Here is a 56,408-nt window from a genome sequence, read left to right as displayed (position 1 = left end):
GCGCAAACAGCGGGCTGTAGATCGGCTGAATGTTTCTCACCTCCGGCACGCTGCCTTCACGCTCGGCGCGACGAACGAAGATTTGATTGAGCAGATCCTGCACCTGCGCGGTGGTCAGTACCGTTTGCGGCGTGGCCTGCCAGTTTTGCTGGGCGTAATCCCGAATCACGTCGAGCTCATGCGGCTCAAGCGGCTGCTTCAGTGCCGCCTGGATGGTATGCAGGGTAGGGGCATTCTGGCTGCTAAGCGTCTGGCGCGCCTGGAGCCAGGTCACCAGATGAGTAAACTGTTTGGCCGGGATCAGCTCACCCGCCTTCACGCCGGACAGCTCCAGCATGGATTGCCAGATAAGCTTCGTCGGTTCGCCGGTAGCCGCAGCCAGCTTTGTCACCATCTGCTTGAGCGTGTTGTGCTCGGCGGGCAGCAGCGAACGCTCGGTCGCCGGACGCACCTGAGGCTGCGGAATCGACAGCTCGTTGTTCTGCAGCAGGGTCAGCACGGTTTTGAGCTGGTCGGGCGTCAGCTGCCCCAGCGCGGTCTGACCATACTGCTGGCGAATAAAATCACTCACCGCCTGGCGGTTGTTGCCCTGGCCCAGCAGCTCCGTCAGCTGAGCAACAATCTGGCGCGTGGTATGGTTCTGCTGCGCGTTATTGATACGCTGGTTCAGGTTTTGCTCGGCAGCAGGGAAATGACGCGACTGCAGCGGTGCGTCGTTCCTCACGCCTAGATCATGCTTAACCCCGGCCCAGACTTCCGCGTTTTGCTGTGAAGTCAGCGCAATCAGGCGCGTGATCAGTCGCTCCAGCACGGTGCGCTGTTGCGTGGATAGCGGTTGTTCACCGGCAACGTTTGGCGTGACGGGGCCTTCACCCGGAGGGCGTGGCGGCGTACCTGAAATGGGCTGCATCGTCAAAAATCCTTAAAGTCAAAACTCAGCGTAAACCAGGTATACGTATATGCCTGGCGGCCAGATTATGGCACACTTGACAGGTTTTCTTCCTCTCAAACAGGTACTCAGACGTGAAAATCCTCGTTGATGAAAATATGCCTTATGCCCGTGAGCTGTTTAGCCGCCTGGGTAACGTTAAGGCTGTCCCTGGTCGCCCGATCCCGGTCAACGAACTGGATGACGCAGACGCGCTGATGGTGCGCTCGGTGACCAAGGTAAATGAGGCGTTGCTTGCCGGTAAAGCGATTAAGTTTGTCGGAACCGCAACGGCAGGGACCGATCATGTGGATGATAAGTGGCTGAAGCAGGCTGGAATCGGTTTTTCCGCCGCGCCGGGCTGCAACGCCATTGCCGTTGTGGAATACGTTTTCTCCTCGCTGCTGATGCTGGCCGAGCGCGACGGGTTTGCGCTGAAAGACCGCACCGTGGGGATTGTCGGCGTGGGTAACGTCGGCGGACGCCTGCAAAAGCGCTTTGAAGCGTTAGGGATCCGCACGCTGCTGTGCGATCCGCCGCGCAAAGACAACGGCGATGAGGGCGATTTCCGCTCGCTGGACGAGCTGGTCGAACAGTGTGACGTGCTGACGTTCCACACCCCGCTGTTTAAAGAGGGGCCGTATAAGTCGCTGCATCTTGCAGACGAGGCGCTGATCCGTCGTCTGAAGGCTGGCACTATTCTGATAAATGCCTGCCGGGGTCCGGTCGTAGATAACGCCGCGCTGCTGAGATGTCTGAATGAAGGACAAGACCTCAGCGTGGTGCTGGACGTCTGGGAGCCGGAGCCGGATCTCAACGTTGAGTTGCTTAACAAGGTGGACGTGGGCACGGCACATATCGCTGGTTATACCCTAGAGGGGAAAGCGCGCGGTACGACGCAGGTCTTCGAGGCCTACAGCGCTTTTATCGGCCATCCGCAGCAGGTAGCGCTGGATACCTTACTCCCCGCGCCTGAATTTGGCCGCATTACCCTGCACGGTCCGCTCGATCAGGCAACGCTGAAAAGGCTGGTGCATTTGGTGTATGATGTGCGCCGCGATGATGCGCTGCTGCGTAAAGTGGCGGGGATCCCGGGTGAGTTTGATAAGCTGCGCAAGAACTACGTTGAGCGCCGCGAGTGGTCTTCCCTGTATGTAATGTGCGACGACGCGTCGGCGGCGACGCTGCTGCATAAGCTGGGATTTAACGCCGTTCATCACCCGGCACGTTAATGTCTTCTTAATGCTCCCTGTCGGATACTCCGGCAGGGACGCTTTTTTATTTCTGGAGTAAACCACCATGTCTGAAGGCTGGAACATTGCCATTTTAGGTGCCACGGGTGCCGTGGGCGAAGCCCTGCTCGAAACCCTTGCTGAGCGTCAGTTCCCGGTGGGCGATATCTATGCGCTGGCCCGTACCGACAGCGCAGGTGAGCATCTGCGTTTTAACGGTAAATCCGTCATGGTCCAGGATGCGGCCGCGTTCGACTGGACGCAGGCGCAGCTGGCGTTTTTCGCCGCGGGCGCTGAAGCGACTGCTGCGTACGTTGAAGAGGCAACTAACGCAGGCTGCCTGGTGATCGACCTGAGCGGTCTGTTCTCAATGGAGCCGGATGTGCCGCTGGTGGTGCCGGACGTGAACCCGTTTGTGCTGGCTGACTACCGCAACCGTAACGTCATTGCGGTTCCGAACAGCCTGACCAGCCAGCTGCTGACCGCCCTGAAGCCGCTGATCGACGACGGCGGCCTGTCGCGCATTACCGTCACCAGCCTGCTCTCCGCATCCGCGAACGGTAAAAAGGCCGTTGACGCGCTGGCCGGGCAGAGCGCGAAGCTCCTGAACGGTATCCCGATTGATGAAGATGATTTCTTTGGCCGCCAGCTGGCGTTCAATATGCTGCCACTGCTGCCGGACCGCGAGGGCTCCGTGCGCGAAGAGCGCCGCATCGTCGATGAAGTGCGTAAAATTCTGCAGGATGATGGCCTGATGATCTCCGCGAACGTCGTGCAGTCCCCGGTCTTCTACGGCCACGCGCAGATGGTTGGCTTTGAAGCCCTGCGTCCGCTGGCGGCAGAAGAGGCGCGCGACGCGTTTGGCCGTGGTGAAGACATCGTGCTCTCTGAAGAGAGCGAGTTCCCGACCCAGGTTGGCGATGCCACCGGCAGCGCGCATCTTTCCGTTGGCTGCGTGCGTAACGATTACGGCATGCCGGAACAGGTTCAGTTCTGGTCCGTTGCCGACAACGTCCGCTTCGGCGGCGCGCTGATGGCGGTCAAGATCGCTGAAAAACTGGTGCAGGAGTACCTGTACTGATGTCAGACGTGGAACAAAAGCCGGTCCATAGAATTGCCCTCGGAATTGAGTACGATGGCAGTAAATATTATGGCTGGCAGCGTCAGAACGAGGTGCGCAGCGTCCAGGAAAAGCTGGAAAAAGCGCTCTCTCAGGTAGCAAACGAGCCGATTAACGTCCTGTGCGCAGGACGTACGGACGCGGGTGTTCACGGTACGGGGCAGGTGGTTCACTTTGAAACCACTGCCGTGCGTAAGGATGCTGCCTGGACCCTGGGTGTAAATGCGAATTTGCCTGGTGACATTGCGGTGCGTTGGGTAAAAGCTGTGCCGGATGATTTTCACGCGCGCTTCAGCGCCACGGCGCGTCGCTACCGGTATGTCATCTACAACCAGCGCCTGCGCCCGGCGGTGTTAAGCCAGGGCGTGACGCATTTTTATGAACCGCTTGATGCGGAGCGTATGCATCGCGCGGCGCAGTGTCTGATTGGTGAAAATGACTTTACGTCGTTTCGTGCGGTGCAGTGTCAGTCCCGCACGCCGTGGCGCAACGTCATGCACATAAACGTCAGCCGTTTTGGCGCGTATGTGGTGGTGGATATCAAAGCCAATGCCTTTGTACATCATATGGTTCGGAATATTGTGGGCAGCCTGATGGAAGTGGGTGCCGGACACCAGCCGGAGAGCTGGATTGCAGACCTGCTGGCAGCGAAGGACAGAACGCTTGCGGCAGCCACGGCGAAAGCGGAAGGATTGTATCTGGTCTCAGTAGACTATCCGGATCGATTTGACCTGCCGAAACCGCCAATGGGCCCGCTGTTTTTAGCGGACTAAACAAAGGTGCAATTAGGGCTTAGACAATATGGACGTAATTCGTTTTTTGATTGATTTCATTCTGCACATTGATGTTCACCTGGCGGAGCTGGTCGCGCAGTATGGCGTCTGGGTTTACGCCATTCTGTTCCTCATTCTGTTTTGTGAAACCGGTCTGGTCGTTACCCCATTCCTGCCGGGGGATTCACTGCTGTTCGTTGCCGGGGCGCTATCGGCGTTACCCACTAACGATCTGAACGTGCATCTTATGGTTGTGCTGATGGTGATTGCCGCTATTGCCGGTGATGCGGTCAACTATACGATTGGACGGGTATTCGGTGAGCGGCTTTTCAGCAATCCTGATTCGAAAATTTTCCGTCGCAGCTATTTAGACAAAACCCATGCGTTCTATGAACGCCATGGCGGAAAAACCATTATCCTTGCGCGTTTTGTGCCTATTGTGCGCACATTTGCACCGTTTGTGGCGGGAATGGGGCATATGTCCTATCGTCATTTTGCGGCATACAACGTGATTGGCGCGCTGCTGTGGGTCCTGCTGTTTACCTATGCAGGCTACCTGTTTGGCGATCTTCCGATCGTTCAGGAAAACCTTAAGTTGCTGATTGTAGCGATTATTGTGCTTTCCGTACTGCCGGGCGTTATCGAAATCATTCGTCACAAACGTGCGGCGGCAAAACAAGCGAAGTAAATGCACGCTGGCGGTTCGACCACTTTTTTATCCAAAGTTTCGGGCTGTTATGTTTTAATGTGCAACATTCATGGTCTGTTGGAGGCAAAAATGGCATTATTCGCCTCTTATAGCAAAACTGGCATACGACCAGGTTCAGGCAGAAAGGTTATCAATGAGCTGGATTGAACGAATTAAAAGCAACATTACCCCAACGCGCAAAGCGAGCATTCCTGAAGGGGTATGGACGAAGTGTGATAGCTGCGGTCAGGTTCTGTATCGCGCAGAGCTGGAGCGCAACCTTGAGGTGTGTCCGAAGTGTGACCACCATATGCGTATGTCGGCGCGCAACCGCCTGCATAGCCTGCTGGACGAAGGCTCTCTGGTAGAGCTGGGTAGCGAACTCGAGCCAAAAGACGTGCTGAAGTTCCGCGATTCCAAAAAATACAAAGATCGTCTGGCCTCTGCTCAGAAAGAGACCGGCGAGAAAGACGCGCTGATCGTCATGAAAGGCACCCTGCACGAGATGCCGGTTGTTGCCGCTGCGTTTGAGTTCGCCTTTATGGGCGGCTCTATGGGCTCCGTGGTTGGTGCGCGCTTCGTGCGTGCCGTTGAGCAGGCGCTGGAAGATAACTGTCCGCTGATCTGCTTCTCTGCCTCCGGCGGCGCGCGTATGCAGGAAGCGCTGATGTCGCTGATGCAGATGGCGAAAACCTCTGCTGCGCTGGCGAAAATGCAGGAGCGCGGTCTTCCGTACATCTCCGTGCTGACCGACCCAACCATGGGCGGCGTCTCCGCGAGCTTCGCGATGCTGGGCGATCTGAACATCGCTGAGCCAAAAGCGCTGATCGGCTTTGCGGGGCCTCGCGTTATCGAGCAGACCGTTCGTGAAAAGCTGCCGCCGGGCTTCCAGCGCAGTGAGTTCCTCATTGAGAAAGGCGCTATCGATATGATCGTCCGCCGTCCGGAAATGCGCCTGAAGCTGGCGAGCATCCTGGCGAAGCTGATGAATCTGCCAGCGCCAAACCCGGATGAGCCGCGCGAAGGCGTGGTGGTACCGGATCAGGAACCCGAGGCCTGATAACTGAAAAGGGCAGGGCCGGTTGGCGCTGCCCTTTTGCTTTCTAATCTGTTAATGACAACCGGGCATTATGGAAAATAAAAGCATTCCCCAAGCCACGTCGCCCCTGGCCGCGTGGCTTTCTTATCTGGAAAACCTGCACAGTAAAACCATCGATATGGGGCTTGAGCGCGTAAGCCAGGTCGCCGCGCGTCTTGATGTGCTCAAACCGGCACCTTTCGTGTTCACCGTCGCGGGCACCAACGGTAAAGGCACTACCTGCCGCACGCTGGAATCTGTCCTGATGGCCGCGGGTTACAAAGTTGGCGTGTACAGCTCTCCACACCTGGTCCGCTATACCGAGCGCGTTCGCGTGCAGAACAGCGAGCTGCCAGAATCGGCGCATACGGCGTCGTTCGCGGAAATTGAAGCCGCGCGCGGCGAAATCTCATTAACCTATTTTGAATACGGCACCCTGTCGGCGCTGTGGCTGTTCAAACAGGCGCAGCTGGATGTGGTGATCCTGGAAGTAGGGTTGGGCGGACGTCTTGATGCGACCAATATGGTGGATGCGGACGTGGCGGTAGTCACCAGTATCGCGCTGGACCATATCGACTGGCTGGGCCCGGATCGTGAAAGCATTGGCCGCGAGAAGGCCGGTATTTTTCGCGCAAATAAGCCCGCCGTGGTCGGCGAGCCGGATATGCCGTACACCATTGCTGACGTGGCAAACGAGAAGGGCGCGCGTCTGCTGCGCCGCGGCGTTGACTGGCTGTATGAGGTTCAGGAAAACGTCTGGCGCTTTAGCGATGCGCAGGGCGCGCTGGACAACCTGCCGCTGCCGCAGGTGCCGCAGCCGAACGCGGCAACCGCGCTGGCGGCACTGCGCGCCAGCGGCCTCGCGGTCGGCGAGCAGGAGATCCGCGACGGCATTCAGAACGCAATTCTGCCCGGGCGTTTCCAGATTGTCAGCGAGTCACCGCGCCTGATTCTGGACGTGGCGCATAACCCGCATGCGGCGGCGTATCTCGCGGGACGTCTCAAATCGTTACCAAAAACCGGGCGCGTGCTGGCGGTTATCGGTATGCTTCATGATAAAGATATCGGCGGGACGCTGGCCTGCATGGAGAGTGTGGTCGATAGCTGGTATTGTGCTCCTCTGGAGGGGCCGCGCGGCGCGACGGCTGAGCAGCTGATGGAACATCTCGGCAAAGGCGCAATCTACAGTAGCGTGGCTCAGGCCTGGCATGCCGCGATGACGGATGCTAAACCAGAAGATACCGTGCTGGTGTGTGGGTCATTCCACACGGTGGCACATGTCATGGAAGTGATGGACGCGGGGAGAACCGGTGGCGAGTAAGTTTCAGAACCGTTTAACAGGAACCATTGTGCTGGTCGCGCTCGGGGTGATTATTCTCCCGGGTCTGCTCGACGGGCAGAAAAAGCATTATCAGGACGAGTTTGCCGCTATTCCGCTGGTGCCGAAACCGGGTGACCGCGATGAGCCGGATATGCTGCCAGCGGCGACGCAGGCGCTGCCTGCTCAGCCTCCGGAAGGGGCGGCGGAAGAGGTGCGTGCAGGCGATGCCGCCGCACCGTCGCTCGATCCGTCACGCCTGGCGGCAGCCAGCAACAGCGATATCGATCCGGTGCCGGTAGAGCAGCCTAAACCTGTTGAAAAACCGAAGCCGGTTGAGAAGCCGCAGCCGAAACCGCAGCGGGATAAAGCCGCAGAGCAGCTGGCTGCCGCGTCAGAAACCCCACCGCCGGCAAAACAAGACGCGGCGCCGACCGGAAAAGCGTACGTTGTTCAGCTCGGCGCACTGAAAAACGCCGATAAGGTCAACGAGGTCGTGAGCAAACTGCGCAGTGCGGGATATCGTGTTTACACTTCACCTTCCACGCCGGTGCAGGGTAAAATTACCCGTATCCTCGTGGGGCCAGAAGCGTCCAAAGACAAGCTTAAAGGTTCGCTCGGTGAGCTGAAGCAGATCTCCGGCCTGAGCGGTGTGGTGATGGGCTACAGCGCGAACTGATAAGATCTACCCCTCACCCTAACCCTCTCCCCAGAGGGGCGAGGGGATGGTTTGCTCCCTCTCCCTTGATGGAGAGGGCTGGGGGGAGGGGGAATGGCAGACGTCCAAAGAGACGTAATGAGCCAACGGCGTTGAACATTTTTTCAGCGCCTTTTTTATTTACGCGCGGGAAGGAAATCCCTACGCAAACGTTTTCTTTTTCTGTTAGAATTCGCCCCGAACTGGATGACAGGGCGTTAAATCGTGGGACATATATGGTCTGGATTGATTACGCCATCATTGCGGTGATTGGTTTTTCCTGTCTGGTTAGCCTGATCCGTGGCTTTGTTCGTGAAGCGTTATCGCTGGTGACCTGGGGTTGTGCTTTCTTTGTCGCCAGTCATTACTACACTTACCTGTCTGTCTGGTTCACGGGCTTTGAAGATGAACTGGTCCGAAATGGAATCGCTATCGCGGTGCTGTTTATCGCAACGCTGATTGTCGGCGCTATCGTGAATTACGTGATAGGTCAGCTGGTCGAGAAAACCGGTCTGTCAGGAACGGACAGGGTGCTCGGGATCTGTTTCGGGGCGTTACGAGGCGTGCTGATTGTGGCCGCGATCCTGTTCTTCCTGGATACCTTCACCGGGTTCTCCAAAAGCGAAGACTGGCAGAAATCGCAGCTCATTCCAGAGTTCAGCTTCATCATCAGATGGTTCTTTGACTATCTGCAAAGCTCGTCGAGTTTTTTGCCCAGGGCATAAACCCTGAGATGTGGCTTAACGAGGAAAAGACGAATGTGCGGTATTGTCGGTATCGCCGGTTTCATGCCGGTAAACCAGTCGATTTATGACGCGTTAACGGTGCTTCAGCACCGTGGGCAGGATGCTGCGGGTATCATCACCATTGATGCAAACAACTGCTTCCGTTTACGCAAGGCGAATGGCCTGGTAAACGATGTGTTTGAAGCCCGCCATATGCAGCGTCTGCAAGGTAATATGGGGATCGGTCACGTTCGTTATCCTACTGCTGGCAGTTCCAGCGCCTCTGAGGCACAGCCTTTCTACGTCAACTCACCGTATGGCATCACCCTTGCTCATAACGGCAACCTGACCAACGCGCATGAGCTGCGTAAAAAGCTGTTCGAAGAGAAACGTCGCCACATTAACACCACCTCTGATTCTGAAATCCTGCTCAATGTGTTCGCCAGCGAGCTGGATAACTTCCGTCACTACCCGCTGGAAGCAGACAACATCTTTGCTGCGATTGCCGCGACAAACCGCCAGATCCGCGGCGCGTACGCCTGCGTAGCGATGATCATCGGTCACGGCATGGTCGCCTTCCGCGATCCAAACGGCATTCGTCCTCTGGTGCTCGGCAAACGTGACCTCGGCGATGGCCGTACCGAATATATGGTTGCCTCTGAAAGCGTGGCGCTGGATACCCTGGGCTTCGAGTTCCTGCGTGACGTTGCGCCTGGCGAAGCGGTCTATATTACCGAGAAGGGCCAGCTGTTTACCCGCCAGTGTGCCGATAACCCGGTCAGCAACCCGTGCCTGTTTGAATACGTTTACTTTGCCCGCCCGGATTCCTTCATCGACAAGATTTCCGTCTACAGCGCGCGCGTCAACATGGGCACGAAGCTGGGCGAGAAGATTGCCCGCGAGTGGGACGATCTCGACATCGACGTGGTTATTCCTATCCCGGAAACCTCCTGCGATATCGCGCTGGAGATCGCCCGTATTCTGGACAAGCCATACCGTCAGGGCTTCGTGAAGAACCGCTACGTTGGCCGCACCTTTATCATGCCGGGCCAGCATCTGCGCCGTAAGTCCGTGCGCCGCAAGCTGAACGCCAACCGCGCGGAATTCCGCGACAAGAACGTTCTGCTGGTGGATGACTCCATCGTTCGCGGCACCACCTCTGAGCAGATTATCGAGATGGCGCGCGAAGCGGGTGCGAAGAAAGTCTACCTGGCCTCTGCTGCGCCGGAGATTCGCTTCCCGAACGTGTACGGCATCGATATGCCAACCGCCAACGAGCTGATCGCTCACGGGCGTGAAGTGGATGAAATTCGGCAGATCATTGGTGCCGACGGCCTGATTTTCCAGGATCTGAACGATCTCATCGATGCGGTGCGTGCCGAGAACCCGGAAATTCAGCAGTTTGAATGCTCCGTGTTCAACGGTATTTACGTGACCAAAGACGTTGACCAGCAGTACCTCGACTATCTTGATTCTCTGCGCAACGACGATGCGAAAGCCGTTCAGATGCAGAACGATCTTGAAAGTTTAGAGATGCACAACGAAGGTTGATGCTCCGGCAGGTGAGGGCGAAGGCCCTCACTTGCAACTCCCCGCAAAATCCTGCACAGTCTGCCCTGAAATCAGTAAGGGCGAAAATCATGAAACGACTCATTGTTGGGCTTAGCGGCGCCAGCGGCGCGATTTACGGCGTACGTCTGTTACAGGTTCTGCGTAACGTGGCGGAAGTTGAGACCCATCTGGTGATGAGCCAGGCGGCGCGGCAGACCCTCTCTCTGGAAACCGATCTCTCCCTGCGCGATGTTCAGGCACTGGCGGACGTGGTTCACGATGCCCGTGATATCGCCGCCAGCATCTCCTCAGGCTCGTTTAAAACGGCCGGCATGGTTATCCTGCCCTGTTCCATTAAAACGCTCTCCGGCATTGTGAACAGCTATACCGATACCCTGGTAACGCGCGCGGCGGATGTAGTGCTGAAGGAGCGTCGTCCCCTGGTGCTCTGCGTGCGGGAAACGCCGCTGCACCTCGGCCACCTGCGTTTGATGACCCAGGCCGCTGAGCTTGGCGCCGTCATCATGCCGCCGGTACCGGCGTTTTATCATCGCCCAACCTCGCTGGATGACGTGATTAATCAGACCGTTAACCGCGTGCTGGATCAGTTTGACATCGACCTGCCTGAAGATCTCTTCACCCGCTGGCAAGGGGCCTGATTCTGTGCACAAACAGAGTGCATGAAAAGAGACGTTGCCCTGTTTCAGGGCAATTATGCAACGGCGATCATATCCTCGACATTTAATTCGTTTTTTCCCTTTTTCTCTTTCCGGTTCGTTCGGCAGACCTGCTATCTTTCACCATTAAGGCAATATCGCAACGTTTTATTAACATATTTAACGTCGAAGTTTTGACCAGACGGCAATGTGGCATAAGACCTGCAAGATGAAGCCTGCAACACAACACACAACACAATACATAATAAAATCACGGTACTTGAGGGTAAATGTATGAAGAAGACGGTTCTGGCTCTGTCTTTGCTCGTGGGGTTAAGTGCGGCAGCAGGTAGCTACGCAGCGCTTCCACAGACGGTTCGTATCGGTACAGACGCAACCTACGCGCCATTCTCTTCCAAGGATGCGAAAGGCGATTTTGTGGGGTTTGATATCGATCTGGGAAATGAAATGTGCAAACGCATTGCGGTGAAATGCACATGGGTGGGCAGCGACTTTGACGCGTTAATCCCGTCGCTGAAAGCCAAGAAAATCGACGCCATTATCTCTTCTCTCTCCATCACCGAAAAACGTCAGCAGGAGATTGCCTTCTCTGACAAGCTCTACGCCGCGGATTCTCGCCTGATTGCGCCGAAAGGTTCCCCGATTAAGCCAACCATCGACTCGCTGAAAGGCAAGCATGTTGGCGTGCTTCAGGGATCGACTCAGGAAGGTTATGCCAATGCCACCTGGCGTGAAAAGGGTGTAGACGTGGTGGCTTACCAGAACCAGGATCTGATTTACTCTGACCTGGCCGCCGGCCGTCTGGATGCCGCATTCCAGGATGAAGTCGCCGCGAGCGAAGGCTTCCTGAAACAGCCTGCGGGTAAAGACTATGCGTTTGCGGGCCCGTCGGTAAAAGACAAAAAGTACTTTGGTGACGGCACCGGTATTGGCCTGCGTAAGGATGATACCGAGCTGAAAGCCGCCTTCGACAAAGCCTTTGCAGAGCTGCGTAAAGACGGTACTTACGACAAACTGGCGAAGAAATACTTCGACTTCAACGTATACGGTGAATAATAGCTGGCGCTAACGCACCGCAAAGGTGCGTTACGGGAGCGGTTGACCCAATGCGGTGCATTTGTTGCACCGTATTGGATCGCTTTGTGCATACTTACGCATTTATAATGCAAAAATTCCCGCCTGAAGGGCATTAGTCTTTGCCTGACAGAGGGGATTGATGGCACATTAGCACCACCCCGTCGTCGTAAAAAATCCCGTATGAAGACAGTTTGTTGAGGACAAATATGAAAAAACTCGTGTTGTCACTATCTCTGGTGCTGGCCTTTTCCAGCGCCACCGCGGCATTCGCAGCCATTCCGCAGAAAATTCGGATTGGTACCGATCCAACCTATGCGCCGTTCGAATCGAAGAATTCAAAGGGTGAACTGGTCGGTTTTGACATCGATCTGGCTAACGAGCTGTGCAAACGCATCAAAGCACAGTGTACCTACGTTGAGAACCCGCTGGATGCGCTGATCCCGTCCCTGAAAGCGAAAAAAATCGACGTGATTATGTCCTCGCTCTCCATCACCGAAAAACGCCAGCAGGAGATTGCCTTCACCGACAAACTCTACGCGGCCGATTCTCGTCTGGTGGTGGCTAAATCTTCTGACGTTCAGCCAACGCTGGAGTCCCTGAAAGGCAAACGCGTCGGCGTGCTGCAGGGCACCACGCAGGAAACCTACGGCAACGAACACTGGGCGCCGAAGGGGATTGAAATCGTCTCGTACCAGGGCCAGGAAAATATCTACGCTGACCTGACGGCAGGCCGAATTGATGCGGCTTTCCAGGATGAAGTTGCGGCAAGCGAAGGCTTCCTGAAAACGCCGGTGGGTAAAGATTACAAGTTTGGCGGCCCGTCCATTAAGGACGTGAAGTTGTTTGGTGTGGGCACCGGTATGGGCCTGCGCAAAGAAGACAACGAGCTGCGCGAGGCGCTGAACAAAGCGTTTGCTGAAATGCGCGCTGACGGCACCTACGACAAGCTGGCGAAAAAGTACTTTGATTTTAATGTTTACGGCGGCTAATCGCCCCGTCAAATAACGTGCGGCCCCTCCCGCTGCGGGAGGGGATAAGACACGGTTCCACCACTCACGATACGACAGGGCTCGCGGTATGCTGTACGGATTTTCTGGCGTTATTTTACAGGGCGCGCTTGTCACCCTTGAGCTGGCTATCAGCTCCGTGGTGCTGGCGGTGCTGATAGGTCTGGCAGGCGCAGGGGCGAAGCTTTCGGCTAACAAACCGCTGGCGCTAATTTTTGAAGGCTACACCACGCTTATTCGCGGCGTTCCCGATCTGGTGCTGATGCTGCTTATCTTTTACGGTCTGCAGATTGCGCTGAACAGCGTAACGGACGCGATGGGCATGGGACAAATTGATATCGACCCGATGGTGGCCGGTATTATTACCCTCGGTTTTATCTACGGTGCCTACTTCACCGAAACCTTCCGCGGTGCCTACATGGCCGTGCCGAAAGGCCACATTGAGGCGGCAACCGCATTTGGTTTTACCTCTTCACAAACGTTTCGTCGGATTATGTTCCCGGCCATGATGCGTTATGCGCTCCCGGGCATCGGCAACAACTGGCAGGTTATCCTCAAAGCGACAGCGCTGGTCTCGCTGCTCGGTCTGGAAGACGTCGTGAAAGCGACTCAGCTGGCGGGCAAGAGCACCTGGGAGCCGTTCTACTTTGCGGTGGTCTGCGGCGTGATTTATCTGGTCTTTACGACCGTCTCCAATGGTGTGCTGCTTCTGCTCGAGCGTCGCTACTCCGTGGGTGTGAAGAGGGCTGACCTGTGATTGAGATTATTCAGGAATACTGGAAATCCCTGCTGTGGACGGATGGCTACCGCTTTACCGGCGTGGCGATTACGCTCTGGCTGCTGATCTCCTCCGTAGTGATGGGCGGCATTCTGGCGGTGTTTCTTGCCATTGGCCGCGTGTCGAACAATAAATTTATCCAGTTCCCGATCTGGCTGTTTACCTACGTGTTTCGCGGTACGCCGCTGTACGTGCAGCTGCTGGTGTTCTATTCGGGGATGTATACGCTTGAGATCGTAAAAGGCACTGAGATGCTGAATGCGTTCTTCCGCAGCGGTCTGAACTGTACGGTGCTGGCGTTGACGCTCAACACCTGCGCCTACACCACCGAGATTTTCGCGGGGGCAATTCGCTCTGTCCCTTACGGTGAAATAGAAGCGGCGCGCGCGTACGGCTTTTCCTCAGTGAAGCTTTATCGCTGCATTATTCTGCCGTCGGCACTGCGTATCGCGTTACCGGCGTACAGTAACGAAGTGATTTTGATGCTGCACTCCACCGCGCTCGCCTTTACCGCGACGGTGCCGGATCTGCTCAAAATAGCGCGCGATATTAACTCCGCGACCTATCAGCCGTTTACCGCGTTTGGCATTGCGGCGGTGCTCTATTTAATTATCTCTTATGTTTTGATTAGCCTGTTCCGTAAGGCTGAAAAACGCTGGTTGCAGCATATAAAACCTTCTTCGACGCACTGAGAAAGATGATGGCTGAGAACAAATTAAACGTTATTGATTTGCACAAACGCTACGGCGAACATGAAGTGCTGAAAGGGGTGTCGCTGCAGGCGAATGCAGGCGACGTGATCAGTATTATCGGCTCATCCGGCTCGGGTAAAAGTACCTTCCTGCGCTGCATCAACTTCCTCGAAAAGCCGAGCGAAGGCTCGATTGTGGTGAGCGGGCAGAATATTAACCTGGTCCGTGACAAAGACGGCCAGCTGAAGGTCGCGGATAAACACCAGCTGCGTCTCCTGCGCACGCGCCTGACGATGGTGTTCCAGCACTTCAACCTCTGGAGCCACATGACGGTGCTGGAGAACGTGATGGAAGCGCCGATTCAGGTGCTGGGCCTGAGCAAGCAGGAAGCCCGCGAGCGTGCGGTGAAATACCTGGCGAAAGTGGGTATCGACGAGCGCCAGCAGATGAAATACCCGGTGCATCTCTCCGGCGGTCAGCAGCAGCGTGTCTCCATCGCGCGTGCGTTGGCGATGGAACCGGAGGTGCTGCTGTTCGACGAACCGACCTCCGCTCTGGACCCGGAACTCGTTGGCGAAGTGCTGCGCATCATGCAGAAGCTGGCCGAAGAGGGCAAAACGATGGTGGTGGTGACGCACGAGATGGGCTTCGCCCGTAACGTCTCGAACCACGTGATTTTCCTGCATCAGGGGAAAATTGAAGAGCAGGGCCACCCGGACGAGGTGCTGGCGAACCCGCAAAGCCCGCGTTTACAGCAGTTCCTCAAAGGATCTCTGAAGTAAAGAGGGCATCAGACCGCAGTGCAGCCCAATCGCCCGGTGGCGCTTCGCTTACCGGGCCTACAAAAACCGTAGGCCGGGCAAACGCAGTGCCGCCCGGCATTCAGGCCGCACCGCACTCCAGCCGATACACCCAGTCGTCATAGCGCACGCCGTTAATCTCATACGCCTTTTCCAGCACCTGCGTACGTACAAACCCCGCTTTCTCAAGCACCCGCACCGAACCGCCGTTATCCGCCAGTACGTACGCGTTAATCGCTTTCACGCTGGTCTGGTTAAACGCGTAATCACACACCGCGCGCAGCGCCTCGCTGGCAATCCCTTTTCCCTGCGCGGCAGGCACAACCGTATAGCCGATATCGGCCTCTTCACGATTCTCAGGGCTGATTTGCAGACCAATATCACCCAGCGGCGTATCGTCCTCCAGAGTGCGGATCACGAAGACATGCTCCGCCATCAGGCGTGCGGCAAACGCGCGTCGGGTCTCTTTTTCCGGCGCGATGGCGGCCATGTAGCGCATGATGCTGCGATCTTCACGCAGCGAGCGAAAGAAGGCCCAGTCGGTGGGTTCGAAAGGAGTGAGGTGAAGTCGGGGAGTGGTGATGGTTGCCATTGTTACGCCATTTCTTCGGTACATGGCCTGTCACTGTAACATAATCACCGCACCACATCCCCCAGCGCCTCTTCTAATTCATACCAGCGGAACGCGAACCCGGTCGCTTCCAGCCGTTTTGGCAGCGCCCGCTGTCCGCCTAATACCAGCACGGACGCTTCACCCATCATCAGGCGAATGACCGTGGCAGGCACGCGCAATATCGCCGGGCGGTGCAGGGCATGTCCCAGCGCGTGGGCAAACTGTTCGTTACGCACCGGATACGGCGCAACCATGTTAAACGGCCCGCGCAGATCGTTATCCAGCAGCCAGAGAATACCGTTGACCATATCGTCGATATGGATCCAAGCCAGGTACTGACGACCATTGCCGATGGGGCCGCCGAGCCCGAGTCTGAAAGGGGGAAGCATCTTTGCCAGAATGCCGCCTTTCGGCGCCAGCACGACGCCGGTCCGCAGCAGGCAGACACGGGTACGATCGCTTTGCGCTGCAGAGGCGATACGCTCCCACTGGGCGCAGAGCTTATGGGTAAACTCGTTATGGGGCGGCTCTTCCTCAGTTACCACCACCTCACCGAGATCGCCGTAATAGCCCACCGCTGACCCCGAAATCAGCACCGAAGGCGGGGTGTGGCTATTACGGATCAGCTCGACCAGCTTTTCGGTAATGTTCCACCGGCTGCTGCATAACAGCTGTTTTTGCTCTTCCGTCCAGCGCTTATCGGCGATGGGTTCACCCGCGAGGTTAATGACGGCGTCGAAGCCGTCCAGATTTTGCTGCTCGGCCAGATTTTTCCAGATATCGATACCCGCCCCCAGCACCTGGCGCGCTTTCTCCGGGCTGCGCGTGACCACGGTGATGTCGTGATGCAAGGCCTGCAGACGCGCAATGAGGTGACGACCAATCAGGCCTGTACCGCCGGTCAGCAAAATCTTCATACAACCTCCAGGTTTACGCCTGGCGTCGCCAGCTTAACGTCATGGAGACGGAATCGGCGTAGCGCAGGGCGTGAAGTTTATCGATCTCAACTTCAGCATAAGTGACCCAGTGATGTTCGCGTGCGATATCGAGCACATCCTGAGTTAATTTTTCCAGCAGAGAGAAGCGGTTATTCTCCACGTACTGAATGATGTTTTTGGTGATTGTGCGGTAGTTCAGCGCGTCGTTGATGTCTTCGCTGGCCCGCGCTTTGTCTGCGGGGTAGTGAATCACCACGTTAATGACAATATCCTGACGGTTGGCGATCTCTTCCTCTTTGATACCGATGAAGGTACGCAAGCGTAAATTTTTTATACGAATAACAGCATCTGGCTGTGACATTGCAGGTCTTCTCCGTGTCAGTATTTCCTGCTCATCATACATGAGAGGCTCGCGGGCACCCAGTCTCATAGAGGGTTAAATCTGCTGGATTTTTTGCATCGCCCGCTCGGTGGCCGGACGGGTTCGAATGCGCTCAAACCAGTTGTTCACCGCCGGGTAAGAGGCCAGGTCAATGCGGTGTTTTTCATGCGTATTCACCCACGGCCAGCAGGCGATATCGGCAATACTGTAATGATCGCCGCCGAGCCACGGCGTTTTCTCCAGACGACGGTTCAGAACGTCATATAGCCGTTGAGTCTCAACCTGATAGCGTTCTATCGCATAAGGAATGGGCTGCGGGGCGTAAGCGGTAAAGTGATGGTTTTGACCCAGCATGGGCCCCAGCCCGCTCGTCTGCCAGAAGAGCCATTGCAGGGTATGGTGACGCTCGCGCAGTTCGCCGCTCAGCAGTTTGCCGGTTTTCTCCGCCAGGTAGAGCAAAATTTCACCGGATTCAAACAGGCTCAGCGGTCTGCCCCCGTCCGCCGGCTGGTTATCAATAATGGCCGGGATTTTATTATTCGGCGAGATAGCCAGAAAGAGAGGGCTGAACTGATCGCCTTTGCTGATATCCACGCGAATGATCCTGTAATCCAGCTCGGCTTCTTCAAGAAAGAGGGTGATCTTATGGCCGTTTGGGGTAGGGGCGTAATAAAGGTCGATCATTCTCAACTCCTGTCCATGCGAAGAGTGGTGCCATGACAAATGAGTATAGGTGGTTGTTGTAAATCGTGAGTTTTCATCAAGTGACAGCGAGGCAAAGAGATTATATGTTGAGTAAAAACCGATCAGCCTATGAGGATGTTATGAACCAGCCCGTCATCACGTTGTGGTCCGATGCGAATTTCTTTTCTCCCTATGTTATGAGCGTATACGTTGCGCTGGCCGAAAAAGGACTCACTTTTACGTTGAAGACCGTCGATCTTGACGGCGGCGAACATCTCAAGCCGCAGTGGCAGGGCTACGACCTGACCCGACGCGTGCCGGTGCTGGAGATTGACGGTTTTGCACTGAGCGAATCGTCGGCGATTGATGAATATCTGGAAGATCGGTTCGCGCCGCCCGAGTGGGAGCGCATCTATCCTCACGACCTGCAAAAACGCGCGCGGGCGCGGCAGATCCAGGCGTGGCTGCGAAGCGATCTGGTGCCGATTCGCGTGGAACGCTCAACGGACGTCGTGTTTGCCGGGGTGAAAAAGCCAGCGCTCAGCGCAGAAGGCCGTGAAAGTGCGCAAAAACTGATTGAAACCGCCACCTCGCTCCTCGCACACGGCAACCCGAACCTGTTCGGCGAGTGGTGCATTGCCGACGCCGATCTGGCGTTGATGCTTAACCGCCTGATCCTCAACGGCGATGAGGTGCCGCAGCTGCTGGTGGATTATGCCGCGTTTCAGTGGCAGCGCGCCTCCGTGCAGCGCTATGTGGCACTCTCGGCTAAGCGTGCGGGCTGATAAGCCCTGACGCTTCAGGTATGATGGGGGCAGTCTGTTTTCCCGAGGAGTGACTGATGAAACTGATGTTTGCGTCGGATATCCATGGATCGCTGCCCGCTACCGAGCGTGTCCTCTCCCTGTTTGCTCAAAGCGGCGCGCAGTGGCTGATTATTCTGGGGGATGTGCTCAATCACGGCCCGCGCAACGCGCTGCCGGAGGGCTACGCCCCTGCGCAGGTCGCGGAAAAGCTCAACCCGTATGCCTCGCGCATTATCGCCGTTCGCGGCAACTGCGACAGCGAAGTGGACCAGATGCTGCTGCATTTTCCCCTTACCGCGCCATGGCAACAGGTGCTGCTGGAACAAAGCCGCCTGTTCCTGACCCATGGGCATCTTTTTAGCCCGGATAATCTCCCGGCGCTCGCGGCTGGCGATGTCCTGGTTTACGGTCATACTCATATTCCGGTTGCTGAAAAGCGCAGTGAGATTTATCACTTTAATCCGGGTTCGGTCAGCATACCGAAAGGTGGTTATCCTGCGAGCTATGGCATGCTGGATGGAAATACCCTGAGCGTTATCGCACTTAATGATCAGCAAGTTATTGCGCAGATAGCGATTAATCCGTAAGTTACACCTCAACTGCAAACGCGCCGAAAGAGCGCTTAGAAGAGAAGGTTTCCCGATGGTGGAGCAGAGTCATTTGGCAAGTACAGAGTGGGTTGACATTGTCAGCGAAGAGAATGAAGTGATCGCGCAGGCCAGCCGCGAACAAATGCGTGCGGAGCGTCTTCGCCACCGCGCAACGTACATCGTTGTGCATGACGGGATGGGCAAAATTCTGGTCCAGCGCCGTACGGATACCAAAGATTTTCTCCCGGGTATGCTGGATGCCACTGCAGGTGGGGTTGTCCAGGCAGATGAAGTGCTGCTGGATTCCGCGCGTCGTGAAGCGGAAGAAGAGTTAGGTATTGCCGGCGTGCCGTTTGCCGAGCACGGTCAGTTCTATTTCGAAGACGAAAACTGCCGCGTCTGGGGCGGGCTGTTTAGCTGCGTTTCTCACGGCCCGTTTGCCCTGCAGGAAGAAGAGGTGAGCGAAGTCAGCTGGATGACGCCGGAAGAGATCACCGCGCGCTGCGACGAGTTTACGCCGGATTCGTTAAAAGCGCTGGCGCTGTGGATGACCCGCAACGCCAAAAACGAATCGACCAAATCAGAAAAAGAGGAAGAGGCTGAGTAAGATTCAGCAACTCTCTCTCAGACACAGACTGGACGCGATGGGCTTTTGATCGCGCCAGTCACCGTCATTCAGACGCTCCAGCAGCGCTTTCCCGGCTTCAATTCCAATCTTACGATGCGGCACCGCCATCGTCGTCAGCGGCGGCTGACAGACGCGGCTCACGTCGCTATCGCCAAAGCCTACCACCGCCAGATCGTCCGGCACCTTGATTCGCCTGCGCTGGCACTCGTACAGCGCGCCGCAGGCCAGCTCGTCAGAGACGCACACTAGCGCATCCAGCTCTGGCCATGCCAGCAAAAACTCAGGCAACTGCGCGGCACCCGTGGAGAAGCTCGGCGGCATCGCCGCGTTAATGACCCGGGTCGGCGACATATGGTGGCGAAGCATGGCTTTGTACCAGCCCTGCAGATGCTGCTGGAAAATCCACTGCTCCTGGTTGGCGCACAGCAGGCCTATATTTTGGTAGCCGCGCTTAATCACCATTTCCGTGAGTTCATACATGGCCGCTACGTTATCAATCCCGATATTCATATCAATCGGGTCGGCGCGCATGGCGCCCATCTCCATCACCGGAATAGAGGCGTTTTTCAGCCAGTGGCGAACGGTGTCGGTATGTTCAACGCTGAGCAGGATAGCGGCGGCAATATTCGACGCCAGCAGCGTCTCCAGCAACTTCTCCTCCTGCTCAAGACGATGCTGGGATTCAGCCAGCATAATCTGATACCCGGCAGGCTGTAGCACCTGCTGTAGCCCGGCGAACATCTCCGAGCAGCCGGCCTCGGAGAGATTAGGCACCACCATGGCTATCGTCCATGACGACGCCGAGGCCAGCGCGCTGGCGGCAAGATTAGGCATATAGCCCAGCTCCTGCACGGCAGCTTCAATTTTTTCTCGTAGTTTATCGGAAACCTGTTCGGGCGTGCGGAGTGCACGGGACACGGTCATCGTGCCCACACCGGCAAGCTGTGCGACATCGGCGAGTGTCACTTTACCAGTACTGCGCCGTTTTCGGGTTAGAGACATACACCTTCCTGCTGACCAGACGCGTTCTTCATTTCCTTCGCTTCACGTGACAGGCAGTATACGCCTTAAATCCCTTTTTTTGCTGTGATTTAGCACCGTGATTGCAATTTGATAGCGCTATCACATTTCTGCATGTTAACCGTTGGTAGCGCTATCTTTGTGATCGCGATCGCAGTCATTCAGCGATGGGTTGAATAAAGTTTGCTCATCTTTAGCGTGTAGCGGGAGTGAAAAGTGCTCAAAAAATGGATATATGATACAACCATCACGCTGCAGGATAGCGTGGATAACTGGCCGCAGGCGCTGGAGCTGTGCGCGAAGCCGCTTATGGATTTGCAGGTGATTGAGCCTGAATACGTCACGGCCATCATCCAGCAGCACCACACGTTAGGACCTTATTATGTGCTGGCACCGGGGCTGGCGATGCCGCATGCGCGGCCGGAGGAAGGCGCCAAAGGACTGGGGTTGTCTTTATTAAAACTAAAACAGGGCGTCTCGTTTGGTGCCGGTGAGTTTGACCCTGTCGACGTCATTATTATGCTCGCGGCACCCGACAAAAATAGCCATATTGAGATGATCTCTTCGCTGGCTGAATTATTTTCCAGCGATGCAGATATGGCGGAACTGCATCAGGCGAATACCCTGGAGGAAATTAAAACGATTATTGACCGCTTCTGATTTAATTCTTTAATCCGATTATTCACAACATTACGCGCCAGCGTGATGGGGCGTGCTCTACTCAAAATAAGGGGACAACAATGAAAATCATGGCTATTTGCGGCTCCGGCCTGGGCAGCAGTTTTATGGTTGAAATGAATATTAAAAAGGTGCTTAAAAAGCTGGAGATTGAGGCTGAGGTTGAACATTCCGATCTCTCCTCGGCTACGCCCGGCGCAGCCGATCTATTCGTGATGGCAAAAGACATTGCGGCCAGCGCCAGCGTGCCGGAAAGCCAGCTGGTGGTGATTAACAACATCATCGACATCAACGAACTTGAAGCGCAGCTGCGCGCCTGGTTCGAAAGACTTTAACCCTGATAAGGCGAGGTGGATATGTTTATCCTTGAAACGCTGAATTTCGTTGTTGATATTTTAAAAGTGCCTTCGGTGCTGGTCGGTTTAATTGCGCTAATTGGTCTGGTTGCGCAGAAAAAAGCCTTTTCGGACGTGGTGAAAGGAACGATTAAAACCATTCTCGGCTTTATTGTGCTGGGCGGCGGCGCCACTGTGCTGGTGGGGTCGTTAAATCCTTTGGGCGGTATGTTTGAGCATGCCTTTACGATCCAGGGCATTATTCCAAACAATGAAGCGATTGTGTCAATCGCGCTGGAAAAATACGGGGCAGCGACCGCGCTGATTATGGCCTTCGGCATGGTGGCGAATATTATCGTCGCGCGCTTTACTCGCCTGAAGTACATCTTCCTGACCGGACACCACACGTTTTATATGGCGTGCATGATTGGCGTGATCCTGACGGTCGCGGGCTTTGAGGGCGTGGGTCTGGTGTTTACCGGCTCGCTGATCCTCGGCCTGATCATGGCCTTCTTCCCGGCGATTGCCCAGCGCTACATGAAGCGCATTACCGGCAACGACGAAATTGCCTTCGGCCACTTCGGCACGCTGGGCTACGTGCTGTCCGGCTGGATTGGCAGTAAGGTTGGCAAGGGCTCCCGCTCAACGGAAGAGATGAACCTGCCGAAGAACCTGAGCTTCCTGCGCGACAGTTCGATCTCCATCTCCCTGACCATGATGATTATCTACCTCATCCTCGCGGTGAGCGCCGGGCGTGAGTACGTGGAGGCCACCTTCAGCGGCGGCCAGAACTACCTGGTCTACGCCATCATCATGGCGATCACCTTTGCGGCGGGCGTGTTCATCATCCTGCAGGGCGTGCGCCTGATTCTGGCTGAGATCGTTCCGGCCTTTACCGGCTTCTCCGAAAAACTGGTCCCTAACGCGCGTCCTGCTCTGGACTGCCCGGTGGTGTATCCGTATGCGCCCAACGCGGTGCTGATTGGCTTCCTGTTCAGCTTCCTCGGCGGGATTGTGGGGTTGTTCATCTGCGGTCAGTTCAGCTGGGTGCTCATCCTGCCGGGCGTGGTGCCGCACTTCTTCACCGGCGCAACGGCGGGCGTGTTCGGTAATGCCACCGGTGGACGCCGCGGGGCAATGATCGGCGCCTTTGCTAACGGCCTGCTGATCACCTTCCTGCCGGTCCTGCTGCTGCCGGTGCTGGGCGCCATTGGCTTTGCCAACACCACCTTCTCGGACGCCGACTTCGGCGCGGTCGGGATTGTCCTCGGCAACCTGGCGCGCTTCCTGTCGCCGCTTGCCATCACCGGACTGGTTGTGGCGTTGTTCGCGCTGCTGGTGGCATACAACGTCTTCGCGAAAAATAAACCTGCGGGCGGTAACGCGCAGGAAAACACCGGAGCCAAATCATGAATGAGAAAGAGATAACCGAACTCGCGCGTCAGATCCGTCTTGAGACGCTGAAATCCCTGACGCAGCTGGGCTTTGGGCACTACGGCGGCAGCATGTCGGTGGTGGAAACCCTGGCCGTGCTGTACGGCGCGGTGATGAAAATCGACCCGGCGGATCCGGACTGGCCGGAGCGAGACTATTTTGTCCTGTCGAAAGGTCATGCGGGCCCGGCGCTCTACAGCACGCTGGCAATCAAAGGCTACTTCCCGGTGGAAGAGCTGAGCACCCTGAACCAGAACGGCACTCGCCTGCCAAGCCATCCGGACCGTCTGAAAACGCGCGGCGTGGACGCCACCACCGGTTCTCTGGGGCAGGGGATCTCCATTGCTGGCGGTATGGCGCTCTCGCACAGGCTGGCGGGGCGACCGAATCGGGTCTTCTGCATCGTCGGTGACGGCGAGCTGAACGAGGGGCAGTGCTGGGAGGCGTTCCAGTTTATCGCGCATCATCGTCTGAACAACCTGACGGTGTTCGTGGACTGGAACAAACAGCAGCTCGACGGCGAGCTGGACGAGATCATCAGCGCGTTCGACCTGGAGGGGAAATTCCGCGCCTTTGGCTTTGACGTGGCGACGGTGAAGGGCGACGACATTCCGGGCCTGCTGGCGGTAACGTCGCGGGTCCCGGCTGCCGATGCGCGTCCGTTAGTCGTCATCCTCGACAGCATTAAAGGGCAGGGGGTACCGTACCTGGAACAGCTTAGCAACTCGCACCACCTGCGATTGACGGCGGAGAGCAAAGCGGCCCTCAACGAGACGATTCGCCAACTGGAGGCTTCACATGATTAAGGTTGCACCGGCAGGAGAGAAAGACGCAGTTGAGATGCGTAAGGTCTACGCGGGCTTCGTGGCAAAGCAGATTGAGGCAGGAAGCCAGATTATCGCCCTGGAAGCGGATCTGATGAGCTCGATGGCGATGGACGGCGTGGCGCGCGATTATCCGCAGCACGTGATTAACTGCGGCATTATGGAGGCCAACGTCATCGGCACCGCGGCGGGTCTGTCGCTTACCGGGCGTAAGCCGTTTGTTCACACCTTCACCGCGTTTGCCAGCCGTCGCTGCTTTGACCAGCTGTTTATGTCCCTGGACTATCAGCGCAACAACGTAAAGGTGATTGCCTCGGATGCGGGCGTGACGGCCTGCCACAACGGCGGAACGCATATGTCGTTTGAGGATATGGGCATTGTTCGCGGTCTGGCGCACTCGGTGGTGCTGGAGGTGACCGACGCGGTGATGTTCGAGGACGTGCTGCGCCAGCTTATCGACCTCGAAGGCTTCTACTGGGTGCGAACCATCCGTAAGCAGGCGCCGAGCGTGTATGCGCCTGGCTCAACCTTCACCATTGGCAAAGGCAACGTGCTGCGCGAAGGAACCGATATTACCCTGATTGCCAACGGCATCATGGTGGCGGAAGCGCTGGAAGCGGCGCGCCAGCTGGAGCAGGAGGGGGTAAGCGCGGCGGTCATCGACATGTTTACCCTGAAGCCCATCGACCGGATGCTGGTGAAAAACTACGCTGAGAAAACCGGGCGCATCGTCACCTGTGAAAACCACAGCATTCACAACGGCCTCGGGTCGGCGGTGGCGGAAGTGCTGGTGGAAACCTGTCCGGTACCGATGCGGCGTGTTGGGGTGAAAGAACGTTACGGCCAGGTGGGGACGCAAGACTTCCTGCAGAAGGAGTATGGCCTGACGGCACATGACATTGTGTCGGCGGTGAGGGAGCTGCTGTAAATAAAAAAGGCGACCCTTTGTGGTCGCCTTTTTGTTGCCCGGTAAGCGCTAGCGCCACCGGGCTTTTTAACATTACTGCTGCTGCGAAGACTGAATCGCGGTCAGAGCGATGGTGTAGACGATATCGTCAACCAGCGCGCCACGGGACAGGTCGTTCACAGGTTTGCGCATACCCTGCAGCATTGGCCCGATGGAGATCAGGTCTGCAGAACGCTGTACCGCTTTGTAGGTGGTGTTACCGGTGTTCAGATCCGGGAAGATGAACACGGTAGCGCGACCTGCAACCGGAGAGTTCGGCGCTTTGGATTTCGCAACGTCGGCCATAACGGCGGCGTCGTACTGCAGCGGGCCGTCGATCATCAGGTCAGGACGTTTTTCCTGCGCCAGACGAGTCGCTTCACGCACTTTCTCTACGTCGCTACCTGCACCAGAAGTACCGGTGGAGTAGGAGAGCATCGCGACGCGCGGTTCGATACCGAAGGCAATCGCGGAGTCTGCGGACTGGATAGCGATTTCTGCCAGCTGCTCTGCGGTTGGATCCGGGTTGATCGCGCAGTCGCCGTAAACGTAAACCTGTTCAGGCAGCAGCATGAAGAACACGGAAGAAACCAGAGAGCTGCCTGGCGCGGTTTTGATCAGCTGCAGCGGTGGACGGATGGTGTTCGCCGTGGTGTGAACCGCACCGGAAACCAGACCGTCAACTTCGTCCTGCTCCAGCATCAGCGTACCCAGCACCACGTTGTCTTCCAGCTGTTCGCGCGCAACGGCTTCGGTCATGCCCTTGCTCTTACGCAGCTCAACCAGACGGGCAACGTAGCTTTCGCGAACCACTTCAGGGTCAACGATTTCGATGCCAGCGCCCAGCTCAACGCCCTGAGACGCCGCAACGCGGGTGATCTCATCCGGGTTACCCAGCAGCACACAGGTCGCGATGCCGCGCTCTGCACAGATAGCAGCCGCTTTAACGGTACGTGGTTCGTCGCCTTCTGGCAGAACAACGCGTTTGCCCGCTTTACGCGCCAGTTCGGTCAGCTGGTAACGGAATGCTGGAGGAGACAGACGGCGGCTGCGCTCGGATGTCGCGGTCAGGGATTCGATCCAGTCTGCGTTGATGTAGCCCGCAACGTATTCCTGAACTTTCTCGATACGCTCGTGGTCATCAACCGGTACTTCCAGGTTGAAGCTCTGCAGGCTCAGGGAGGTCTGCCAGGTGTTGGTATTCACCATGAAGACCGGCAGGCCGGTGGCGAACGCGCGTTCGCACAGCTTGCTGACGCGTGGGTCCATCTCGTAGGCACCGGTCAGCAGGATCGCACCGATTTCCACGCCGTTCATCGCGGCCAGGCAGGCTGCAACCAGCACGTCAGGACGGTCTGCGGAGGTCACCAGCAGGGAACCTGCGCGGAAGTGTTCCAGCATGTGCGGAATGCTGCGCGCACAGAAGGTCACGGACTTCACGCGGCGGGTGTTGATGTCGCCTTCGTTAACGATGGTAGCGTTCAGGTGACGCGCCATATCGATTGCACGGGTGGCAATCAGATCGAAGCTCCATGGCACCGCGCCCAGTACTGGCAGCGGGCTGGATTCCTGCAGCTTAGCCGGGTCAACTTTGACAACTTTTGCTTTGGAAGAGTCGTCGAAGATCTCGGACAGGTCAGGGCGAGTACGGCCCTGCTCATCCACCGGTGCGTTCAGTTTGTTCACGATCACGCCAGTGATGCTGGTGTTTTTCGCGCCGCCGAAGCTGCTGCGCGTCAGTTCGATACGCTCGTTCAGCTGCTCTGGGGTGTCGGTGCCCTGAGACATCACGAAAACGATCTCTGCGTTCAGGGTTTTCGCGATTTCAAAGTTCAGAGACTGGGCAAACTGGTGTTTGCGAGTCGGGACCAGGCCTTCAACCAGTACCACTTCCGCGTCTTGCGCGTTAGCATGGTAGTTGGCGATGATCTCTTCCATCAGCACGTCTTTCTGGTTGCTGGACAGCAGAGATTCAACGTGGCTCATCTTCAGCGGTTCAGCCGCTGGCAGATTGGAGTTCTTGCGAACGATAGTGGTGGTCTGGTCTGGCGCATCGCCACCGGCACGTGGCTGGGCGATTGGCTTAAAGACGCTCAGACGAACGCCTTTGCGTTCCATAGCACGGATAACGCCAAGGCTGACGCTGGTCAGGCCGACGCTGGTTCCGGTAGGGATCAGCATAATAGTACGGGACACGGTTTATCCTCTTTCGTTACCGCCGCGATTGGGCGGGTTACAAAACAGCACCGCCAGCATTGCTGGCGGTGTGGAATCAGGCAGTCAGGCGGTGCGCGTCTTGCGCAATGACCAGTTCTTCGTTAGTTGGGATAACGAGAGCAGGGCGGGTGCCTTCTTTGTTGATGAAGCCAGACTTGCCGAAGCGGGCAGCCAGGTTACGCTCGTGATCAACGTCGAAGCCCAGAACGCCCAGTTTGCCCAGGGACAGTTCACGAACCATTGCCGCGTTCTCACCGATACCACCGGTGAAGATAACCGCGTCCAGACGGCCTTCCATCAGCGCAGTGTAAGAGCCGATGTACTTCGCCAGACGGTGGCAGTAAACGTCCATTGCACGTTTAGCGTCTTCTTTCTCTGCGTAGTTGTCTTCAACGTAACGGCAGTCGCTGGTGACTTCGGTCAGACCCAGCAGGCCAGACTCTTTGGTCAGCATTTTGTTGATCTGGTCAACGCTCATGCCCAGGGTGTCGTGCAGGTGGAAGATAATCGCCGGGTCGATGTCACCGGAACGGGTACCCATCACCAGACCTTCCAGCGGGGTCAGACCCATGGAAGTATCAACACATTTACCGTTGCGGATAGCGGAAACAGAACCACCATTGCCCAGGTGGCAGGTGATGATGTTCAGTTCTTCAACCGGCTTGTTCAGGACTTTTGCTGCTTCCTGAGTCACATAGAAGTGGCTGGTGCCGTGCGCGCCGTAACGACGTACGCCGTGTTCTTTGTACAGGCTGTATGGCAGGGCATAGAGGTAAGACTCTTCCGGCATGGTCTGATGGAACGCGGTGTCGAATACGGCCACGTTTTTGTCTTTCAGATTCGGGAAGGATTTCAGCGCTTCAGCGATACCGATCAGGTGAGCCGGGTTGTGCAGCGGTGCGAAGGACGCAGAGTCCTTGATGCCCTGGATCACAGATTCGTCGATAACGACGGAGCTGGTGTATTTTTCGCCGCCGTGGACGATACGGTGACCAATCGCAGTCAGCTGAGCAGACAGTTCTGGTTTTTGTGCCAGAATAGTGTTAACGATAAAGTTCAGCGCTTCACTGTGAGCGGCGCCTGCACCTAAAGCCGCTTCTTGTTTGCTGCCGTCCATCTTCCACTTGATACGTGCTTCAGGCAGATGGAAACATTCGGCCAAACCAGAGAGGTATTCGTCACCGTTGAGCGCATCGATGATGGCGAATTTCAGTGAGGAGCTACCGCAGTTCAGAACCAGTACTAACTTACTCGACATGGAAGTACCTATTATTGATACGTGGCTAAAAAAACGTCAGTGAGTCTAACAGCGTAACGCATGATGACTCAGACATTTATGATTAACATCATGCCAAACGAACATTGTGGCATGATGGAAGAAATAACTATGATTTTATGCCATTTTGCACAATTTTCAGCCAATGGCATAATATGCAATAATTTGACGAGTTAATGATTCTCGTCTATGGCCCTATCAGGCTGGCACAGGATACCCGATACGGGGTAGAGATGACAAAATATTTTGAACGTTGTCATAGCTTGTTGTGGTTTTGCACGAAAATTTTAATTTTTATATGTGAAGTTGAGGTACAGCCATGTCGACACCAGAAAACCCGTCCGTAAATTTCTTTAGTCTGTTTCGTCGGGGACAGCATTACGCAAAGACGTGGCCGATGGAAAAGCGCCTTGCGCCGATGTTCATTGAGAATCGCACCATCCGCGCCACGCGCTATGCGATTCGCTTTATGCCGCCTGTCGCTGTCTTTACGCTGTGCTGGCAGATTGCGTTGGGCGGCCAGTTGGGTCCTGCGGTCGCGACGGCGCTTTTCGCGTTAAGCCTGCCAATGCAGGGCCTGTGGTGGTTAGGTAAACGGTCCATCACTCCGCTTCCCCCTTCTATTTTACACTGGTTTTATGAAGTGCGCGGAAAACTGGAGGAGGCCGGACAGGCGCTCGCCCCGGTTGAAGGCAAGCCGGATTACCAGGCGCTGGCGGACACGTTAAAGCGTGCTTTTAAGCAACTGGATAAAACATTCCTCGATGACTTGTGATTGATCATCGAAACGACGACGAAAAGAAGGCACAGTAACAATCAGTTACCGTGTCTTTTTTTTAAAGTGCAATGCGCTACAGGAGTCGAAAGATGGAAATGACCCATGCTCAACGTCTGATTTTGTCTAACCAGTACAAGATGATGACTATGCTTGATCCCGATAACGCTGCGCGCTACAGCCGCCTGCAAACCATCGTCGAACGCGGTTTTGGTTTGCAAATGCGCGAACTGGACCGCGAGTTTGGCGAGCTGAAAGAAGAAACCTGTCGCATCGTGATCGACATTATGGAGATGTATCACGCCTTGCACGTGTCCTGGACGAATCTCAAAGATCAACAGTCCATTGACGAGCGCCGCGTGACCTTCTTAGGCTTTGATGCCGCAACGGAAGCGCGTTATCTGAGCTATGTTCGCTTTATGGTGAATACAGAAGGGCGCTATACCCACTTTGACGCGGGCACCCACGGCTTCAACGCGCAGACCCCAATGTGGGAGAAATATCAGCGTATGCTAAGCGCGTGGCACGCCTGTCCGCGTCAGTACCATTTAAGCAGCAACGAAATTCAACAAATCATTAATGCCTGACGGAGGTGCGTGTGCAGTGTAGAGGTTTTCTGTTTGATCTGGACGGTACGCTGGTGGATTCGCTGCCGGTTGTCGAGCGTTCATGGTGCCATTGGGCTGACCGACATGGCATCGACCATCAGGACGTGCTGAATTTTATCCATGGCAAACAGGCCATCACCTCGCTACGGCACTTCCTGGCCGGACGCTCTGAGGACGAAATTCAGGCGGAGTTCAAATACCTGGAACACATTGAAGCCACGGATACAGACGGCATCACCGCCTTACCGGGCGCGCGCGAGCTGCTTGAGCATCTGAACGAAGCGCAGATCCCGTGGGCGATCGTCACCTCAGGCTCCATTCCCGTCGCCCACGCCCGTCATAAGGCGGCAGGTTTACCGAAGCCGGAAGTGTTTATCACTGCGGAGCGCGTAAAGCGCGGTAAACCGGAGCCCGACGCGTTTTTACTGGGCGCTGAACTGCTGGGCCTCGCCCCCGCAGAGTGCGTGGTGGTGGAAGATGCGGCCGCTGGCGTACTGGCCGGGCTGAACGCCGGAAGCCACGTTATCGCCGTTAACGTTCCGGCGGGATCCCCCCGGCTGGAGGAGGCAGACTTTGTGCTGGATTCACTGACGGCACTGGCTGTATCTAAAGCCTCTGACGGAGTTGTAACCGTCTCGCTAAAAATGTAATCACATGATATAGCCCCACATTGCTGGGGCTTTTTTATGGCACAATTTCTCCTCTCCCACTGACAAGGACATGTTGTGAACGGTGAACTGATTTGGGTACTGAGCCTGCTTTTAATCGCCATCCTTCTTTTTGCAACGGGCAAGGTACGCATGGACGCCGTCGCCTTGTTTGTCATCGTCGCGTTTGTGCTGAGCGGTACGCTTACGCTGCCGGAAGCCTTCTCCGGATTTAGCGATCCCAACGTTATCCTGATTGCCGCCCTGTTTATTATCGGTGATGGGCTGGTGCGTACCGGCGTGGCAACCATCATGGGATCGTGGCTGGTGAAGGTGGCGGGCAGCAGCGAAACCAAAATGCTGATCTACCTGATGGTGACCGTCGCCGGGCTGGGGGCGTTTATGAGCTCAACGGGCGTGGTCGCCATCTTTATTCCGGTGGTGCTGAGCGTCTCCATGCGGATGCAGATCTCGCCGTCGCGCCTGATGATGCCCCTGAGTTTTGCCGGTTTGATCAGCGGAATGATGACGCTGGTGGCAACGCCACCGAACCTGGTCGTCAACAGCGAGCTGATCCGGGAAGGATTCCAGGGCTTCAGTTTTTTCAGCGTCACTCCGCTTGGGCTGGTCATTCTGGTGCTGGGTGTAGTCTACATGCTGCTGACCCGGTTTGCCCTGAAAGGTGAAAAACAGGACAAAAATAAAGAAGGGTGGAAGCGACGCACCTTCCGCGATCTGATTAAAGAGTACCGCCTTACCGGGCGCGCGCGCCGTCTGGCTATTCGTCCCGGTTCGCCGATGGTGGGACAGCGCCTTGACGACCTGAAGCTGCGTGAGCGCTATGGCGCGAACGTGATCGGCGTAGAGCGCTGGCGTCGTTTTCGCCGGGTGATCGTCAACGTCAACGGAGTGTCGGAATTCCGCGCGCGGGACGTCCTGCTGATTGATATGTCCACCGCGGACGTGGATCTGCGCGAGTTTTGCAGCGAACAGCTGCTGGAACCGATGGTGCTGCGCGGGGAGTACTTCTCCGATCAGGCGCTGGATGTCGGCATGGCCGAAGTATCGCTGATCCCGGAATCGGAACTGTTGGGTAAAACCGTGCGGGAAATGGGATTCCGAACCCGCTATGGCCTGAACGTCGTGGGGCTGAAGCGCGATGGCGTGGCGATGGAAGGGGCGGTGGTGGATGAGCCGATCCTGCTGGGCGATATCTTCCTGGTTGTCGGTAACTGGAAGCTGATTAGCCAGCTCGGGCAAAAAGGGCGTGATTTTGTGGTGCTCAACATGCCTGTCGAGGAGAGCGATGCCTCCCCGGCGCACAGCCAGGCGCCCCACGCGATTTTTTGTCTGGTGCTGATGGTGGCGCTGATGCTGACCGATGAAATACCCAATCCGGTCGCGGCAATCATCGCCTGCCTGTTGATGGGCAAATTCCGCTGCATTGACGCCGAAAGCGCGTATAAAGCCATTCACTGGCCGAGCATTATTCTCATTGTCGGGATGATGCCCTTCGCCCTGGCGCTGCAAAAAACCGGCGGGGTGGATCTGATCGTTAAAGGCTTAATGGACGTTGGCGGCGGGTATGGGCCGTACATGATGCTGGTCTGTCTGTTTATTATGTGCGCCACCATCGGTCTGTTTATCTCCAATACCGCGACGGCGGTACTGATGGCGCCGATTGCGCTGGCGATGGCCAAATCCATGGGCGTGTCACCGTATCCCTTTGCGATGATGGTCGCAATGGCGGCCTCTGCGGCGTTTATGACGCCAGTGTCTTCACCGGTGAATACGCTGGTGCTGGGGCCCGGGAATTACAGGTTCAGTGATTTCGTGAAGCTGGGCGTGCCGTTCACTGTGCTGGTGATGCTGGTATGCGTGGTGTTGATACCGGTCCTGTTCCCGTTCTGAGCATTTTGCCGGGGGGCGGTTGCGCCCTTACCCGGCCTACAAACTAAAAATTACAACGGTGAATCCTGGCTAATCTCATCCAGCGAAAGATGGAAGCTCGGCACAAACACCTGCATAAAGTAATCCATCTCTTCGCTGCGGCGGGAATCCAGCGTTTTTTCCAGACGCGTTTTCGCCAGTAAAAATTCGTTATTCCCCGCGGACAGCTCTTCCAGACACTTCAGGTAGGCGCAGAGCGCGTCGGCCTGTTTGACCAGCGACTTTTCATCTTCCGTGTACTGATGCTCATCGATGAGCGGCTCAAAGATGTCGCGCAACTCTTCCGGCACCATGTCAATCAGCTTCTGCTGGGCAATCTTCTCGATGGCCTTGTATTCCTGCGCAATCTGCGAGTTGAAATATTTCACCGGCGTAGGCAGGTCGCCGGTCAGCACTTCTGACGCATCGTGGTACATCGCCAGCAGAGCAATGCGCTCTGGATTGACCTGACCGTTGAATTTGCGGTTTTTAATGGCGGCCAGCGCGTGAGCGACCATCGCAACCTGCAGACTGTGCTCTGAGACATTTTCCGTGCGGACATTGCGCATCAGCGGCCAGCGGTTGATGAGTTTCAGGCGGGAGAGGTGGGCAAAGAAATGACTCTGACTCATAGGTTACCTTTTGTCTTCACTGCGACAGGCGTTCATTGTGCGGGGAGGGGAGGGAAGATGCAAATCTGAAGGTGTTGTAGGCCGGGTAAGCGCAGCGCCACCCGGCAGAAAGTTAGCGTTACTGATGATAACCGGACAGGAATCGCCCGAAGCGGCTGATGGCCATTTCGAGGTCATCTTCGCGCGGCAGCGTCACGATACGCACGTGATCCGGCCACGGCCAGTTAAACGCCGTACCCTGAACCAGCAGCACTTTTTCCTGCAGCAGGAAATCGAGCACCATTTTCTGGTCGTCATGAATATTGAAGCGCTTCGCGTCAATTTTCGGGAACATATAGAGCGCGCCATTCGGCTTCACGCAGGAGACGCCCGGAATATCGTTGATCAGTTCCCAAGCGCGGTTGCGCTGTTCGTACAGGCGACCACCGGGAACGATGAACTCGCTAATGCTCTGATAGCCACCCAGCGCCGTCTGGATCGCGTGCTGCGCCGGAACGTTGGCACATAAACGCATGGAGGCCAGCATCTCCAGCCCTTCAATATAGCCTTTGGCGTGCTTTTTCGGACCGTTCAGTACCATCCAGCCCTGGCGGAAACCGGCCACGCGGTAGGTTTTAGACAGGCCGTTAAAAGTGACGGTCAGCAGATCCGGGGCCAGCGCAGCGATTGAGTGGTGCTGCGCCGCGTCGTACAGGATCTTGTCGTAGATTTCGTCGGCAAAGATGATCAGGTTGTGCTGGCGGGCGAGCTCGACGATCTCCATCAGCAGCTCTTTTGAGTACACCGCGCCCGTTGGGTTGTTCGGATTGATGATCACGATGCCGCGCGTGCGGGGCGTAATTTTTGCGCGAATATCATCGAGGTCCGGGAACCAGTCAGAGGACTCGTCGCACAGATAGTGCACCGCCTTACCGCTCGACAGTGATACGGCAGCCGTCCACAGCGGATAATCCGGCGCGGGTACCAGCATTTCGTCCCCGCTGTTCAGCAGCGCCTGCATCGCCTGTACAATCAGTTCAGAGACGCCGTTGCCTATATAAATATCTTCAACGGTAACATCACGCATACCGCGTGCCTGGTAGTGCTGCATGATGGCTTTACGTGCGGAGTAAAGTCCTTTTGAATCACAATAGCCTTGTGCAGTAGGAAGGTTGCGGATCACATCAACCAGAATTTCATCCGGCGCTTCAAAACCAAACGGCGCAGGGTTACCAATGTTGAGTTTCAGAACCTTGTTGCCTTCTTCTTCAAGGCGTTTTGCCTCTTTCAGAACCGGGCCGCGGATGTCATAACAGACGTTATCTAGCTTGCTGGATTTTTCGATAGGGGACATGAACCTTTAACCTTTTCGCTATTATTGCCACTCCCTGCCGTGGAAGTCAGCACGGAATAATGTACTCCCCCCTCGCTTCGTTTTGAAGGGTGTGCAGTAGAAGATTTTGTGCCGGGAGCAAAATGTTGATAAATCTTTTTCGCTGTATGCGTGCTTTTATGCTGGCGTAAAGTTGTGCTCACAGCGTCGTGTTAGGTTAAATGTGCTATTCATTTGTCAAAATTGTGTATATTGTGCTGGTAAAAATAAGTGGTAAGCAGGACAAAGGTGGCAATCACCCTGAGTGACATTTCGTTAAACCTGAATGCTTGATACATGTTCTGGTAATAGCATGCTGTGGCTAAAAGTTACTCATGTGAAATTAATGTTAAGTGCCATTAATGAATGGTCTTAATCTAAATTAAAATTTATTTATTATTAACCTAAAAAATGCAACTTTAGTTAATTCTAATAAAATTAGTTTAGAAGCTTAACATTCTTCTTTAATCCTCAATATTGCAATAAGACTTATAAATAAAGTGGATTTGGGTTAAGATGTCTTTCAGGAAAGCAGAGGTCAGAAGCATGCTTTTTGTATATCTGACGCTGTTTTTCCGAATTAATTGATTGTTATTGTTGGAGTTATCTCTGGCTGGAATGTGTCGAACATCTCCTGCTACGTTGACAGCGCTGCGATAAAGATGGCAGAAAAGGTGTTACACCTTTAATGTAATTTACATAAACCTGCGAACATCTAAATATCCTGAACGTTTAAGAGAATAAAAATAACGTCATGAAACGTGCTTTCTGACTGTTGATATAATGCAGCACAATAACTATCTGTCAGGCAGTCTGCCGGGCCGGGATGCGAGGGAAAATCTTCAGAGGGAATTGCTTAACTGTACACACACAGCTTCAACCCGGGCAGCTCCGCACGAGCAACCTGAAAGTGAATAGATATGATAAATGCAAATCGTCCGATAATGAATCTCGACCTCGATCTGCTGAGAACGTTTGTTGCGGTCGCCGATCTCAACACTTTTGCAGCAGCTGCTGCCGCCGTTTGCCGTACTCAGTCTGCCGTCAGCCAGCAAATGCAGCGGCTGGAGCAACTGGTGGGTAAAGAGCTTTTTGCGCGTCATGGGCGTAATAAGCTCTTAACGGAACACGGTATTCAGCTTCTGGGTTATGCCAGGAAAATTCTTCGCTTTAATGATGAAGCATGTATGTCATTAATGTTTAGCAACCTTCAAGGAGTGCTAACGTTAGGCGCATCTGATGAGTCAGCGGATACTATATTGCCGTTTCTTCTCAACCGTATTAGCTCGGTTTATCCGAAGCTTGCGCTGGACGTTAGCGTAAAGCGTAATGCCTTTATGGTTGAGATGTTAAATGAGAATAAAGTCGATCTGGTGGTGACGACGCATCGTCCCGGGCAGTTTGATTGCCTGACGCTGCGTACATCACCTACGCACTGGTATTGCGCAGCCGAATACGTGCTGCAAAAAGGCGAGCCGGTTCCACTGGTCTTACTGGATGATCCGAGCCCGTTCCGCGACATGGTGCTCACAGCGCTGAATGAGGCCAACATTCCGTGGCGTCTGGCGTATGTGGCTTCCACGCTGCCAGCGGTTCGTGCCGCCGTGAAGGCCGGTCTGGGTGTAACGGCCCGTCCGGTAGAGATGATGAGCCCCGATCTGCGCGTCCTTGGGAAATCCGATGGTCTTCCTGCGCTGCCGGATACGGAGTATCTGCTCTGCCACAATTCGTCCAGCCATAACGAGTTGGCCAAAGTGGTGTTCGAGGCGATGGAAAACTACCATAACCCGTGGCAGTTCGAGCGCGTTACCTCCGAAGGGGGGGACGACTCCCTGATCGTTGAAGGGGATTTTGAGTGATCGATAGCTCAAAATTCTGGTAACAAAATGTAAGTGTAAAAAAAAGCCACTCGTGTGATTTTCACATGCAGTGGCTTTTTTTTAGCAATAATACCCGCTTATGGCGCAGGGATTTTCAGGATATTCTATATTTATCAAAAAGCTAAATGCTTTTGCTTAAAACTTGTCCGTTTTCCGTTCTAACTTCATCCATATCCCTCTCATGTTAAAAAAACAGGAAATATGTTGCCGTTTTCCAGGTTGAATTAACAAAAGCGTGTCTCAGATCAAGAAAATACTCCTATTTGGGGGGAGGAATCGTTGGCAAATCCTGTCAAAATAGGAGGGTTATTTTTTTTACTTCCGAAACGGACACGATTCAACAACATACATTTGACGGAAAGTCATGCACCCACCAGGGTTAAAGGGCACCAAATGTTAATGAGAATCGCTCGATGTAATTTAATGTGAAGAAACCTTTGTTAAAGTTGACAATAGGTTATAGAAAGGAGTAAAAAACCCCATCATTTTGCTGTCTACGTCTCATTTCTGACAGTTAGTGTAAGGTTATTTGTTCCTCCCCATGAATCGATGTGATGCCCATCTGCCAGCAAGAGCAGTGTCGTTGGTATCACTTTTGATGAGTAAGCAATGAGTATGTCAACATCCACAGAAGTCATCGCTCATCACTGGGCATTCGCAATCTTTCTTATTGTAGCCATTGGCCTGTGCTGCCTGATGTTAGTCGGCGGCTGGTTCCTGGGCGGTCGCGCCCGTGCAAGGCACAAAAACACACCTTTCGAATCAGGTATTGATTCAGTAGGTTCCGCTCGCTTACGCCTGTCTGCCAAGTTCTATCTGGTAGCCATGTTCTTCGTCATCTTCGACGTGGAAGCGCTTTACCTTTTCGCATGGTCAACGTCCATCCGCGAAAGTGGTTGGGTGGGCTTTGTCGAGGCCGCAATTTTCATTTTAGTGCTACTGGCCGGTCTGGTTTATCTGGTGCGTATTGGCGCGCTTGACTGGACGCCTGCGCGTTCACGTCGTGAACACATCAACCCGGAAAACAGTATCTCTAATCGTCAGCAGTAACAGCGAGGCAATAAGATGGATTATACGCTCACCCGCATAGATCCTAACGGTGAGAATGACCGTTACCCCCTGCAAAAACAGGAGATCGTAACCGACCCCCTGGAGCAAGAAGTCAATAAAAGCGTGTACATGGGCAAACTCGAACATGCCATGCACGATATGGTCAACTGGGGTCGTAAGAACTCCATCTGGCCGTACAACTTTGGCCTTTCTTGCTGCTACGTTGAAATGGTGACGTCATTCACTGCGGTGCATGACGTTGCGCGTTTTGGGGCAGAGGTACTGCGTGCTTCCCCACGTCAGGCTGACCTGATGGTGGTAGCCGGTACGTGCTTTACCAAGATGGCACCTGTTATTCAGCGTCTTTACGACCAGATGCTGGAGCCTAAATGGGTTATCTCCATGGGCGCATGTGCAAACTCTGGCGGTATGTACGACATTTATTCCGTCGTGCAGGGCGTAGATAAGTTTATTCCAGTGGATGTGTACATCCCAGGTTGTCCGCCACGTCCGGAAGCTTACATGCAGGCGCTGATGCTGCTGCAGGAGTCTATCGGTAAAGAACGTCGCCCACTGTCGTGGGTTGTTGGCGATCAGGGTGTGTATCGCGCGAACATGCAGTCTGAGCGCGAGCGTAAACGTGGTGAACGTATTGCCGTCACCAATCTGCGTACGCCTGACGAAATTTAATTTGCGCCTGTAGGCCTGGAGAACACCTTCGCATATCACTACTCAAATAGCGCGAAGCCAGGCTCAACAGTCACCACGGACCATTTGCAATGGTGAACAATATGACCGACTTAACCGCGCAAGAAGCCGCCTGGCAGACCCGGGATCATCTGGATGACCCAGTCATTGGCGAACTGCGCAACCGTTTTGGGCCGGATGCCTTTACTGTTCAGGCTACCCGCACCGGGGTACCCGTTGTTTGGGTGAAGCGTGAGCAATTGCTGGAAGTTGTCGATTTCCTCAAGAAATTGCCAAAACCGTACGTCATGCTGTTTGACTTACACGGCATGGATGAACGTCTGCGTACCCACCGCCAGGGCCTCCCTGCTGCGGATTTTTCCGTTTTCTACCACCTGATCTCAATAGACCGTAATACGGATATCATGCTCAAGGTGGCATTGTCTGAAAACGACATGCATCTGCCGACGATCACCAAACTTTTCCCGAACGCCAACTGGTACGAGCGTGAAACCTGGGAAATGTTCGGCATGACCTTCGACGGCCACCCGCACCTGACGCGCATCATGATGCCGCAGACCTGGACCGGCCACCCGCTGCGTAAAGACTACCCGGCACGTGCAACCGAATTCGATCCGTTTGAGCTGACCAAAGCCAAGCAGGATCTGGAGATGGAAGCGCTGACCTTCAAGCCGGAAGACTGGGGCATGAAGCGCGGTACCGACAACGAGGACTTCATGTTCCTCAACCTCGGTCCAAACCACCCGTCTGCGCACGGTGCATTCCGTATTATTCTTCAGCTTGATGGCGAAGAGATTGTCGACTGCGTGCCTGACATCGGTTACCACCACCGTGGTGCTGAGAAGATGGGCGAGCGTCAGTCCTGGCACAGCTACATTCCGTATACCGACCGTATCGAGTACCTCGGCGGCTGCGTCAACGAGATGCCATACGTGCTGGCCGTTGAGAAACTGGCGGGAATCGTTACGCCGGATCGCGTTAACGTGATTCGCGTCATGCTGTCAGAACTGTTCCGTATCAACAGCCACCTGCTGTACATCTCCACGTTCATTCAGGACGTCGGCGCGATGACTCCGGTCTTCTTCGCCTTTACCGACCGTCAGAAAATCTACGATCTGGTGGAAGCGATTACCGGTTTCCGTATGCACCCGGCCTGGTTCCGTATCGGCGGTGTGGCACACGATCTGCCGCGCGGCTGGGACCGTCTGCTGCGTGAATTCCTCGACTGGATGCCAAAACGTCTGGCGTCCTACGAGAAAGCCGCGCTGCGTAACACCATCCTGAAAGGCCGTTCCCAGGGCGTTGCTGCCTACGGCGCGAAAGAAGCGCTGGAGTGGGGTACGACAGGTGCAGGTCTGCGTGCGACCGGTATTGATTTCGACGTGCGTAAAGCCCGTCCTTACTCTGGCTACGAGAACTTCGACTTTGAAGTCCCGGTGGGCGGCGGTGTCTCCGACTGCTACACCCGCGTGATGCTGAAAGTAGAAGAGCTGCGCCAGAGTCTGCGCATCCTTGAGCAGTGCCTCAACAACATGCCGGAAGGCCCGTTCAAGGCGGATCACCCGCTGACGACGCCGCCACCGAAAGAGCGCACGCTGCAACATATCGAAACCCTGATCACCCACTTCCTGCAGGTTTCCTGGGGTCCGGTCATGCCGGCGCAAGAATCCTTCCAGATGATTGAAGCGACCAAGGGTATTAACAGTTACTACCTGACCAGTGACGGCAGCACCATGAGCTACCGTACCCGCGTGCGTACGCCGAGCTTTGCGCACCTGCAGCAGATCCCGTCCGCCATCCGCGGCAGTCTGGTCTCCGACCTGATTGTGTATCTGGGTAGTATCGATTTTGTTATGTCAGATGTGGACCGCTAATTATGCACGAGAATCAACAACCACAAACCGAGGCTTTTGAGCTGAGTGAAGCAGAACGTGCCGCCATTGAGCATGAGATGCACCACTACGAAGACCCGCGTGCGGCGTCCATTGAAGCGCTGAAAATCGTACAGAAACAGCGTGGTTGGGTGCCGGATGGGGCGATCTATGAGATCGCTAAAGTGCTGGGTATTCCGGCAAGCGACGTAGAAGGCGTAGCCACGTTCTACAGCCAGATCTTCCGTCAGCCGGTTGGCCGCCATGTGATCCGCTACTGTGACAGCGTTGTCTGCCACATCACCGGTTATCAGGGCATTCAGGCTGCGATTGAGAAGAAGCTCAATATCAAGCCGGGCCAGACCACGTTCGATGGACGCTTTACTCTGCTGCCAACCTGCTGCCTGGGTAACTGCGACAAGGGGCCGACCATGATGATTGATGAGGACACTCACAGCCATCTGACGCCGGAAGCGATTCCTGACCTGCTGGAGCAGTACAAATGAAAACTGTAATTCGTACTGCTGAGACGCATCCGCTGACCTGGCGTCTGCGCGATGACAAACAGCCGGTATGGCTCGACGAATACCAGAGCAAAAACGGCTATGCCGGTGCGCGTAAAGCCCTCGGCGGCATGGCGCCGGATGACATCGTTAATGCGGTGAAAGACTCCGGCCTGAAAGGGCGCGGCGGTGCGGGCTTCTCCACCGGTCTGAAGTGGAGCCTGATGCCAAAAGACGAATCCATGAACATCCGTTACCTGCTGTGTAACGCCGATGAAATGGAGCCGGGCACCTATAAAGACCGCCTGCTGATGGAACAGCTGCCGCACCTGCTGGTGGAAGGCATGCTGATCTCCGCGTTTGCGCTGAAAGCGTACCGTGGCTACATCTTCCTGCGCGGTGAGTACATCGAAGCGGCGGAAAACCTGCGTCGCGCGATTGCCGAAGCTACCGAAGCGGGCCTGCTGGGCAAAAACATCCTGGGTACCGGGTTTGACTTCGAACTGTTCGTGCACACCGGTGCCGGGCGTTATATCTGCGGTGAAGAAACCGCGCTGATTAACTCCCTGGAAGGCCGCCGCGCGAACCCGCGTTCCAAGCCACCGTTCCCGGCAAGCTCCGGCGTATGGGGTAAACCGACCTGCGTAAACAACGTTGAAACCCTGTGTAACGTTCCGGCTATCCTCGCCAACGGCGTGGAGTGGTATCAGGGCATCTCCTCAAGTAAAGATGCCGGTACCAAGCTGATGGGCTTCTCCGGTCGCGTTAAAAATCCTGGCGTCTGGGAACTGCCGTTCGGTACCACCGCACGTGAAATTCTTGAAGACTACGCGGGCGGCATGCGCGATGGCTTGAAATTTAAAGCCTGGCAGCCGGGTGGGGCAGGGACAGACTTCCTGACCGAAGCCCACCTTGACCTGCCAATGGAATTCGAAAGCATTGGTAAAGCAGGCAGCCGTCTGGGTACGGCGCTGGCGATGGCCGTCGACCACGAGATCGGCATGGTCTCGCTGGTGCGTAACCTGGAAGAGTTCTTCGCCCGCGAGTCCTGCGGCTGGTGTACACCGTGCCGTGACGGTCTGCCGTGGAGCGTGAAGATCCTGCGTGCAATCGAACGTGGCGAAGGCCAGCCTGGGGATATCGAGACGCTTGAGCAACTGTGTCGATTCTTAGGCCCGGGTAAAACCTTCTGTGCCCACGCACCGGGTGCCGTCGAACCTCTGCAGAGCGCGATCAAATATTTCCGCGACGAGTTCGAAGCAGGCATCAAGCAGCCGTTCAGCAATACCCATGCGATTAATGGGATTCAGCCGAACCTGCTTAAAGCGCGCTGGTAACGACAAGAATTTTGATTAACGCTCGGTTTCGACCGAGCCAACTGGAAGCATGCTAATGGCTACGATTCATGTAGACGGCAAAGAATACGAAGTCAACGGGGCGGACAACCTGCTGGAAGCTTGTCTGTCTCTTGGCCTCGATATTCCGTACTTTTGCTGGCATCCGGCGCTGGGCAGCGTCGGTGCTTGCCGCCAGTGTGCGGTGAAGCAATATCAAAACGCGGAAGACACGCGTGGTCGCCTGGTGATGTCCTGTATGACGCCAGCCACCGAAGGCACCTTTATTTCGATTGATGACGAAGAAGCGAAACAGTTCCGCGAAAGCGTAGTGGAATGGTTGATGACCAACCACCCGCACGACTGTCCGGTCTGTGAAGAGGGTGGTAACTGCCACCTTCAGGATATGACCGTGATGACCGGCCACAGCTTCCGTCGCTATCGCTTTACCAAGCGTACCCACCGTAATCAGGACCTGGGGCCGTTCATCTCTCACGAAATGAACCGCTGCATCGCCTGCTACCGCTGCGTGCGTTACTACAAAGACTATGCAGACGGTCAGGATCTGGGCGTATATGGCGCGCACGATAACGTCTACTTCGGTCGTCCGGAAGACGGCGTGCTGGAAAGCGAGTTCTCCGGTAACCTGGTAGAAATCTGCCCGACCGGCGTCTTCACGGATAAAACCCACTCCGAGCGTTACAACCGTAAATGGGACATGCAGTTTGCGCCAAGCATCTGCCAGCAGTGTTCCCTCGGCTGTAACACCAGCCCGGGTGAGCGCTACGGCGAACTGCGCCGTATCGAAAACCGTTACAACGGTACCGTTAACCACTACTTCCTGTGCGACCGCGGTCGTTTCGGCTATGGCTATGTGAACCTGAAAGACCGTCCGCGTCAGCCGGTTCAGCGCCGTGGCGACGACTTCATTACCCTGAACGCTGAACAGGCGATGCAGGGCGCGGCAGATATTCTGCGCCAGTCGAAGAAAGTGATCGGTATCGGCTCCCCGCGCGCCAGCATTGAAAGCAACTTCGCGCTGCGCGAGCTGGTTGGGGCGGAAAACTTCTATACCGGTATCGCCCAGGGCGAGCAGGAACGTCTGCAGCTGGTACTGAAAGTGCTGCGTGAAGGCGGTATTCATACCCCTGCGCTGCGTGAAATTGAATCTTATGATGCGGTCCTGGTGCTGGGTGAAGACCTGACGCAGACGGGCGCACGCGCGGCTCTGGCGGTTCGTCAGGCGGTGAAGGGTAAAGCACGTGAAATGGCAGCGGCGCAGAAAGTGGCTGACTGGCAGATTGCGGCGATCCTGAACATCGGCCAACGCGCGAAGCATCCTCTGTTTGTGACCAACGTTGACAACACCCGTCTGGACGACATCGCGGCGTGGACCTACTGCGCACCGGTTGAAGATCAGGCGCGCCTCGGCTTTGCGATTGCCCACGCGCTGGACAGCAGCTCGCCGGCGGTAGAACTGGATCGCGACCTGCAGAACAAGGTCGACGTGATTGTTCAGGCCCTGGCGGGTGCGAAAAAACCGCTGATTATTTCCGGTACCAACGCCGGTAGCGCGGAGATCATTCAGGCGGCAGCCAACGTTGCCAAAGCCCTGAAGGGCCGCGGTGCGGACGTCGGTGTGACCATGATTGCCCGTGCGGTGAACAGCATTGGTCTGGGCATGATCGGCGGCGGCTCGCTGGAAGCAGCGTTAAGCGAACTGGAATCCGGTGCCGCTGACGCCGTTGTGGTGCTGGAAAATGACCTGCATCGCCACGCCTCTGCCGCTCGCGTTGACGCCGCGCTCTCCAAAGCGCCGCTGGTGATGGTGATTGACCATCAGCGCACCGCGATCATGGACAAAGCGCACCTGGTGCTCTCTGCGGCAAGCTTCGCAGAAAGCGACGGTACGGTTATCAACAACGAAGGCCGCGCACAGCGTTTCTTCCAGGTTTACGACCCGGCGTACTACGACAGCAACACCGTGATGCTGGAAAGCTGGCGCTGGCTGCACTCCCTGCACAGCACCGTGCAGAGCCGTGAAGTGGACTGGACGCAGCTCGACCACGTTATCGACGCGGTAGTCGAAAAACTGCCTCAGCTGGCAGGCATTAAAGATGCCGCACCTGAAGCAAGCTTCCGCATTCGCGGCCAGAAACTGGCGCGTGAACCGCACCGTTACAGCGGCCGTACCGCGATGCGCGCCAATATCAGCGTGCACGAACCGCGCCAGCCGCAGGATAAAGACACCATGTTCGCCTTCTCCATGGAAGGGAACAACCAGCCGTCTGCGCCGCGTTCGCAAATCCCATTCGCATGGGCACCAGGCTGGAACTCCCCGCAGGCCTGGAACAAGTTCCAGGCTGAAGTGGGTGGTTCCCTGCGTCACGGCGATCCGGGCGTGCGTCTGATTGAAGCCTCCGAAACCGGTCTGGACTTCTTCACCACCGTACCGGCGAGCTTCCAGGCGCAGGATGGCAACTGGCGTATCGCGCCGTACTACCATCTGTTCGGTAGCGACGAGCTTTCCCAGCGTTCACCGGTCTTCCAGACCCGCATGCCGCAGCCGTACATCAAGCTCAACCCGGCGGATGCCGCGAAGCTTGGCGTTAACGCGGGCGCAAACATCGCCTTTAGCTATGACGGCCAGACAATCAGCCTGCCGCTGATTATCACCGAAGGTCTGACAGCAGGGCAGGTGGGTCTGCCGATGGGTATGCCTGGCATCGCGCCGGTTCTGGCGGGTGCGCGTCTTGATAACCTGCAGGAGGCAAAAGCATGAGTTGGTTAACGCCGGATCTTATTGACATCCTGCTGAGCATTCTGAAAGCGGTTGTTATCCTGCTGGTAGTGGTCACCTGCGGTGCGTTCATGAGCTTTGGTGAACGTCGTCTGCTCGGTCTGTTCCAGAACCGTTACGGACCGAACCGCGTGGGCTGGGGTGGTTCACTCCAACTGGTCGCGGACATGATCAAGATGTTCTTTAAAGAGGACTGGATCCCGCGCTTCTCGGACCGCGTGATCTTTACTCTGGCACCGATGATTGCCTTCACCTCGCTGCTGCTGGCGTTTGCTATCGTTCCGGTCAGCCCGACCTGGGTGGTCGCTGACCTGAACATCGGCATTCTGTTCTTCCTGATGATGGCAGGCCTCGCGGTTTACGCGGTGCTGTTCGCAGGCTGGTCCAGTAACAACAAATACTCGCTGCTGGGTGCGATGCGTGCTTCCGCGCAGACGCTGAGCTACGAGGTGTTCCTGGGTCTCTCCCTGATGGGCGTGGTGGCGCAGGCCGGTTCATTCAACATGACCGACATCGTCAACAACCAGGCCGACATCTGGAACGTTATTCCGCAGTTCTTTGGGTTTATTACCTTTGCAATCGCGGGCGTGGCCGTGTGTCACCGTCACCCGTTTGACCAGCCAGAAGCCGAACAGGAACTGGCCGACGGTTACCACATTGAATATTCCGGTATGAAATTCGGTCTGTTCTTCGTGGGCGAGTACATCGGTATCGTCACCATTTCCGCGTTGATGGTAACGCTGTTCTTCGGTGGCTGGCATGGCCCGTTCTTACCGCCGTTCATCTGGTTCGCGCTGAAAACCGCGTTCTTCATGATGATGTTCATTTTGATTCGCGCAGCGTTACCGCGTCCGCGTTATGACCAGGTAATGTCCTTCGGCTGGAAAGTGTGCCTGCCGCTGACGCTCGTCAACTTGTTGGTAACGGCGGCTGTCATTCTCTGGCAGCAGCCATAAGGGGCTATAGACCATGACCTTAAAAGAATTACTGGTAGGCTTCGGTACCCAGGTACGCAGTATCTGGATGATCGGCCTGCACGCGTTTGCCAAACGCGAAACCCGGATGTACCCGGAAGAGCCGGTATATCTGCCGCCGCGCTACCGTGGCCGTATCGTGCTGACGCGCGACCCGGACGGTTCCGAGCGCTGCGTTGCCTGTAACCTGTGTGCGGTAGCGTGTCCGGTAGGCTGTATCTCTCTGCAGAAAGCAGAGACGGTAGACGGCCGCTGGTACCCTGAGTTCTTCCGCATCAACTTCTCACGCTGCATCTTCTGCGGTCTGTGTGAAGAAGCGTGCCCAACCACGGCGATTCAGCTGACTCCAGACTTTGAGCTGGGTGAGTATAAGCGTCAGGACCTGGTGTACGAGAAAGAGGATCTGCTGATTTCCGGTCCGGGCAAATACCCGGAATATAACTTCTACCGGATGGCGGGTATGGCAATCGACGGCAAAGATAAGGGCGAAGCAGAGAACGAAGCTAAGCCTATCGACGTCAAGAGCCTGTTACCGTAAGGAGAGGGCAATGGAATTCGCTTTTTATATCTGTGGCCTTATCGCCATCCTGGCTACGCTACGAGTGATTACGCACACCAATCCGGTGCATGCGCTGCTGTACTTAATCATCTCGCTGCTGGCCATTTCCGGGGTGTTCTTCGCACTGGGCGCGCACTTCGCCGGTGCGCTGGAAATCATCGTCTACGCCGGGGCCATCATGGTGCTGTTCGTGTTCGTGGTGATGATGCTGAACCTGGGCGGCTCTGAAATTGAGCAGGAACGTCAGTGGTTAAAACCGCAGGTGTGGATTGGCCCGGCAATTTTGTCGGCCATCATGCTGGTGGTGATCGTTTACGCCATTCTGTGCGTAAACGATCAGGGCATCGACGGCACGCCGATTGGCGCGAAAGAGGTCGGTATTACGCTCTTTGGCCCATACGTTCTGGCGGTTGAACTGGCCTCAATGCTGCTGCTGGCTGGTCTGGTTGTTGCTTTCCACGTTGGCCGCGAAGAGCGTGTTGGCGAGGTGCTGAGCAACCGCACTGACGACCGCGCGAAAAGAAAAATGGAGGAGCGCGCATGATCCCCTTAACACATGGACTGATCCTCGCTGCGATTTTATTCGTCCTGGGTCTGACCGGTCTGGTTATCCGCCGCAATCTGCTGTTTATGCTGATCGGGCTGGAAATCATGATTAACGCCTCCGCGCTGGCCTTCGTGGTCGCCGGAAGCTACTGGGGCCAGACCGATGGTCAGGTGATGTACATTCTCGCCATCAGCCTCGCGGCTGCCGAAGCGAGTATTGGCCTGGCGCTGTTGCTGCAGCTCCATCGTCGCCGCCAGAACCTGAACATCGATTCAGTAAGTGAGTTGCGTGGATGAACATGCTTGCCTTAACCATTATTTTTCCGCTGATTGGCTTCGTGCTGCTGGCGTTTTCTCGCGGCCGCTGGTCTGAGAATCTGTCTGCGACCGTGGGCATTGGCTCCATCGGTCTGGCTGCGCTGGTGACAGCGTATGCGGGTATCGACTTCTTTAACAACGGGCGTCAGCCTTTCAGCGTGCCGCTGTGGACGTGGATGTCGGTCGGTGATTTCAACATCGGCTTCAACCTGGTGCTGGATGGTCTGTCTCTGACCATGCTCTCCGTGGTCACCGGCGTTGGCTTCCTGATCCACATGTTCGCCTCCTGGTATATGCGCGGTGAAGAGGGTTACTCCCGCTTCTTCGCCTACACCAACCTGTTTATCGCCAGCATGGTGGTCTTGGTACTGGCCGATAACCTGCTGCTGATGTATCTGGGCTGGGAAGGCGTGGGTCTGTGTTCTTACCTGCTGATCGGTTTCTACTATACCGATCCGAAGAATGGCGCAGCGGCCATGAAAGCGTTCGTCGTGACCCGCGTGGGTGACGTCTTCCTCGCTTTCGCGCTGTTCATTCTTTACAACGAACTGGGCACGCTGAACTTCCGCGAAATGGTGGAACTGGCGCCAGCGCACTTCGCCGCAGGCAACAATATGCTGTGGTGGGCAACGCTGATGCTGCTGGGTGGTGCCGTGGGTAAATCCGCGCAGCTGCCGCTGCAGACCTGGCTGGCCGACGCGATGGCGGGTCCAACCCCTGTCTCCGCGCTGATCCACGCCGCGACCATGGTAACTGCCGGTGTCTACCTGATTGCGCGTACCCATGGCCTGTTCCTGATGACTCCGGAAATTCTGCATCTGGTGGGTATCGTTGGTGCGGTAACGCTGGTGCTGGCAGGCTTTGCCGCGCTGGTGCAGACCGACATCAAACGCGTTCTCGCGTACTCCACCATGAGCCAGATTGGTTACATGTTCCTGGCGCTGGGCGTTCAGGCGTGGGACGCAGCCATTTTCCACCTGATGACGCACGCGTTCTTTAAAGCGCTGCTGTTCCTCTCATCCGGTTCTGTGATTCTGGCCTGCCATCACGAGCAGAACATCTTCAAGATGGGCGGACTGCGTAAGTCCATCCCGCTGGTTTATATCTGCTTCCTGGTAGGCGGCGCGGCGCTGGCGGCACTGCCGCTGATCACCGCGGGCTTCTTCAGTAAGGACGAAATCCTTGCGGGCGCCATGGCGAATGGTCATATCAATCTGATGGTTGCGGGTCTGGTCGGTGCGTTCATGACCTCCCTGTATACCTTCCGTATGATTTTCATCGTATTCCACGGTAAAGAACAAATTCACGCTCACGCAGGGAAGGGGATCACCCACCACCTGCCGCTGATTGTGCTGCTGGTACTCTCCACCTTCGTTGGCGCGATGATTGTGCCGCCGCTGCAGGGCGTACTGCCAGACACCACCGAGCTTGAGCACGGTCGCGTTCTGACGCTTGAAATCACCTCCGGCGTGGTCGCTATCGCGGGCATCCTGATTGCAGCATGGCTGTGGCTGGGCAAACGTACGCTGGTGACTGCTGTTGCCAACAGCGCGCCGGGCCGTCTGCTGGGCACCTGGTGGTACAACGCGTGGGGCTTCGACTGGCTGTACGACATGATCTTCGTTAAGCCGTTCCTGGGCATCGCGTGGCTGGTGAAGCGCGACCCACTGAACAGCCTGATGAATATCCCGGCGATCCTCTCCCGCTTTGCCGGTAAAGGCCTGCTGTACAGCGAGAACGGTTACCTGCGCTGGTATGTGGCGTCCATGAGCATCGGTGCGGTTGTCGTGCTGGCGCTGCTGATGGTGTTGCGATAGTGGTTTTGCCCGGTGGCGCTGCGCTTACCGGGCCTACGAGACCGTAGGTCGGGTAAGCGTGAGCGCCACCCGACACCACAAACCGCACTAACGCGTGAATTTTGTCGAATTTGTTGAAAATCGGTCCCTTAGGGACTTTAACAAGGAATAAAAATCGCCATGTTACTACCCTGGCTAATATTAATTCCCTTCATCGGCGGCTTCCTGTGCTGGCAGACCGAACGCTTTGGCGTGAAGATGCCGCGCTGGATCGCGCTGATCACCATGGGATTGACGCTCGCGCTTGGCCTGCAACTGTGGTTGCAGGGCGGTTACTCACTGACCCAGTCTGCGGGCATTCCGCAGTGGCAGTCTGAATTCATCCTGCCGTGGATCCCGCGTTTCGGCATTACGATCCATCTGGCGATTGACGGTCTGTCGCTGCTGATGGTGGTGCTGACCGGCCTGCTCGGCGTTCTGGCGGTACTTTGCTCCTGGCGAGAAATCGAAAAATACCAGGGCTTCTTCCACCTGAACCTGATGTGGATCCTGGGCGGCGTGATCGGCGTGTTCCTTGCCATCGACATGTTCCTGTTCTTCTTCTTCTGGGAGATGATGCTGGTGCCGATGTACTTCCTGATCGCGCTGTGGGGCCACAAGGCGTCCGACGGTAAAACGCGTATCACGGCGGCAACCAAGTTCTTCATTTATACCCAGGCGAGTGGTCTGGTGATGTTGATTGCCATTCTGGCGCTGGTGTTTGTTCACCACAACGCCACCGGCACCTGGACCTTCAACTACGAAGATCTGCTGAAGACGCCAATGTCCCACGGCGTTGAATACCTGCTGATGCTGGGCTTCTTCATCGCGTTCGCGGTGAAAATGCCGGTCGTTCCGCTGCACGGCTGGCTGCCAGACGCGCACTCTCAGGCACCAACGGCCGGTTCCGTTGACCTGGCGGGCATCTTGCTGAAAACGGCGGCCTACGGTCTGCTGCGTTTCGCTCTGCCGCTGTTCCCGAATGCCTCCGCAGAGTTCGCACCGATTGCCATGTGGCTGGGTGTGATCGGTATCTTCTACGGTGCCTGGATGGCCTTCACGCAGTACGACATTAAGCGTCTGATTGCCTACACCTCCGTTTCCCACATGGGCTTCGTGCTGATTGCTATCTACACCGGCAGCCAGCTGGCGTACCAGGGCGCGGTGATCCAGATGATTGCGCACGGTCTGTCCGCAGCCGGCCTCTTCATCCTGTGCGGTCAGCTGTACGAACGTCTGCATACCCGCGACATGCGCATGATGGGCGGCCTGTGGAGCAAAATTAAGTGGCTGCCAGCGCTGTCCATGTTCTTCGCTGTTGCCACTCTGGGGATGCCAGGTACCGGTAACTTCGTCGGCGAATTTATGATTCTGTTCGGCAGCTTCAAAGTGGTACCGGTGATTACCGTGATCTCCACCTTTGGTCTGGTGTTCGCTTCCGTGTACTCGCTGGCGATGCTGCACCGCGCTTACTTCGGTAAAGCGAAGAGCGAAATTGCTGCACAAGAACTGCCGGGGATGTCGCTGCGTGAGCTGTTCATCATCCTGCTGCTGGTCGTACTGCTGGTGCTGCTGGGCTTCTTCCCGCAGCCGATTCTGGATACCTCGCATAGCGCGATGGGTAACATCCAGCAGTGGTTTGTTAATTCTGCTTCTACTACAAGGCCGTAATTCGCCATGACAATAACTCCACAACAACTGATCGCGCTGCTACCGCTGCTGATCGTCGGATTGACGGTGGTGGTTGTGATGCTCTCCATTGCGTGGCGACGCAATCACTTCCTGAATGCCACGCTGTCGGTCATCGGCCTGAACGCCGCGTTAGTCTCTCTCTGGTTTGTTGGCCAGGGCGGGGCGATGGACGTCACCCCGCTGATGCGCGTTGACGGTTACGCCATGCTGTATACCGGTCTGGTGCTGCTGGCGAGCCTGGCAACCTGTACCTTTGCGTACCCGTGGCTCGAAGGCTACAACGACAACAAAGAAGAGTTTTACCTGCTGGTTCTGATTGCCGCACTGGGCGGCATTCTGCTGGCGAATGCGAACCATCTGGCCGCGCTGTTCCTCGGTATTGAGCTGATCTCTCTGCCGCTGTTCGGCCTGATTGGTTACGCCTTCCGTCAGAAGCGCTCCCTGGAAGCAAGCATCAAGTACACCATTCTGTCTGCTGCTGCGTCCTCGTTCCTGCTGTTTGGTATTGCGCTGCTGTACGCACAGTCCGGTAACCTCTCTTTCATGGCGCTCGGCAAGAGCCTCGGTGACGGCATGCTGCATGAGCCGCTGCTGCTGGCGGGTCTGGGCATGATGATCGTGGGTCTCGGCTTTAAACTCTCTCTGGTGCCGTTCCACCTGTGGACGCCAGACGTCTACCAGGGCGCTCCGGCTCCGGTGTCGACCTTCCTGGCGACGGCGAGCAAAATCGCTATCTTCGGTGTGGTCATGCGTCTGTTCCTGTACGCACCGGTCGGTGACAGCGAAGCGGTTCGCGTGGTGCTGGGCATTATCGCGTTCGTCTCCATCATCTTCGGTAACCTGATGGCGCTGAGCCAGACCAACATCAAGCGTCTGCTGGGCTACTCGTCTATCTCTCATCTGGGCTACCTGATGGTGGCGCTGATTGCGCTGCAGAGCGGTGAGATGTCGATGGAAGCCGTTGGCGTGTATCTGGCCGGCTACCTGTTCAGCAGCCTCGGCGCCTTCGGCGTGGTGAGCCTGATGTCCAGCCCGTACCGTGGTCCGGATGCCGATTCACTGTTCTCCTACCGTGGTCTGTTCTGGCACCGTCCGATCCTGTCCGCAGTGATGACCGTGATGATGCTCTCTCTGGCAGGTATCCCGATGACGCTCGGCTTTATCGGTAAGTTCTACGTGCTGGCCGTCGGTGTGCAGGCGCACCTGTGGTGGCTGACTGCGGGCGTGGTTATCGGCTCCGCGATTGGTCTCTACTACTACCTGCGCGTGGCCGTGAGCCTGTACCTGAGCGCGCCTCAGCAGCTCAACCGTGATGCCCCAACCAACTGGCAGTACAGCGCCGGTGGTATCGTCGTGCTTATCTCCGCGCTGCTGGTGCTGATCTTCGGTATCTATCCGCAGCCGCTGATTGATATCGTGCAGCGAGCGATGCCGCTGATGTAAAAACAAAAACCCGCCTCGGCGGGTTTTTTTATGGTTTGCCCAGCGGCGCTACGCTTGCAGGGCCTACGGGTTTTGTAGGTCGGGTAAGCGTAGCGCCACCCGACTAAGCCAGCTGCTTCCGACTAATCAACGGCCCGTCAATCTTCTTCATCGAGCGGTCCAGCACTTCCTCAATCACCGACGACAGCTCGTTCAGCTCAAACTTCGCCACGTACCCGTCCGCCTTCACCTTGCGAATATGGTCTTCGTTAGCGTTGCCGGAAAGGGAAGAGTGGATCACCACCGGAATATCTTTCAGTACCGGGTCGGTTTTGATTTTGCGCGTCAGCGTAAAACCGTCCATCTCCGGCATTTCGAGGTCGGTCAGCACCAGAGCGATCTTATCGGTGATGGGAACCCCTTCAGCCTGGGCCTGTGCCGCCAGCACGCCGATTTTTTCCCACGCCTCTTTGCCGGTGATATGCAGCTGTGCCGGGATCTCCATTGCCTGCAGACCTTTCTCCAGCATCGAGCGCGCCACTTTGGAGTCTTCCGCGACGATGGCGACAGCGCCTGGCTTGATATGGAATTTGGTGGTCTTCAGGTTCGTGGCGTGCAGATCGTGATTGGCAGGGGTGATGTCATACAGGATCTGCTCAACGTCCAGCACCATCGCCAGATCGTTGGTATCGGTCTTTTCGTCAAGACACGCAATGCTGGTGATGTATCGACCGCTGACGGCGGTTTCCGCCGCGTGCACCTGCTTCCAGTCCAGACGCATGATGTTCTCAACCGATTCCACAGCAAACGCCTGCACGCTGCGCGCATATTCGGTGATCAGCAGAATGTTCAGCCCGGTGGTGGGCTTACAGCCCGCCACGGCGGCCAGATCAATCACCGGGATCACCTGATCGCGAATATTCACCATTCCCATCAGCGGTGACTTCATCCCGGCGGGTTTTGTGAACTCCGGCATCGGCACAATTTCACGCAGCTTAAAGACGTTAATGCCAAACAGCTCGGACTTATTTTCGTTCAGAGAGGTGCCAAGACGGAACAGCAACAGTTCAAAACGGTTCGACAGGGTCAGATTCGCCCTGTCATCAATATCTTTCTGGAAATTATCCATTCTACCCTCGAGAGAAATGCTGACCTTTTAATCGTTATCGGCATCCTGAGGGAAAAATGAAGGACTAAACGCTGACCTGAGCGAAATCTTCGGCCAGCTCACATTCCGGGAACAGCGCGCGGCACTCTGCCAGCAGGCCTGCGCATCCCCGCGCGTCGTAGCGCGAGCTGACGTGGGTGACGATCAGTCTTCCTACACCCGCATCTCGGGCAAGCTGCGCCGCCTGACGCGTGGAGCTGTGGCCCCGGCTGTTGGCTTTCTCTTCCATCGCCGTTTCAAGCGTGGCTTCATGCACCATCACGTCCACGCCCTGGGCCAGCGTGAGCGCCGCCGGGCAGGGTGCCGTATCGCCAAAAATCGCCAGTTTTTTGCCCGGCTGCGGTGCGGCGAGATAATCCTGGCCGTTGATGACGCGCCCGTCCTCCAGCGTGACGGTCTCGCCGTGCTTCAGACGCTGGAACAGTGGCCCGGGTTTTACGCCGTCTGCCATCAGCGCGGCGGCATCCAGCGCGCCGGGTTTGTCATGCGCCTCAATACGGTAGCCATAGCACTCCACTGGATGATTGAGCGGTTGAGCAGTAACCCGGTAATCTCCGTCATCGAATATCAGGCCTTCGGTAATCTCAACGACCTCCAGCGGATAATCGGTCCACGACCCGCTCAGGCGCAGCGTAGTTTCAACAAATTCACAAATACCCGCTGGCCCGTAAATCGTCAGCGGGTTAGCGTTACCGGCCATCGAGCGGCTGCACAGCAGGCCGGGAAGGCCAAACAGATGATCGCCATGCAGATGGGTGATAAAAATTTTATCCAACTTGCCGGGGTGATAAACGGTGTGTAACAGCTGATGCTGCGTCCCTTCACCGCAGTCAAACAACCACAGTCCGCCACGGGTGGGGTGCTTAAGATCCAGCAGGATCGCCGTCACGTTCCGTGAGCGGGTTGGCACGCCAGCGGACGTACCCAGAAAAATCAGTTCCATAACGCAATCAGCCCTTTGCCGAACGGGGAGGGGTTTAGTATAACGTGATGAACCCCAGGAAGGAGACTGACATGATCCAGTGGCAAGATTTACATCATAGTGACCTCACCGTTCAATCGCTTTACGCCCTGCTGAAGCTGCGCTGCGAAGTGTTTGTTGTGGAACAGACCTGCCCGTATCAGGACATCGATGGCGATGACCTCGTTGGCGAGAACCGCCATATCCTCGGCTGGCGTGATAACGAGCTGGTGGCGTATGCGAGGATTCTGAAAAGCGAGGACGATTTTGAGCCTGTCGTGATTGGTCGGGTCATCATCAGCGGCAAGGCGCGCGGCGAAAAGCTGGGCTATCAGCTGATGGAAAAAACGCTGGAAGCGTGCCGGAAACAGTGGCCGGACAAGGCGTTATACCTGGGCGCGCAGGCGCACCTGCAGTCGTTCTATGCCCACTTTGGCTTCATGCCGGTAACGGAAGTGTATGACGAAGATGGCATTCCGCACATCGGCATGGCGCGAGAAGTGAAACAGGCGTAATGGCATCTCGTTGGCTATAGTTAGCGGACTGGTGCACTAACATGGAGAAAAATATGTCATTTCAATCCTGGGATACCCGTATCGACGACGACCTGGCCTTACTGAGCGAAACGCTGGAAGAGGTGTTACGTTCCTCGGGCGACCCTGCCGATCAGAAATATATTGAGCTAAAAGCCCGTGCCGAGCAGGCGCTGCATGAAGTGAAAAACCGCGTCAGCCATGCGTCTGATACTTACTACTACCGTGCCAAAAAAGCGGTGTATCGTGCCGATGATTACGTGCATGAAAAACCGTGGCAGGGCATTGGAGTGGGTGCTGCCGTAGGTCTGGTGCTGGGGCTGCTGTTAGCCCGTCGTTAACAGCGTTTTAAACGCTTAACCACTCCCTATACGTGGGTACTGCTATTTATGGCCAGTACCCCGTATAATACGAGGTTTTAACAGGGAGAGGTTCGCGTGAATTCGATTTTCCTCGCGCTGGAGCAACTGCGTACCCAGCTATCGCAAGCGTTACCCGCAGCACCCGGCATACGTCATTTCGACGTCTCTTTCCCGTTAAACGACGCCTTCGATCCCCTCGCCTGGCTGGGCGAGCAGCAGTGTTATCCGCAGTTTTACTGGCAGCAGCGTAACGGCGATGAAGAGCTGGCCGCGCTGGGGGCAGTCACCCAATTTCCCTCTCTGGCATTAGCCTCGCAGTTTTTTCGCGAGCAAAACGCGGCAGGTGATACCCGTATCTGCGGCCTGAACGCCTTTAACCCGGAGCAGGGCAGCCTCTTTTTACCGCGACTGCTCTGGCGACGCACCGCCGGTAACGCCACGCTGCGCCTGCAGCTGTGGAGCGACCGCTCGCTTGAGGAGGATGCTCGCGCCGCGCTGGATTTTTTACAGCAGCTCCGTCCCGCGAGATCTATCCGTCCGCTGTCCGTTCAGGTTGAGCACGAAACCCATCAGCCGCAGCAGGCCGAATGGCTGAAGCTTATCCGCACGGCGACGGAGACCATCGCGCGCGGTGATTTTGAAAAAGTGGTTCTCGCCCGGGCAACGGATCTGCAGTTCACGCAGCGCGTTAACCCTGTCGCGCTGATGGCGGCCAGCCGCGCCCTGAATTTACACTGCTACCATTTCTGCATGGTATTCGACGCCAGCAACGCGTTTCTTGGCTCTACCCCCGAACGTCTCTGGCGGCGGCGCGGCAAGCTGCTGCGCACCGAAGCGCTGGCGGGCACCGTTGCCAGCCATACCGATGATAGCCAGGCGCAGCGTCTCGGCGAGTGGCTGCTGAACGATGATAAAAACCAGCGCGAAAATATGCTGGTCGTGGAAGATATCTGCCAGCGTCTTCAGCACCATACGCAGACGCTTGAGGTGCTGCCCGCCCAGGTGGTGCGCCTGCGTAAGGTGCAGCATTTGCGCCGCTGTATCTGGACCGAGCTCAAACAGGCCGATGATGAGCAGTGTCTGCTCATGTTACAGCCGACCGCGGCCGTTGCCGGATTACCCCGACAGCCTGCGCGCGAGTTTATCCAGAAGGTTGAGCCCTTTAACCGCGAATGGTACGCCGGTTCGGCCGGGTACTTATCCCCCGAACAGAGTGAGTTCTGCGTGGCGTTGCGCTCCGCGCGCGTCCTGGAGGATTCTCTGCGGCTCTACGCCGGCGCCGGTATTGTCAGCGGGTCTGACCCGGAGCAGGAGTGGCAGGAGATTGAAAACAAAGCCGCCGGATTGCGCTCTCTGCTCCTAAGGGATTAATACTGAATCGCGCAATCCCGATTCATATCAAAATTCTATTTTTTTCTATTATTTATACTGTGTCGCA

At 56.0% G+C, this 56,408-nt stretch carries 56 protein-coding genes (1 of these 56 only partly in view); 44 read left to right on the top strand and 12 right to left on the bottom strand.

Going from position 1 to position 56,408, the window contains the following annotated elements; translation table 11 throughout:
* Nucleotides 1-910, bottom strand: partial view of a flagella biosynthesis regulator Flk gene (gene flk, locus GVO84_RS15820; RefSeq protein WP_159514625.1) — the 5' portion only. 95 nt of this gene lie to the left of the window's left edge; the window shows 910 of its 1,005 coding nt (coding positions 1-910); the start codon lies at nucleotides 908-910; the stop codon falls past the left edge of the window.
* A 113-nt stretch (nucleotides 911-1,023) separates the two neighbouring features.
* Between flk and pdxB the strand changes: the two genes are divergently transcribed.
* The 15 genes from pdxB (at nucleotide 1,024) to hisP (ending at nucleotide 15,123) form a co-directional block, all read left to right on the top strand.
* A complete protein-coding gene (gene pdxB / locus GVO84_RS15815; protein WP_159514624.1) occupies nucleotides 1,024-2,160 on the top strand; it encodes a 4-phosphoerythronate dehydrogenase PdxB in 1,137 nt (378 codons plus the stop codon).
* A 67-nt stretch (nucleotides 2,161-2,227) separates the two neighbouring features.
* The gene (locus tag GVO84_RS15810) at nucleotides 2,228-3,241 is read left to right on the top strand and encodes an aspartate-semialdehyde dehydrogenase (protein ID WP_039263237.1); all 1,014 of its coding nucleotides are present in this window, start codon (nucleotides 2,228-2,230) and stop codon (nucleotides 3,239-3,241) included.
* Nucleotides 3,241-4,053, top strand: coding sequence for a tRNA pseudouridine(38-40) synthase TruA (gene truA / locus GVO84_RS15805; RefSeq protein ID WP_023312566.1), 813 nt, complete (start codon nucleotides 3,241-3,243; stop codon nucleotides 4,051-4,053). The genes GVO84_RS15810 and truA overlap by 1 nt, the downstream gene beginning before the upstream one ends.
* 28 nt (nucleotides 4,054-4,081) lie before the next feature.
* Nucleotides 4,082-4,741: a DedA family protein gene (locus GVO84_RS15800; RefSeq protein ID WP_159514623.1), complete on the top strand. Its 660-nt coding sequence runs from the start codon at nucleotides 4,082-4,084 to the stop codon at nucleotides 4,739-4,741.
* A 154-nt stretch (nucleotides 4,742-4,895) separates the two neighbouring features.
* Nucleotides 4,896-5,801, top strand: coding sequence for an acetyl-CoA carboxylase, carboxyltransferase subunit beta (gene accD / locus GVO84_RS15795; RefSeq protein WP_023336427.1), 906 nt, complete (start codon nucleotides 4,896-4,898; stop codon nucleotides 5,799-5,801).
* Between the two features lie 70 nt (nucleotides 5,802-5,871).
* Nucleotides 5,872-7,140 (top strand): bifunctional tetrahydrofolate synthase/dihydrofolate synthase, encoded by a 1,269-nt coding sequence (folC, locus tag GVO84_RS15790; protein ID WP_159514622.1) that lies wholly within the window; start codon nucleotides 5,872-5,874, stop codon nucleotides 7,138-7,140.
* Nucleotides 7,130-7,816 carry a cell division protein DedD gene (gene dedD, locus GVO84_RS15785; protein WP_063145402.1) on the top strand — a complete coding sequence of 229 codons (687 nt, stop codon included), beginning with the start codon at nucleotides 7,130-7,132 and terminating at the stop codon, nucleotides 7,814-7,816. Before folC ends, dedD begins: the two co-directional genes overlap by 11 nt.
* Nucleotides 7,817-8,070: 254 nt before the next feature.
* On the top strand, nucleotides 8,071-8,559 hold the full coding sequence (gene cvpA, locus GVO84_RS15780; protein WP_000262116.1) for a colicin V production protein: 489 nt from the start codon (nucleotides 8,071-8,073) through the stop codon (nucleotides 8,557-8,559).
* A 33-nt stretch (nucleotides 8,560-8,592) separates the two neighbouring features.
* Nucleotides 8,593-10,110 (top strand): amidophosphoribosyltransferase, encoded by a 1,518-nt coding sequence (gene purF, locus GVO84_RS15775; protein WP_024908947.1) that lies wholly within the window; start codon nucleotides 8,593-8,595, stop codon nucleotides 10,108-10,110.
* A gap of 89 nt (nucleotides 10,111-10,199) precedes the next feature.
* Nucleotides 10,200-10,769 carry a UbiX family flavin prenyltransferase gene (locus tag GVO84_RS15770; protein ID WP_047346638.1) on the top strand — a complete coding sequence of 190 codons (570 nt, stop codon included), beginning with the start codon at nucleotides 10,200-10,202 and terminating at the stop codon, nucleotides 10,767-10,769.
* A 291-nt stretch (nucleotides 10,770-11,060) separates the two neighbouring features.
* Complete coding sequence (argT, locus tag GVO84_RS15765; RefSeq protein ID WP_023312560.1) at nucleotides 11,061-11,843, top strand: lysine/arginine/ornithine ABC transporter substrate-binding protein ArgT; 783 nt, start codon at nucleotides 11,061-11,063, stop codon at nucleotides 11,841-11,843.
* Between the two features lie 227 nt (nucleotides 11,844-12,070).
* A complete protein-coding gene (gene hisJ / locus GVO84_RS15760; RefSeq protein ID WP_024908950.1) occupies nucleotides 12,071-12,853 on the top strand; it encodes a histidine ABC transporter substrate-binding protein HisJ in 783 nt (260 codons plus the stop codon).
* An 88-nt stretch (nucleotides 12,854-12,941) separates the two neighbouring features.
* Nucleotides 12,942-13,628: a histidine ABC transporter permease HisQ gene (locus tag GVO84_RS15755; protein ID WP_014832782.1), complete on the top strand. Its 687-nt coding sequence runs from the start codon at nucleotides 12,942-12,944 to the stop codon at nucleotides 13,626-13,628.
* The gene (locus tag GVO84_RS15750) at nucleotides 13,625-14,341 is read left to right on the top strand and encodes an ABC transporter permease (protein WP_008502590.1); all 717 of its coding nucleotides are present in this window, start codon (nucleotides 13,625-13,627) and stop codon (nucleotides 14,339-14,341) included. Before GVO84_RS15755 ends, GVO84_RS15750 begins: the two co-directional genes overlap by 4 nt.
* A gap of 8 nt (nucleotides 14,342-14,349) precedes the next feature.
* Entirely contained in the window at nucleotides 14,350-15,123 is a 774-nt protein-coding gene (gene hisP / locus GVO84_RS15745; protein ID WP_023312558.1) for a histidine ABC transporter ATP-binding protein HisP, read from the top strand.
* Between the two features lie 100 nt (nucleotides 15,124-15,223).
* Here hisP and GVO84_RS15740 read toward each other — a convergent pair whose 3' ends face one another.
* The 4 genes from GVO84_RS15740 to yfcG all read right to left on the bottom strand — a co-directional run bounded on the left by GVO84_RS15740 (nucleotide 15,224) and on the right by yfcG (nucleotide 17,758).
* The gene (locus GVO84_RS15740) at nucleotides 15,224-15,733 is read right to left on the bottom strand and encodes a GNAT family N-acetyltransferase (protein ID WP_159514621.1); all 510 of its coding nucleotides are present in this window, start codon (nucleotides 15,731-15,733) and stop codon (nucleotides 15,224-15,226) included.
* Nucleotides 15,734-15,777: 44 nt separating this feature from the next.
* Nucleotides 15,778-16,671 carry a TIGR01777 family oxidoreductase gene (locus GVO84_RS15735; protein ID WP_159514620.1) on the bottom strand — a complete coding sequence of 298 codons (894 nt, stop codon included), beginning with the start codon at nucleotides 16,669-16,671 and terminating at the stop codon, nucleotides 15,778-15,780.
* A gap of 13 nt (nucleotides 16,672-16,684) precedes the next feature.
* Nucleotides 16,685-17,053 (bottom strand): dihydroneopterin triphosphate 2'-epimerase, encoded by a 369-nt coding sequence (gene folX, locus GVO84_RS15730; RefSeq protein WP_023336419.1) that lies wholly within the window; start codon nucleotides 17,051-17,053, stop codon nucleotides 16,685-16,687.
* Between the two features lie 75 nt (nucleotides 17,054-17,128).
* Nucleotides 17,129-17,758 carry a GSH-dependent disulfide bond oxidoreductase gene (gene yfcG, locus GVO84_RS15725; protein WP_032659188.1) on the bottom strand — a complete coding sequence of 210 codons (630 nt, stop codon included), beginning with the start codon at nucleotides 17,756-17,758 and terminating at the stop codon, nucleotides 17,129-17,131.
* Nucleotides 17,759-17,898: 140 nt separating this feature from the next.
* Here yfcG and yfcF point away from each other — a divergent pair, with 140 nt between their 5' ends.
* The 3 genes from yfcF to yfcD are packed head-to-tail and all read left to right on the top strand — an operon-like array spanning nucleotide 17,899 to nucleotide 19,761.
* Nucleotides 17,899-18,543: a glutathione transferase gene (gene yfcF, locus GVO84_RS15720; RefSeq protein ID WP_032643441.1), complete on the top strand. Its 645-nt coding sequence runs from the start codon at nucleotides 17,899-17,901 to the stop codon at nucleotides 18,541-18,543.
* Nucleotides 18,544-18,599: 56 nt separating this feature from the next.
* On the top strand, nucleotides 18,600-19,151 hold the full coding sequence (yfcE, locus tag GVO84_RS15715) for a phosphodiesterase (protein ID WP_159514619.1): 552 nt from the start codon (nucleotides 18,600-18,602) through the stop codon (nucleotides 19,149-19,151).
* Between the two features lie 55 nt (nucleotides 19,152-19,206).
* Nucleotides 19,207-19,761, top strand: coding sequence for an NUDIX hydrolase YfcD (gene yfcD, locus GVO84_RS15710; RefSeq protein ID WP_023312551.1), 555 nt, complete (start codon nucleotides 19,207-19,209; stop codon nucleotides 19,759-19,761).
* Between the two features lie 3 nt (nucleotides 19,762-19,764).
* Here the strand turns inward: yfcD and GVO84_RS15705 are convergent, their stop codons facing one another.
* On the bottom strand, nucleotides 19,765-20,784 hold the full coding sequence (locus tag GVO84_RS15705; protein ID WP_023312550.1) for a LacI family DNA-binding transcriptional regulator: 1,020 nt from the start codon (nucleotides 20,782-20,784) through the stop codon (nucleotides 19,765-19,767).
* A gap of 234 nt (nucleotides 20,785-21,018) precedes the next feature.
* Here GVO84_RS15705 and GVO84_RS15700 point away from each other — a divergent pair, with 234 nt between their 5' ends.
* The 5 genes from GVO84_RS15700 (at nucleotide 21,019) to GVO84_RS15680 (ending at nucleotide 25,001) form a co-directional block, all read left to right on the top strand.
* Nucleotides 21,019-21,462 (top strand): PTS sugar transporter subunit IIA, encoded by a 444-nt coding sequence (locus GVO84_RS15700; RefSeq protein ID WP_159514618.1) that lies wholly within the window; start codon nucleotides 21,019-21,021, stop codon nucleotides 21,460-21,462.
* 80 nt (nucleotides 21,463-21,542) lie between these two features.
* On the top strand, nucleotides 21,543-21,815 hold the full coding sequence (locus GVO84_RS15695; protein ID WP_121425262.1) for a PTS sugar transporter subunit IIB: 273 nt from the start codon (nucleotides 21,543-21,545) through the stop codon (nucleotides 21,813-21,815).
* 21 nt (nucleotides 21,816-21,836) lie between these two features.
* Entirely contained in the window at nucleotides 21,837-23,228 is a 1,392-nt protein-coding gene (locus GVO84_RS15690; protein ID WP_023336412.1) for a PTS ascorbate transporter subunit IIC, read from the top strand.
* Nucleotides 23,225-24,055, top strand: a complete 831-nt coding sequence (locus tag GVO84_RS15685; protein ID WP_045354309.1) for a transketolase — start codon at nucleotides 23,225-23,227, stop codon at nucleotides 24,053-24,055. Before GVO84_RS15690 ends, GVO84_RS15685 begins: the two co-directional genes overlap by 4 nt.
* The gene (locus GVO84_RS15680; protein ID WP_159514617.1) at nucleotides 24,048-25,001 is read left to right on the top strand and encodes a transketolase family protein; all 954 of its coding nucleotides are present in this window, start codon (nucleotides 24,048-24,050) and stop codon (nucleotides 24,999-25,001) included. The genes GVO84_RS15685 and GVO84_RS15680 overlap by 8 nt, the downstream gene beginning before the upstream one ends.
* Nucleotides 25,002-25,073: 72 nt before the next feature.
* On the opposite strand, the gene pta is transcribed toward GVO84_RS15680, so the two are convergent.
* Together pta and ackA are read right to left on the bottom strand one after the other, a co-directional pair.
* On the bottom strand, nucleotides 25,074-27,215 hold the full coding sequence (gene pta, locus GVO84_RS15675) for a phosphate acetyltransferase (RefSeq protein WP_121931907.1): 2,142 nt from the start codon (nucleotides 27,213-27,215) through the stop codon (nucleotides 25,074-25,076).
* A 76-nt stretch (nucleotides 27,216-27,291) separates the two neighbouring features.
* The gene (gene ackA, locus GVO84_RS15670; RefSeq protein ID WP_023312544.1) at nucleotides 27,292-28,494 is read right to left on the bottom strand and encodes an acetate kinase; all 1,203 of its coding nucleotides are present in this window, start codon (nucleotides 28,492-28,494) and stop codon (nucleotides 27,292-27,294) included.
* Between the two features lie 337 nt (nucleotides 28,495-28,831).
* Between ackA and yfbV the strand changes: the two genes are divergently transcribed.
* The 4 genes from yfbV to GVO84_RS15650 all read left to right on the top strand — a co-directional run bounded on the left by yfbV (nucleotide 28,832) and on the right by GVO84_RS15650 (nucleotide 32,453).
* Complete coding sequence (yfbV, locus tag GVO84_RS15665; RefSeq protein ID WP_023312543.1) at nucleotides 28,832-29,287, top strand: terminus macrodomain insulation protein YfbV; 456 nt, start codon at nucleotides 28,832-28,834, stop codon at nucleotides 29,285-29,287.
* Nucleotides 29,288-29,379: 92 nt separating this feature from the next.
* Nucleotides 29,380-29,874, top strand: coding sequence for a YfbU family protein (locus tag GVO84_RS15660; RefSeq protein ID WP_023312542.1), 495 nt, complete (start codon nucleotides 29,380-29,382; stop codon nucleotides 29,872-29,874).
* A gap of 11 nt (nucleotides 29,875-29,885) precedes the next feature.
* Nucleotides 29,886-30,545: a sugar phosphatase gene (locus GVO84_RS15655; protein ID WP_045402709.1), complete on the top strand. Its 660-nt coding sequence runs from the start codon at nucleotides 29,886-29,888 to the stop codon at nucleotides 30,543-30,545.
* Between the two features lie 75 nt (nucleotides 30,546-30,620).
* On the top strand, nucleotides 30,621-32,453 hold the full coding sequence (locus GVO84_RS15650; protein WP_063145417.1) for an SLC13 family permease: 1,833 nt from the start codon (nucleotides 30,621-30,623) through the stop codon (nucleotides 32,451-32,453).
* 50 nt (nucleotides 32,454-32,503) lie between these two features.
* On the opposite strand, the gene yfbR is transcribed toward GVO84_RS15650, so the two are convergent.
* Nucleotides 32,504-33,103, bottom strand: coding sequence for a 5'-deoxynucleotidase (gene yfbR / locus GVO84_RS15645; RefSeq protein WP_159514616.1), 600 nt, complete (start codon nucleotides 33,101-33,103; stop codon nucleotides 32,504-32,506).
* A gap of 118 nt (nucleotides 33,104-33,221) precedes the next feature.
* A complete protein-coding gene (gene alaA / locus GVO84_RS15640) occupies nucleotides 33,222-34,436 on the bottom strand; it encodes an alanine transaminase AlaA (RefSeq protein WP_008500204.1) in 1,215 nt (404 codons plus the stop codon).
* Between the two features lie 938 nt (nucleotides 34,437-35,374).
* On the opposite strand from alaA, the gene lrhA reads away from it, so the two are divergent.
* The 14 genes from lrhA to nuoN all read left to right on the top strand — a co-directional run bounded on the left by lrhA (nucleotide 35,375) and on the right by nuoN (nucleotide 51,967).
* On the top strand, nucleotides 35,375-36,313 hold the full coding sequence (lrhA, locus tag GVO84_RS15635) for a transcriptional regulator LrhA (RefSeq protein ID WP_021241557.1): 939 nt from the start codon (nucleotides 35,375-35,377) through the stop codon (nucleotides 36,311-36,313).
* A gap of 630 nt (nucleotides 36,314-36,943) precedes the next feature.
* On the top strand, nucleotides 36,944-37,384 hold the full coding sequence (gene nuoA, locus GVO84_RS15630) for an NADH-quinone oxidoreductase subunit NuoA (protein ID WP_014171000.1): 441 nt from the start codon (nucleotides 36,944-36,946) through the stop codon (nucleotides 37,382-37,384).
* Nucleotides 37,385-37,399: 15 nt separating this feature from the next.
* On the top strand, nucleotides 37,400-38,074 hold the full coding sequence (gene nuoB / locus GVO84_RS15625; RefSeq protein WP_003861482.1) for an NADH-quinone oxidoreductase subunit NuoB: 675 nt from the start codon (nucleotides 37,400-37,402) through the stop codon (nucleotides 38,072-38,074).
* 89 nt (nucleotides 38,075-38,163) lie between these two features.
* Complete coding sequence (gene nuoC, locus GVO84_RS15620; protein ID WP_023312537.1) at nucleotides 38,164-39,966, top strand: NADH-quinone oxidoreductase subunit C/D; 1,803 nt, start codon at nucleotides 38,164-38,166, stop codon at nucleotides 39,964-39,966.
* Nucleotides 39,967-39,968: 2 nt separating this feature from the next.
* Nucleotides 39,969-40,469 carry an NADH-quinone oxidoreductase subunit NuoE gene (gene nuoE, locus GVO84_RS15615; RefSeq protein WP_006176513.1) on the top strand — a complete coding sequence of 167 codons (501 nt, stop codon included), beginning with the start codon at nucleotides 39,969-39,971 and terminating at the stop codon, nucleotides 40,467-40,469.
* Nucleotides 40,466-41,803: an NADH-quinone oxidoreductase subunit NuoF gene (gene nuoF / locus GVO84_RS15610; RefSeq protein ID WP_023312536.1), complete on the top strand. Its 1,338-nt coding sequence runs from the start codon at nucleotides 40,466-40,468 to the stop codon at nucleotides 41,801-41,803. Before nuoE ends, nuoF begins: the two co-directional genes overlap by 4 nt.
* A 55-nt stretch (nucleotides 41,804-41,858) precedes the next feature.
* Nucleotides 41,859-44,582 carry an NADH-quinone oxidoreductase subunit NuoG gene (gene nuoG / locus GVO84_RS15605; protein WP_159514615.1) on the top strand — a complete coding sequence of 908 codons (2,724 nt, stop codon included), beginning with the start codon at nucleotides 41,859-41,861 and terminating at the stop codon, nucleotides 44,580-44,582.
* The gene (gene nuoH, locus GVO84_RS15600; RefSeq protein WP_047346615.1) at nucleotides 44,579-45,556 is read left to right on the top strand and encodes an NADH-quinone oxidoreductase subunit NuoH; all 978 of its coding nucleotides are present in this window, start codon (nucleotides 44,579-44,581) and stop codon (nucleotides 45,554-45,556) included. Before nuoG ends, nuoH begins: the two co-directional genes overlap by 4 nt.
* Nucleotides 45,557-45,569: 13 nt before the next feature.
* Nucleotides 45,570-46,112, top strand: a complete 543-nt coding sequence (gene nuoI, locus GVO84_RS15595) for an NADH-quinone oxidoreductase subunit NuoI (protein ID WP_003861491.1) — start codon at nucleotides 45,570-45,572, stop codon at nucleotides 46,110-46,112.
* 10 nt (nucleotides 46,113-46,122) lie between these two features.
* A complete protein-coding gene (nuoJ, locus tag GVO84_RS15590) occupies nucleotides 46,123-46,677 on the top strand; it encodes an NADH-quinone oxidoreductase subunit J (RefSeq protein WP_159514614.1) in 555 nt (184 codons plus the stop codon).
* Nucleotides 46,674-46,976 (top strand): NADH-quinone oxidoreductase subunit NuoK, encoded by a 303-nt coding sequence (nuoK, locus tag GVO84_RS15585; RefSeq protein WP_003861496.1) that lies wholly within the window; start codon nucleotides 46,674-46,676, stop codon nucleotides 46,974-46,976. Before nuoJ ends, nuoK begins: the two co-directional genes overlap by 4 nt.
* A complete protein-coding gene (gene nuoL, locus GVO84_RS15580) occupies nucleotides 46,973-48,814 on the top strand; it encodes an NADH-quinone oxidoreductase subunit L (RefSeq protein ID WP_063143734.1) in 1,842 nt (613 codons plus the stop codon). Before nuoK ends, nuoL begins: the two co-directional genes overlap by 4 nt.
* A 159-nt stretch (nucleotides 48,815-48,973) precedes the next feature.
* Nucleotides 48,974-50,503 carry an NADH-quinone oxidoreductase subunit M gene (gene nuoM, locus GVO84_RS15575; protein ID WP_023312532.1) on the top strand — a complete coding sequence of 510 codons (1,530 nt, stop codon included), beginning with the start codon at nucleotides 48,974-48,976 and terminating at the stop codon, nucleotides 50,501-50,503.
* Nucleotides 50,504-50,509: 6 nt separating this feature from the next.
* Nucleotides 50,510-51,967 (top strand): NADH-quinone oxidoreductase subunit NuoN, encoded by a 1,458-nt coding sequence (gene nuoN / locus GVO84_RS15570; RefSeq protein ID WP_029740937.1) that lies wholly within the window; start codon nucleotides 50,510-50,512, stop codon nucleotides 51,965-51,967.
* Nucleotides 51,968-52,070: 103 nt separating this feature from the next.
* Here the strand turns inward: nuoN and GVO84_RS15565 are convergent, their stop codons facing one another.
* Nucleotides 52,071-53,075, bottom strand: a complete 1,005-nt coding sequence (locus GVO84_RS15565; protein ID WP_024908219.1) for a chemotaxis protein — start codon at nucleotides 53,073-53,075, stop codon at nucleotides 52,071-52,073.
* A 64-nt stretch (nucleotides 53,076-53,139) separates the two neighbouring features.
* The gene (rbn, locus tag GVO84_RS15560; protein WP_159514613.1) at nucleotides 53,140-54,057 is read right to left on the bottom strand and encodes a ribonuclease BN; all 918 of its coding nucleotides are present in this window, start codon (nucleotides 54,055-54,057) and stop codon (nucleotides 53,140-53,142) included.
* A gap of 71 nt (nucleotides 54,058-54,128) precedes the next feature.
* On the opposite strand from rbn, the gene GVO84_RS15555 reads away from it, so the two are divergent.
* The 3 genes from GVO84_RS15555 to menF all read left to right on the top strand — a co-directional run bounded on the left by GVO84_RS15555 (nucleotide 54,129) and on the right by menF (nucleotide 56,341).
* The gene (locus tag GVO84_RS15555) at nucleotides 54,129-54,590 is read left to right on the top strand and encodes a GNAT family N-acetyltransferase (RefSeq protein WP_159514612.1); all 462 of its coding nucleotides are present in this window, start codon (nucleotides 54,129-54,131) and stop codon (nucleotides 54,588-54,590) included.
* Between the two features lie 53 nt (nucleotides 54,591-54,643).
* Nucleotides 54,644-54,949 carry a stress response protein ElaB gene (elaB, locus tag GVO84_RS15550; protein ID WP_008500219.1) on the top strand — a complete coding sequence of 102 codons (306 nt, stop codon included), beginning with the start codon at nucleotides 54,644-54,646 and terminating at the stop codon, nucleotides 54,947-54,949.
* A 96-nt stretch (nucleotides 54,950-55,045) separates the two neighbouring features.
* On the top strand, nucleotides 55,046-56,341 hold the full coding sequence (gene menF / locus GVO84_RS15545; RefSeq protein WP_159514611.1) for an isochorismate synthase MenF: 1,296 nt from the start codon (nucleotides 55,046-55,048) through the stop codon (nucleotides 56,339-56,341).
* Nucleotides 56,342-56,408 lie beyond the last annotated feature (67 nt).

Source organism: Enterobacter sp. SM3, from assembly GCF_009811935.2.
Taxonomy (GTDB): domain Bacteria; phylum Pseudomonadota; class Gammaproteobacteria; order Enterobacterales; family Enterobacteriaceae; genus Enterobacter; species Enterobacter asburiae_D.
This window is presented reverse-complemented; position numbering and strand designations above follow the sequence as displayed.

Bases quoted from the DNA above. Each gene is read 5' to 3' on its own strand.
- GVO84_RS15810 (WP_039263237.1), top strand. From the start codon at position 2,228: ATGTCTGAAGGCTGGAACATTGCCATTTTAGGTGCCACGGGTGCCGTG.
- truA (WP_023312566.1), top strand. From the start codon at position 3,241: ATGTCAGACGTGGAACAAAAGCCGGTCCATAGAATTGCCCTCGGAATT.
- GVO84_RS15800 (WP_159514623.1), top strand. From the start codon at position 4,082: ATGGACGTAATTCGTTTTTTGATTGATTTCATTCTGCACATTGATGTT.
- accD (WP_023336427.1), top strand. From the start codon at position 4,896: ATGAGCTGGATTGAACGAATTAAAAGCAACATTACCCCAACGCGCAAA.
- folC (WP_159514622.1), top strand. From the start codon at position 5,872: ATGGAAAATAAAAGCATTCCCCAAGCCACGTCGCCCCTGGCCGCGTGG.
- cvpA (WP_000262116.1), top strand. From the start codon at position 8,071: ATGGTCTGGATTGATTACGCCATCATTGCGGTGATTGGTTTTTCCTGT.
- purF (WP_024908947.1), top strand. From the start codon at position 8,593: ATGTGCGGTATTGTCGGTATCGCCGGTTTCATGCCGGTAAACCAGTCG.
- GVO84_RS15770 (WP_047346638.1), top strand. From the start codon at position 10,200: ATGAAACGACTCATTGTTGGGCTTAGCGGCGCCAGCGGCGCGATTTAC.
- argT (WP_023312560.1), top strand. From the start codon at position 11,061: ATGAAGAAGACGGTTCTGGCTCTGTCTTTGCTCGTGGGGTTAAGTGCG.
- hisJ (WP_024908950.1), top strand. From the start codon at position 12,071: ATGAAAAAACTCGTGTTGTCACTATCTCTGGTGCTGGCCTTTTCCAGC.
- GVO84_RS15755 (WP_014832782.1), top strand. From the start codon at position 12,942: ATGCTGTACGGATTTTCTGGCGTTATTTTACAGGGCGCGCTTGTCACC.
- hisP (WP_023312558.1), top strand. From the start codon at position 14,350: ATGGCTGAGAACAAATTAAACGTTATTGATTTGCACAAACGCTACGGC.
- GVO84_RS15740 (WP_159514621.1), bottom strand. From the start codon at position 15,733: ATGGCAACCATCACCACTCCCCGACTTCACCTCACTCCTTTCGAACCC.
- GVO84_RS15735 (WP_159514620.1), bottom strand. From the start codon at position 16,671: ATGAAGATTTTGCTGACCGGCGGTACAGGCCTGATTGGTCGTCACCTC.
- folX (WP_023336419.1), bottom strand. From the start codon at position 17,053: ATGTCACAGCCAGATGCTGTTATTCGTATAAAAAATTTACGCTTGCGT.
- yfcG (WP_032659188.1), bottom strand. From the start codon at position 17,758: ATGATCGACCTTTATTACGCCCCTACCCCAAACGGCCATAAGATCACC.
- yfcF (WP_032643441.1), top strand. From the start codon at position 17,899: ATGAACCAGCCCGTCATCACGTTGTGGTCCGATGCGAATTTCTTTTCT.
- yfcE (WP_159514619.1), top strand. From the start codon at position 18,600: ATGAAACTGATGTTTGCGTCGGATATCCATGGATCGCTGCCCGCTACC.
- yfcD (WP_023312551.1), top strand. From the start codon at position 19,207: ATGGTGGAGCAGAGTCATTTGGCAAGTACAGAGTGGGTTGACATTGTC.
- GVO84_RS15705 (WP_023312550.1), bottom strand. From the start codon at position 20,784: ATGTCTCTAACCCGAAAACGGCGCAGTACTGGTAAAGTGACACTCGCC.
- GVO84_RS15695 (WP_121425262.1), top strand. From the start codon at position 21,543: ATGAAAATCATGGCTATTTGCGGCTCCGGCCTGGGCAGCAGTTTTATG.
- GVO84_RS15690 (WP_023336412.1), top strand. From the start codon at position 21,837: ATGTTTATCCTTGAAACGCTGAATTTCGTTGTTGATATTTTAAAAGTG.
- GVO84_RS15685 (WP_045354309.1), top strand. From the start codon at position 23,225: ATGAATGAGAAAGAGATAACCGAACTCGCGCGTCAGATCCGTCTTGAG.
- GVO84_RS15680 (WP_159514617.1), top strand. From the start codon at position 24,048: ATGATTAAGGTTGCACCGGCAGGAGAGAAAGACGCAGTTGAGATGCGT.
- ackA (WP_023312544.1), bottom strand. From the start codon at position 28,494: ATGTCGAGTAAGTTAGTACTGGTTCTGAACTGCGGTAGCTCCTCACTG.
- yfbV (WP_023312543.1), top strand. From the start codon at position 28,832: ATGTCGACACCAGAAAACCCGTCCGTAAATTTCTTTAGTCTGTTTCGT.
- GVO84_RS15660 (WP_023312542.1), top strand. From the start codon at position 29,380: ATGGAAATGACCCATGCTCAACGTCTGATTTTGTCTAACCAGTACAAG.
- yfbR (WP_159514616.1), bottom strand. From the start codon at position 33,103: ATGAGTCAGAGTCATTTCTTTGCCCACCTCTCCCGCCTGAAACTCATC.
- alaA (WP_008500204.1), bottom strand. From the start codon at position 34,436: ATGTCCCCTATCGAAAAATCCAGCAAGCTAGATAACGTCTGTTATGAC.
- lrhA (WP_021241557.1), top strand. From the start codon at position 35,375: ATGATAAATGCAAATCGTCCGATAATGAATCTCGACCTCGATCTGCTG.
- nuoA (WP_014171000.1), top strand. From the start codon at position 36,944: ATGAGTATGTCAACATCCACAGAAGTCATCGCTCATCACTGGGCATTC.
- nuoB (WP_003861482.1), top strand. From the start codon at position 37,400: ATGGATTATACGCTCACCCGCATAGATCCTAACGGTGAGAATGACCGT.
- nuoC (WP_023312537.1), top strand. From the start codon at position 38,164: ATGGTGAACAATATGACCGACTTAACCGCGCAAGAAGCCGCCTGGCAG.
- nuoE (WP_006176513.1), top strand. From the start codon at position 39,969: ATGCACGAGAATCAACAACCACAAACCGAGGCTTTTGAGCTGAGTGAA.
- nuoF (WP_023312536.1), top strand. From the start codon at position 40,466: ATGAAAACTGTAATTCGTACTGCTGAGACGCATCCGCTGACCTGGCGT.
- nuoG (WP_159514615.1), top strand. From the start codon at position 41,859: ATGGCTACGATTCATGTAGACGGCAAAGAATACGAAGTCAACGGGGCG.
- nuoH (WP_047346615.1), top strand. From the start codon at position 44,579: ATGAGTTGGTTAACGCCGGATCTTATTGACATCCTGCTGAGCATTCTG.
- nuoI (WP_003861491.1), top strand. From the start codon at position 45,570: ATGACCTTAAAAGAATTACTGGTAGGCTTCGGTACCCAGGTACGCAGT.
- nuoJ (WP_159514614.1), top strand. From the start codon at position 46,123: ATGGAATTCGCTTTTTATATCTGTGGCCTTATCGCCATCCTGGCTACG.
- nuoK (WP_003861496.1), top strand. From the start codon at position 46,674: ATGATCCCCTTAACACATGGACTGATCCTCGCTGCGATTTTATTCGTC.
- nuoL (WP_063143734.1), top strand. From the start codon at position 46,973: ATGAACATGCTTGCCTTAACCATTATTTTTCCGCTGATTGGCTTCGTG.
- nuoM (WP_023312532.1), top strand. From the start codon at position 48,974: ATGTTACTACCCTGGCTAATATTAATTCCCTTCATCGGCGGCTTCCTG.
- nuoN (WP_029740937.1), top strand. From the start codon at position 50,510: ATGACAATAACTCCACAACAACTGATCGCGCTGCTACCGCTGCTGATC.
- GVO84_RS15565 (WP_024908219.1), bottom strand. From the start codon at position 53,075: ATGGATAATTTCCAGAAAGATATTGATGACAGGGCGAATCTGACCCTG.
- rbn (WP_159514613.1), bottom strand. From the start codon at position 54,057: ATGGAACTGATTTTTCTGGGTACGTCCGCTGGCGTGCCAACCCGCTCA.
- GVO84_RS15555 (WP_159514612.1), top strand. From the start codon at position 54,129: ATGATCCAGTGGCAAGATTTACATCATAGTGACCTCACCGTTCAATCG.
- elaB (WP_008500219.1), top strand. From the start codon at position 54,644: ATGTCATTTCAATCCTGGGATACCCGTATCGACGACGACCTGGCCTTA.